The organism is Amycolatopsis sp. NPDC039088, from assembly GCF_055598845.1.
Genome location: NZ_JBVKAE010000021.1, coordinates 17,696 through 74,027, shown reverse-complemented (window position 1 = coordinate 74,027; position 56,332 = coordinate 17,696). Strand labels below are relative to the sequence as shown.

At 68.7% G+C, this 56,332-nt stretch carries 56 protein-coding genes and 1 pseudogene; 14 read left to right on the top strand and 43 right to left on the bottom strand.

What is annotated here, in order from left to right:
• Positions 1-96: 96 nt before the first annotated feature.
• The 12 genes from rpoZ to pyrR all read right to left on the bottom strand — a co-directional run bounded on the left by rpoZ (position 97) and on the right by pyrR (position 11,812).
• Positions 97-363 (bottom strand): DNA-directed RNA polymerase subunit omega, encoded by a 267-nt coding sequence (gene rpoZ / locus ACZ7KI_RS25630; RefSeq protein ID WP_037320858.1) that lies wholly within the window; start codon positions 361-363, stop codon positions 97-99.
• Positions 360-1,016: a guanylate kinase gene (gene gmk / locus ACZ7KI_RS25625; RefSeq protein WP_470275619.1), complete on the bottom strand. Its 657-nt coding sequence runs from the start codon at positions 1,014-1,016 to the stop codon at positions 360-362. Before gmk ends, rpoZ begins: the two co-directional genes overlap by 4 nt.
• Complete coding sequence (mihF, locus tag ACZ7KI_RS25620; RefSeq protein WP_003096398.1) at positions 1,013-1,330, bottom strand: integration host factor, actinobacterial type; 318 nt, start codon at positions 1,328-1,330, stop codon at positions 1,013-1,015. Before mihF ends, gmk begins: the two co-directional genes overlap by 4 nt.
• A gap of 107 nt (positions 1,331-1,437) precedes the next feature.
• A complete protein-coding gene (gene pyrF / locus ACZ7KI_RS25615; RefSeq protein WP_470275618.1) occupies positions 1,438-2,277 on the bottom strand; it encodes an orotidine-5'-phosphate decarboxylase in 840 nt (279 codons plus the stop codon).
• Entirely contained in the window at positions 2,274-5,588 is a 3,315-nt protein-coding gene (gene carB / locus ACZ7KI_RS25610) for a carbamoyl-phosphate synthase large subunit (protein ID WP_470275617.1), read from the bottom strand. Before carB ends, pyrF begins: the two co-directional genes overlap by 4 nt.
• Positions 5,588-6,184, bottom strand: coding sequence for a DUF4276 family protein (locus ACZ7KI_RS25605; protein WP_470275616.1), 597 nt, complete (start codon positions 6,182-6,184; stop codon positions 5,588-5,590). The genes carB and ACZ7KI_RS25605 overlap by 1 nt, the downstream gene beginning before the upstream one ends.
• A complete protein-coding gene (locus ACZ7KI_RS25600) occupies positions 6,181-7,350 on the bottom strand; it encodes an AAA family ATPase (protein WP_470275615.1) in 1,170 nt (389 codons plus the stop codon). The genes ACZ7KI_RS25605 and ACZ7KI_RS25600 overlap by 4 nt, the downstream gene beginning before the upstream one ends.
• A complete protein-coding gene (carA, locus tag ACZ7KI_RS25595) occupies positions 7,350-8,483 on the bottom strand; it encodes a glutamine-hydrolyzing carbamoyl-phosphate synthase small subunit (protein ID WP_470275614.1) in 1,134 nt (377 codons plus the stop codon). Before carA ends, ACZ7KI_RS25600 begins: the two co-directional genes overlap by 1 nt.
• The gene (locus ACZ7KI_RS25590; protein ID WP_470275613.1) at positions 8,483-8,992 is read right to left on the bottom strand and encodes a PH-like domain-containing protein; all 510 of its coding nucleotides are present in this window, start codon (positions 8,990-8,992) and stop codon (positions 8,483-8,485) included. Before ACZ7KI_RS25590 ends, carA begins: the two co-directional genes overlap by 1 nt.
• Entirely contained in the window at positions 8,989-10,290 is a 1,302-nt protein-coding gene (locus ACZ7KI_RS25585) for a dihydroorotase (protein ID WP_470275612.1), read from the bottom strand. Before ACZ7KI_RS25585 ends, ACZ7KI_RS25590 begins: the two co-directional genes overlap by 4 nt.
• On the bottom strand, positions 10,287-11,219 hold the full coding sequence (locus ACZ7KI_RS25580) for an aspartate carbamoyltransferase catalytic subunit (RefSeq protein WP_470275611.1): 933 nt from the start codon (positions 11,217-11,219) through the stop codon (positions 10,287-10,289). The genes ACZ7KI_RS25585 and ACZ7KI_RS25580 overlap by 4 nt, the downstream gene beginning before the upstream one ends.
• Entirely contained in the window at positions 11,216-11,812 is a 597-nt protein-coding gene (gene pyrR, locus ACZ7KI_RS25575) for a bifunctional pyr operon transcriptional regulator/uracil phosphoribosyltransferase PyrR (protein ID WP_034311664.1), read from the bottom strand. The genes ACZ7KI_RS25580 and pyrR overlap by 4 nt, the downstream gene beginning before the upstream one ends.
• A gap of 261 nt (positions 11,813-12,073) precedes the next feature.
• On the opposite strand from pyrR, the gene bldD reads away from it, so the two are divergent.
• Positions 12,074-12,562: a transcriptional regulator BldD gene (bldD, locus tag ACZ7KI_RS25570; protein WP_003096372.1), complete on the top strand. Its 489-nt coding sequence runs from the start codon at positions 12,074-12,076 to the stop codon at positions 12,560-12,562.
• Positions 12,563-12,771: 209 nt separating this feature from the next.
• Here the strand turns inward: bldD and nusB are convergent, their stop codons facing one another.
• From nusB to ACZ7KI_RS25555, 3 genes are read right to left on the bottom strand one after another with little or no spacing between them, the layout of a single operon-like run.
• Positions 12,772-13,236: a transcription antitermination factor NusB gene (gene nusB, locus ACZ7KI_RS25565; protein WP_470275610.1), complete on the bottom strand. Its 465-nt coding sequence runs from the start codon at positions 13,234-13,236 to the stop codon at positions 12,772-12,774.
• Positions 13,236-13,799: an elongation factor P gene (gene efp / locus ACZ7KI_RS25560; protein ID WP_470275609.1), complete on the bottom strand. Its 564-nt coding sequence runs from the start codon at positions 13,797-13,799 to the stop codon at positions 13,236-13,238. The genes nusB and efp overlap by 1 nt, the downstream gene beginning before the upstream one ends.
• A gap of 38 nt (positions 13,800-13,837) precedes the next feature.
• Entirely contained in the window at positions 13,838-14,929 is a 1,092-nt protein-coding gene (locus ACZ7KI_RS25555; protein ID WP_470275608.1) for a M24 family metallopeptidase, read from the bottom strand.
• Positions 14,930-15,611: 682 nt separating this feature from the next.
• On the opposite strand from ACZ7KI_RS25555, the gene ACZ7KI_RS25550 reads away from it, so the two are divergent.
• The gene (locus tag ACZ7KI_RS25550; protein WP_470275685.1) at positions 15,612-16,037 is read left to right on the top strand and encodes a B-4DMT family transporter; all 426 of its coding nucleotides are present in this window, start codon (positions 15,612-15,614) and stop codon (positions 16,035-16,037) included.
• On the opposite strand, the gene ACZ7KI_RS25545 is transcribed toward ACZ7KI_RS25550, so the two are convergent.
• From ACZ7KI_RS25545 to ACZ7KI_RS25495, 11 genes are all read right to left on the bottom strand, one after another.
• Positions 15,992-17,476: a glycoside hydrolase family protein gene (locus ACZ7KI_RS25545; RefSeq protein WP_470275684.1), complete on the bottom strand. Its 1,485-nt coding sequence runs from the start codon at positions 17,474-17,476 to the stop codon at positions 15,992-15,994. The genes ACZ7KI_RS25550 and ACZ7KI_RS25545 overlap by 46 nt on opposite strands.
• 60 nt (positions 17,477-17,536) lie before the next feature.
• Positions 17,537-18,463, bottom strand: coding sequence for a GNAT family N-acetyltransferase (locus ACZ7KI_RS25540; RefSeq protein WP_470275607.1), 927 nt, complete (start codon positions 18,461-18,463; stop codon positions 17,537-17,539).
• The gene (gene aroQ, locus ACZ7KI_RS25535) at positions 18,460-18,891 is read right to left on the bottom strand and encodes a type II 3-dehydroquinate dehydratase (RefSeq protein WP_470275606.1); all 432 of its coding nucleotides are present in this window, start codon (positions 18,889-18,891) and stop codon (positions 18,460-18,462) included. Before aroQ ends, ACZ7KI_RS25540 begins: the two co-directional genes overlap by 4 nt.
• Positions 18,888-19,997 (bottom strand): 3-dehydroquinate synthase, encoded by a 1,110-nt coding sequence (gene aroB, locus ACZ7KI_RS25530; protein WP_470275605.1) that lies wholly within the window; start codon positions 19,995-19,997, stop codon positions 18,888-18,890. The genes aroQ and aroB overlap by 4 nt, the downstream gene beginning before the upstream one ends.
• 8 nt (positions 19,998-20,005) lie before the next feature.
• Positions 20,006-20,434: a hypothetical protein gene (locus ACZ7KI_RS25525; protein ID WP_470275604.1), complete on the bottom strand. Its 429-nt coding sequence runs from the start codon at positions 20,432-20,434 to the stop codon at positions 20,006-20,008.
• A complete protein-coding gene (locus ACZ7KI_RS25520; RefSeq protein ID WP_470275603.1) occupies positions 20,431-20,955 on the bottom strand; it encodes a shikimate kinase in 525 nt (174 codons plus the stop codon). The genes ACZ7KI_RS25525 and ACZ7KI_RS25520 overlap by 4 nt, the downstream gene beginning before the upstream one ends.
• The gene (aroC, locus tag ACZ7KI_RS25515; protein WP_470275602.1) at positions 20,952-22,139 is read right to left on the bottom strand and encodes a chorismate synthase; all 1,188 of its coding nucleotides are present in this window, start codon (positions 22,137-22,139) and stop codon (positions 20,952-20,954) included. The genes ACZ7KI_RS25520 and aroC overlap by 4 nt, the downstream gene beginning before the upstream one ends.
• 47 nt (positions 22,140-22,186) lie before the next feature.
• Positions 22,187-22,798, bottom strand: coding sequence for a prepilin peptidase (locus ACZ7KI_RS25510; protein ID WP_470275601.1), 612 nt, complete (start codon positions 22,796-22,798; stop codon positions 22,187-22,189).
• 702 nt (positions 22,799-23,500) lie between these two features.
• The gene (locus ACZ7KI_RS25505) at positions 23,501-24,130 is read right to left on the bottom strand and encodes an anti-sigma factor family protein (protein ID WP_470275600.1); all 630 of its coding nucleotides are present in this window, start codon (positions 24,128-24,130) and stop codon (positions 23,501-23,503) included.
• A complete protein-coding gene (locus ACZ7KI_RS25500) occupies positions 24,127-24,639 on the bottom strand; it encodes a sigma-70 family RNA polymerase sigma factor (protein ID WP_465466001.1) in 513 nt (170 codons plus the stop codon). Before ACZ7KI_RS25500 ends, ACZ7KI_RS25505 begins: the two co-directional genes overlap by 4 nt.
• Positions 24,636-25,004 carry a hypothetical protein gene (locus ACZ7KI_RS25495; protein ID WP_470275599.1) on the bottom strand — a complete coding sequence of 123 codons (369 nt, stop codon included), beginning with the start codon at positions 25,002-25,004 and terminating at the stop codon, positions 24,636-24,638. The genes ACZ7KI_RS25500 and ACZ7KI_RS25495 overlap by 4 nt, the downstream gene beginning before the upstream one ends.
• A gap of 131 nt (positions 25,005-25,135) precedes the next feature.
• Between ACZ7KI_RS25495 and ACZ7KI_RS25490 the strand changes: the two genes are divergently transcribed.
• On the top strand, positions 25,136-25,576 hold the full coding sequence (locus ACZ7KI_RS25490) for a QcrA and Rieske domain-containing protein (protein WP_470275598.1): 441 nt from the start codon (positions 25,136-25,138) through the stop codon (positions 25,574-25,576).
• 75 nt (positions 25,577-25,651) lie between these two features.
• Here the strand turns inward: ACZ7KI_RS25490 and ACZ7KI_RS25485 are convergent, their stop codons facing one another.
• Complete coding sequence (locus ACZ7KI_RS25485; RefSeq protein ID WP_470275597.1) at positions 25,652-26,107, bottom strand: PTS sugar transporter subunit IIA; 456 nt, start codon at positions 26,105-26,107, stop codon at positions 25,652-25,654.
• Positions 26,104-26,349 (bottom strand): annotated as a pseudogene (locus tag ACZ7KI_RS25480) (PTS sugar transporter subunit IIB); the annotation flags it as partial. The gene ACZ7KI_RS25485 and the pseudogene ACZ7KI_RS25480, both read right to left, overlap by 4 nt.
• Before the next feature lie 225 nt (positions 26,350-26,574).
• On the opposite strand from ACZ7KI_RS25480, the gene ACZ7KI_RS25475 reads away from it, so the two are divergent.
• Genes ACZ7KI_RS25475 through ACZ7KI_RS25460 form a run of 4 tightly spaced genes read left to right on the top strand, consistent with a single transcriptional unit; the run spans position 26,575 to position 29,807 of the window.
• Positions 26,575-27,363: a GntR family transcriptional regulator gene (locus tag ACZ7KI_RS25475; RefSeq protein WP_470275596.1), complete on the top strand. Its 789-nt coding sequence runs from the start codon at positions 26,575-26,577 to the stop codon at positions 27,361-27,363.
• Entirely contained in the window at positions 27,360-28,616 is a 1,257-nt protein-coding gene (locus ACZ7KI_RS25470; RefSeq protein ID WP_470275595.1) for a PTS transporter subunit EIIC, read from the top strand. The genes ACZ7KI_RS25475 and ACZ7KI_RS25470 overlap by 4 nt, the downstream gene beginning before the upstream one ends.
• A gap of 40 nt (positions 28,617-28,656) precedes the next feature.
• Positions 28,657-28,923, top strand: coding sequence for an HPr family phosphocarrier protein (locus ACZ7KI_RS25465; protein ID WP_470275594.1), 267 nt, complete (start codon positions 28,657-28,659; stop codon positions 28,921-28,923).
• Positions 28,924-28,982: 59 nt separating this feature from the next.
• Complete coding sequence (locus ACZ7KI_RS25460; protein WP_470275593.1) at positions 28,983-29,807, top strand: serine hydrolase domain-containing protein; 825 nt, start codon at positions 28,983-28,985, stop codon at positions 29,805-29,807.
• Here the strand turns inward: ACZ7KI_RS25460 and ACZ7KI_RS25455 are convergent.
• A complete protein-coding gene (locus ACZ7KI_RS25455; protein ID WP_470275592.1) occupies positions 29,797-30,738 on the bottom strand; it encodes a D-2-hydroxyacid dehydrogenase family protein in 942 nt (313 codons plus the stop codon). The genes ACZ7KI_RS25460 and ACZ7KI_RS25455 overlap by 11 nt on opposite strands.
• 300 nt (positions 30,739-31,038) lie before the next feature.
• On the opposite strand from ACZ7KI_RS25455, the gene ACZ7KI_RS25450 reads away from it, so the two are divergent.
• On the top strand, positions 31,039-31,668 hold the full coding sequence (locus ACZ7KI_RS25450) for a maleylpyruvate isomerase family mycothiol-dependent enzyme (protein WP_470275591.1): 630 nt from the start codon (positions 31,039-31,041) through the stop codon (positions 31,666-31,668).
• A gap of 3 nt (positions 31,669-31,671) precedes the next feature.
• Here the strand turns inward: ACZ7KI_RS25450 and ACZ7KI_RS25445 are convergent, their stop codons facing one another.
• Positions 31,672-32,871 carry an endonuclease/exonuclease/phosphatase family protein gene (locus tag ACZ7KI_RS25445; RefSeq protein ID WP_470275590.1) on the bottom strand — a complete coding sequence of 400 codons (1,200 nt, stop codon included), beginning with the start codon at positions 32,869-32,871 and terminating at the stop codon, positions 31,672-31,674.
• A 141-nt stretch (positions 32,872-33,012) separates the two neighbouring features.
• On the opposite strand from ACZ7KI_RS25445, the gene ACZ7KI_RS25440 reads away from it, so the two are divergent.
• Positions 33,013-33,435 carry a hypothetical protein gene (locus ACZ7KI_RS25440; RefSeq protein ID WP_470275589.1) on the top strand — a complete coding sequence of 141 codons (423 nt, stop codon included), beginning with the start codon at positions 33,013-33,015 and terminating at the stop codon, positions 33,433-33,435.
• A gap of 17 nt (positions 33,436-33,452) precedes the next feature.
• A complete protein-coding gene (locus tag ACZ7KI_RS25435) occupies positions 33,453-34,121 on the top strand; it encodes a TetR/AcrR family transcriptional regulator (protein WP_470275588.1) in 669 nt (222 codons plus the stop codon).
• A gap of 337 nt (positions 34,122-34,458) precedes the next feature.
• Here ACZ7KI_RS25435 and ACZ7KI_RS25430 read toward each other — a convergent pair whose 3' ends face one another.
• The 8 genes from ACZ7KI_RS25430 to ACZ7KI_RS25395 form a co-directional block, all read right to left on the bottom strand.
• Positions 34,459-35,709 (bottom strand): GrpB family protein, encoded by a 1,251-nt coding sequence (locus ACZ7KI_RS25430; RefSeq protein WP_470275587.1) that lies wholly within the window; start codon positions 35,707-35,709, stop codon positions 34,459-34,461.
• A 518-nt stretch (positions 35,710-36,227) separates the two neighbouring features.
• Positions 36,228-37,085, bottom strand: a complete 858-nt coding sequence (locus ACZ7KI_RS25425; protein ID WP_470275586.1) for a shikimate dehydrogenase — start codon at positions 37,083-37,085, stop codon at positions 36,228-36,230.
• Positions 37,072-38,511 carry an endolytic transglycosylase MltG gene (mltG, locus tag ACZ7KI_RS25420; protein WP_470275683.1) on the bottom strand — a complete coding sequence of 480 codons (1,440 nt, stop codon included), beginning with the start codon at positions 38,509-38,511 and terminating at the stop codon, positions 37,072-37,074. Before mltG ends, ACZ7KI_RS25425 begins: the two co-directional genes overlap by 14 nt.
• 353 nt (positions 38,512-38,864) lie before the next feature.
• A complete protein-coding gene (ruvX, locus tag ACZ7KI_RS25415) occupies positions 38,865-39,293 on the bottom strand; it encodes a Holliday junction resolvase RuvX (RefSeq protein ID WP_470275585.1) in 429 nt (142 codons plus the stop codon).
• A 67-nt stretch (positions 39,294-39,360) separates the two neighbouring features.
• Positions 39,361-42,024 (bottom strand): alanine--tRNA ligase, encoded by a 2,664-nt coding sequence (gene alaS / locus ACZ7KI_RS25410; protein ID WP_470275584.1) that lies wholly within the window; start codon positions 42,022-42,024, stop codon positions 39,361-39,363.
• A gap of 91 nt (positions 42,025-42,115) precedes the next feature.
• Complete coding sequence (locus tag ACZ7KI_RS25405; protein WP_465465985.1) at positions 42,116-42,427, bottom strand: hypothetical protein; 312 nt, start codon at positions 42,425-42,427, stop codon at positions 42,116-42,118.
• Positions 42,424-42,822 carry a DUF948 domain-containing protein gene (locus tag ACZ7KI_RS25400; RefSeq protein WP_007031187.1) on the bottom strand — a complete coding sequence of 133 codons (399 nt, stop codon included), beginning with the start codon at positions 42,820-42,822 and terminating at the stop codon, positions 42,424-42,426. The genes ACZ7KI_RS25405 and ACZ7KI_RS25400 overlap by 4 nt, the downstream gene beginning before the upstream one ends.
• Positions 42,823-42,963: 141 nt before the next feature.
• The gene (locus ACZ7KI_RS25395; RefSeq protein ID WP_470275583.1) at positions 42,964-43,413 is read right to left on the bottom strand and encodes a hypothetical protein; all 450 of its coding nucleotides are present in this window, start codon (positions 43,411-43,413) and stop codon (positions 42,964-42,966) included.
• 116 nt (positions 43,414-43,529) lie between these two features.
• Here ACZ7KI_RS25395 and ACZ7KI_RS25390 point away from each other — a divergent pair, with 116 nt between their 5' ends.
• From ACZ7KI_RS25390 to ACZ7KI_RS25375, 4 genes are all read left to right on the top strand, one after another.
• On the top strand, positions 43,530-45,593 hold the full coding sequence (locus ACZ7KI_RS25390; protein ID WP_470275582.1) for a phosphocholine-specific phospholipase C: 2,064 nt from the start codon (positions 43,530-43,532) through the stop codon (positions 45,591-45,593).
• A 51-nt stretch (positions 45,594-45,644) separates the two neighbouring features.
• Positions 45,645-46,343 (top strand): VOC family protein, encoded by a 699-nt coding sequence (locus tag ACZ7KI_RS25385; RefSeq protein WP_470275581.1) that lies wholly within the window; start codon positions 45,645-45,647, stop codon positions 46,341-46,343.
• Positions 46,344-46,352: 9 nt separating this feature from the next.
• On the top strand, positions 46,353-47,432 hold the full coding sequence (locus tag ACZ7KI_RS25380) for a hypothetical protein (protein WP_470275580.1): 1,080 nt from the start codon (positions 46,353-46,355) through the stop codon (positions 47,430-47,432).
• A gap of 125 nt (positions 47,433-47,557) precedes the next feature.
• Positions 47,558-49,948: a chitinase C-terminal domain-containing protein gene (locus ACZ7KI_RS25375; protein WP_470275579.1), complete on the top strand. Its 2,391-nt coding sequence runs from the start codon at positions 47,558-47,560 to the stop codon at positions 49,946-49,948.
• Between the two features lie 62 nt (positions 49,949-50,010).
• On the opposite strand, the gene ACZ7KI_RS25370 is transcribed toward ACZ7KI_RS25375, so the two are convergent.
• From ACZ7KI_RS25370 to ACZ7KI_RS25350, 5 genes are all read right to left on the bottom strand, one after another.
• Entirely contained in the window at positions 50,011-51,603 is a 1,593-nt protein-coding gene (locus ACZ7KI_RS25370) for a purple acid phosphatase family protein (RefSeq protein WP_470275578.1), read from the bottom strand.
• 147 nt (positions 51,604-51,750) lie between these two features.
• Positions 51,751-53,118 (bottom strand): replication-associated recombination protein A, encoded by a 1,368-nt coding sequence (locus tag ACZ7KI_RS25365; protein WP_470275577.1) that lies wholly within the window; start codon positions 53,116-53,118, stop codon positions 51,751-51,753.
• 43 nt (positions 53,119-53,161) lie between these two features.
• Positions 53,162-54,010, bottom strand: a complete 849-nt coding sequence (locus ACZ7KI_RS25360; RefSeq protein ID WP_470275576.1) for an SGNH/GDSL hydrolase family protein — start codon at positions 54,008-54,010, stop codon at positions 53,162-53,164.
• A 75-nt stretch (positions 54,011-54,085) separates the two neighbouring features.
• Positions 54,086-55,267 (bottom strand): phosphotransferase, encoded by a 1,182-nt coding sequence (locus tag ACZ7KI_RS25355; protein WP_470275575.1) that lies wholly within the window; start codon positions 55,265-55,267, stop codon positions 54,086-54,088.
• Positions 55,268-55,346: 79 nt separating this feature from the next.
• Positions 55,347-56,288, bottom strand: a complete 942-nt coding sequence (locus tag ACZ7KI_RS25350) for a DUF389 domain-containing protein (RefSeq protein ID WP_470275682.1) — start codon at positions 56,286-56,288, stop codon at positions 55,347-55,349.
• Positions 56,289-56,332: the final 44 nt, after the last annotated feature.

The following is a 56,332-nucleotide window of genomic DNA, read 5'->3' as shown; positions in this document are numbered from 1 at the left end:
GCTCACGCTGATCAATGCCCTGCCATCCCGATAGCGGGGCCTTCGGCCATGCCGCGCCGAGTGGTCACCTTGGCGGCCGCCGTGGCCATTGAGTGCCTACTCACCCTCGGTGTGCTCGAGCAGGCCACCGTGGATCTCGCGCAGGGCGATGGACAGCGGCTTCTCGCGCGGGCCCGGCTCGACCAGCGGGCCGACGTACTCCAGCAGACCCTCGCCCAGCTGGGCGTAGTAGTCGTTGATCTGACGAGCGCGCTTGGCCGCGTAGATCGCCAACGCGTACTTCGAGCTGACCTTTTCGAGCAGGTCGTCGATGGGCGGGTTGGTGATGCCTTCGAGTTCTTCGTTCAGGATGGCCTGGGTCACTCGTGGTGCTCCGAATCTTCAAAGTTCTGGTCGCCGGTTATCAAGTTTAGCAACTGCTCGGCGGCGTCCCGCACGTCGGCGTTGACGACGCGCTCGTCGAACTCGCCGGCGGCGGCCAGTTCGCGTTCGGCCTCGGCCAGCCTGGCCTGCACGGCCGCCTGGTTCTCGGTGCCGCGGCCGGTCAGCCTGCCGACCAGTTCGTCCCACGACGGCGGCATCAGCATCACCAGCCGGGCCTCCGGCATCGCCTTGCGGACCTGCCGCGCGCCCTGGAGTTCGATCTCCAGTACCGCGTTGCGCCCGGCCGCCAGAGCCCGCTCGACGGGCTCGCGCGGGGTGCCGTAGCAGTTGCCGGTGAACTCGGCGTGCTCCAGCAGCCTGCCCTCGGCCACCATGCGGTCGAACTCGGCTCGGTCGATGAAGTGGTAGTGCTCGCCGTCGACCTCACCCGGCCTCGGCTTCCTGGTGGTCACCGAAACACTGAAATAGATCTCCGGATCCAGCTTGCGCAGCTCCCCGACCACGCTCGACTTCCCGACTCCCGAAGGCCCCGATACGACCGTGAGCCGGTGCCGGGAAAAAACTCCCGCCACCGGCTCACCGCCGCGGTCAGCGCCCGGGTTCACCGGGTGGTCCTGACCGTCGCCGCTCACTCGCCGCTGAATTCGGCCAGCAGCGCCTTGCGCTGCCGGTCGCCGAGGCCGCGAAGACGACGGCTGGGTGCGATCTCCAGTCGTTCCATGGTCTGCTGGGCACGGACCTTGCCGACGCCCGGAAGAGCCTCGAGCAGAGCCGAGACCTTCATCTTGCCGAGGACTTCGTTCTCCTCGGCCTGCTTCAACACGTCGACCAGAGTGGTACCGCCCCGCTTCAGCCGCTCCTTCAGCTCAGCACGGATGCGGCGGGCGGCGGCGGCCTTCTCCAGCGCCGCAGCGCGCTGTTCCTCTGTCAGCTGGGGAAGTGCCACGTTTTCCTCCGGTAGTTCTCAAATCTGGGTGGGTGTGGCGACGGTACCCACCCGTTACCTCGGCCCACAATGCGGGGGTGGCTGGTCATGACCGATTCCCGGGCCTGCTATTGGCCGTTTTCCAGGGAGGTGAGGGAATCCCGTGTCCGCCGAACGGCCGCACGCAACGCCTCGGGGTCCGGTCCGTGCTTGAGGACGTCGCGGGAGGACGCCGGGAGCACACCCGGCAGTCCTGACCCGAAAAGGCCCCGCAAATCGGCCACAGTGGCTCCCTGGGCCCCGAAACCGGGTGCCAGGACAGGACCGTTCAACGCGCTCAGGTCGAGCTCTCCCGGCGCGATGGTGGCGCCGACGACGACGCCGATGTCACCCAGAGGGCTTTGGTCAGCATTAAAGCCGCCGGCGGTGTCGACGATGTCCTGCGCGACGGTCTTTCCGTTGGGCAGCAAGGCGTTCTGCAGTCCCTGCGCCTCGGGGTTCGACGTACGCGCGAGGACGAACAGGCCTTTGCCCTGCGCTTGGGCGACGTCGATCGCGGGCGCCAGTGAACCGAACCCGAGATACGGCGACACGGTGATGGCGTCGGCCTCGAGTTCCGCGCCCGTGGGCAGGAACGCCGCCGTGTACGCCGCCATCGTCGAACCGATGTCGCCGCGTTTGACGTCCAGCAGGACGAGCGCGCCCGCTTCCCGGCACACCTTCATCGTCTTGGCCAGAACGGCGACGCCAGGAGGCCCGTAGGCCTCGAAAAAGGCCGACTGGGGCTTGATCACCGCGACCTCGGGCGCGATCGCCTCAGCGGCGGTCAGGGCGAACTTCTCCAAGCCGCCCGCGTCCGCCGGAAGACCCCACGCCTGGAGCAGTCCCGGATGGGGGTCGATCCCGGCGCAGAGCGGTCCCTTTTCCGCGACCGCCCGCGCCAGCCTCGCCCCGAACCGTTCGCTCATGCTTTGGCCTTCAGCGCCGCCTGGAGGCTCTGCAGCGACCGCACGCCGATGTCACCCTTGATGACGGCCTCTATCCCGTGCACGGCCGCCGCGGCGCCCTGCACCGTGGTGATGCACGGGATGTCCCGCGACACCGCGGCGGTGCGGATCTCGTAACCGTCGATACGCGGGCCGCTGTTGCCGTACGGGGTGTTGATCACCATCTGCACCTCGCCGCTGAGGATGACGTCCACGACGTTCTGCTCCCCTTCGGCCGAACCTTCGTAGTGCTTGCGCACGACGGTGCAGGCGATTCCGTTGCGCCGCAACACTTCCGCGGTACCGGAGGTGGCGAGGATCTCGAAACCGAGGTCCGCCAGCCGCTTCACCGGGAACACCAGCGAACGCTTGTCGCGGTTGGCGACGGAGACGAACACCTTGCCCGACGTCGGCAGCGAACCGTAGGCACCGGCCTGCGATTTGGCGAACGCCTTGCCGAAGGAGACGTCGACGCCCATGACCTCGCCGGTGGACTTCATCTCCGGGCCGAGCAGCGAATCGACACCGTGGCCCTCGGGGGTGCGGAAGCGGTGGAACGGCAGGACCGCCTCCTTGACCGCGACCGGCGAATCGGCGGGCATGTGTCCGCCGTCACCCTCGGCCGGGAGCACCCCGGAGGCGCGCAGGTCCTTGATCGACGAGCCGGTCATGATCAGCGCCGCGGCCTTCGCCAGCGGCACCGCGGTCGCCTTCGACACGAACGGCACCGTCCGCGAGGCGCGCGGGTTGGCCTCCAGGACGTAGAGGACGTCGTCCTTGAGCGCGTACTGGACGTTCAGCAGGCCGCGGACGCCGACGCCGCGCGCGATGGCCTCGGTCGAGCGGCGCACCGTCTCGATGTCGGTCCGGCCCAGCGTGATCGGCGGCAGCGCGCAAGACGAGTCGCCGGAGTGGATCCCGGCCTCCTCGATGTGCTCCATGACGCCGCCGAGGAACAGCTCCTCGCCGTCGAAGAGCGCGTCGACGTCGATCTCGATGGCGTCGTCGAGGAACCGGTCGACCAGCACCGGGTGCTCGGGGGTGACCTCGGTGGCGCGGTGGATGTAGCCGGCGAGGGACTCCTCGTCGTAGACGATCTCCATCCCGCGCCCGCCGAGCACGTAGGACGGCCGCACCAGCACCGGGTAGCCGATCTTGTCGGCGATCCGCTTCGCGCCCTCGAACGAGGTCGCCGTGCCGTACTTCGGCGCGGGCAGCCCGGCGTCGGTGAGGACCTCGCCGAACGCGCCGCGGTCCTCGGCGAGGTGGATCGCGTCCGGGGAGGTGCCGATCACCGGGACACCGGCGTCGGCGAGGCGCTTCGCGAGCGAGAGCGGGGTCTGGCCGCCCAGCTGCACGATGACCCCGGCGACGGTGCCCGACTCCTGCTCGGCGTTGACCACTTCCAGCACGTCCTCGAACGACAGCGGCTCGAAGTAGAGCCTGTCCGAGGTGTCGTAGTCGGTGGAGACGGTCTCGGGGTTGCAGTTGACCATGACCGCTTCGAAACCGGCCTCGCGCAAGGCGATCGCGGCGTGCACGCACGAGTAGTCGAACTCGATGCCCTGCCCGATGCGGTTCGGGCCGGAGCCGAGGATGAGCACCTTCGGCTTGTCGGTCTGCGCGGTGATCTCCGACTGCGCCGCGGGGTCGGTCTCGTAGGCCGAGTAGTGGTACGGCGTCTTGGCCGCGAACTCGGCCGCGCAGGTGTCGACGGTCTTGTACACCGGCCGCACGCCGAGCCGTCGCCGCAGCGCGCGGACGCCGTCCTCACCGGCCAGTTCCGGCCGCAGGGCGGCGATCTGGCGGTCCGAGAGCCCGGTGCGCTTGGCGCGGCGCAGCAGCGGCTCGTCGAGCACCTGCGCGTCACGGACCTCGGCGCCGACCTCGCCGATGAGGGCGATCTGGTCGATGAACCACGGGTCGATACCCGAGGCTTCGTGGATCTCCTCGACGGTGGCGCCGAACCGCAGCGCCCGCTCGACCTCGTAGATCCGCCCGTCGTGCGGCGTGCGCAAAGCGTCCAAAATGGACTCCTTGGTCGCGCCTTCGGGATCGGGACGGGTCCAGAAGCCGGTGGCCTTGGTGTCGATGGACCGCAGTGCCTTGCCGAGCGCCTCGGGGAAGCTGCGGCCGAACGACATCGCCTCGCCGACGCTCTTCATCGTCGTGGTCAGCGTCGGGTCCGCGCCGGGGAACTTCTCGAAGGCGAACCGCGGCACCTTCACCACGACGTAGTCCAGCGTCGGCTCGAAGGCCGCCGGGGTCTCGCCGGTGATGTCGTTGCGGATCTCGTCGAGGGTGTAGCCGATGGCGAGTTTCGCGGCGATCTTGGCGATCGGGAACCCGGTCGCCTTCGACGCCAGCGCGCTGGAGCGCGAGACCCGCGGGTTCATCTCGATGACGACCATGCGGCCGTCGGCCGGGTTGATCGCGAACTGGATGTTGCAGCCGCCGGTGTCTACGCCCACCTCGCGCAGCACCGCGATACCGACGTCGCGCATGTGCTGGTACTCACGGTCGGTCAGGGTCATCGCGGGCGCGACGGTGACCGAGTCGCCGGTGTGCACGCCCATCGCGTCGATGTTCTCGATCGAGCAGACGACCACCACGTTGTCGTGCCGGTCGCGCATGAGCTCGAGTTCGAACTCCTTCCAGCCGAGGACGCTCTCCTCGATGAGCACCTCGGTGACCGGCGACTCGGTGAGCCCGGTGGAGGCGAGGCGTTCCAGTTCGGCGTCGGTGTGCGCCATGCCCGAGCCGAGCCCGCCCATGGTGAACGACGGCCGGATGACCACCGGGAGGCCGACCTCGGCGACGGTCGCGCGGACCTCGTCCATGTCGTGGCAGACCCGCGAGCGGGGCACCTCGGCACCGATCGTGCGGACGATGTCCTTGAACTTCTGCCGGTCCTCGCCGCGCTGGATGGCCTCGACGTCGGCGCCGATCAGTTCGACGCCGTACTTCTCGAGCACACCGCGCTCGTGCAGGGCGACCGCGCAGTTCAGCGCCGTCTGCCCGCCGAGGGTCGCGAGGATCGCGTCGGGGCGCTCCACGGCGATGACCTTCTCGACGAATTCCGGCGTGACCGGCTCGATGTAGGTGGCGTCGGCGAACTCGGGGTCGGTCATGATCGTCGCCGGGTTCGAGTTCACCAGCGAGACCCGCAGGCCCTCTTCACGGAGCACGCGGCAGGCCTGGGTGCCCGAGTAGTCGAACTCGGCGGCCTGCCCGATCACGATCGGCCCGGAGCCGATGACCAGCACGTGCTGGATGTCTGTCCTCTTCGGCATTAGTTTTCCTCACTCACCAGGCGCCGCAGACCGTCGCGGAAGACCTGAAAACTCTGGGAACGATTGTTCTCTACATCCATGTGCGGCGCGATCTCACGGGCCGCAGCGACCTTCGCCAGCCGACCACGGTGGTAACCCTTTGACTGCAGGAGATGCTCGAGGGTTCGTGATGCCTTTCCGGTGCCTTCCGGATCCCGGAACCGTGCTTGCCTGTCCAGATCCTTCGGGACGCGTGCGTAGGCCATGCACAAGGCGGCGATGTCACCGAGGAACCACGATTCGAGCTCGTCGATCACGATGCGGTGCAGGATCGCGCCGGGCGCTATCCCCGCGTCCTCCCCGATACGGACCAACGTGTTCTTCAGCTTCAGGCAATCGTCGGCATCCCGGTCGAGCACCACCACGATCCGGAACTCTTCCCAGGAAAGCCGGGAGGCGTAGCCACGCAGTACTCCGGGCAGGCGCTTGAGCAGGTCCGGCTTCCCTTGGAACCGACGAACGGCGAACGAGGCATCGAGGCCGACGATCTTCGGCACCAATATCTCCAACGCAGCCTCGGCTGACGGTTCCTCGACCAGGATCTCCAAGTGGCTCACCGGGGCCGCCCCGACCTCGCCAAGGGATCGCCGAGACCGAAATATCCTTCCGTCCAGAGGTTCCCGAGGAGGCCACCGGCCTCCACCATGGCCACCAGCTGAGGAATATCGGCCGCACGCCGGGCATTCGCCGCACCCGATTCGTCGCGGAACATCATCCAGACCTCGTCTGGCCGCAAGGCGTCGACGAACTGAGGAGCGTGTGTCGCGACGATGACCTGACCGGCTCCCGCCGTTCCGCGAGACTCCTCGGCGAGGAGGTAGTGCAGCTGCGGATGGACCTGATTCTCCGGCTCCTCGACCAGGAGTACCGACGTATCGGTGCGAAGTGCGACCAAATGGCCGAGCAGTTGCAGCGTCCCGTCGGAAATGTTCTCCGGCGGGACGAGACCCGGGGCGCCCTGTTCGCGCAGCCGCACGATCCAGCTGCCGTCACCGGTCCGGAATGGCTCGATGTCTTCCAGCCTCGGCACGTATCTGCGCAGTGAGTGCAGGATCGCCGCCCACTGATCCGGCTGTTCGGCGCGGAGCCGTTCAACGACTCCGCCAATGTTCTGACCGGACGAGGAAAGGCGCGCCGTCTGGCTGGTCTTCATACCTTTTCTCATCGAGCCGACATCCAGATCGGAAACCAGGATCCCGGACACGAACCGGTGAAACCGGCCGATTTCGGCGTGAGCTTTGAGCTGGCTCGCCAAGCTGACTCCGAGTACATCGGGCGAGGCGAGTTCTACCTGCTGCCGGCTGCCAGGCCGGGAGACGGTCCCCTGTCCATGCCTGAACTCGAGAACCTCGACGGGGTCCTCGGCTTCGGACGCGCCCCAGGTCAGGTGCTCCTCGACGACCACCGGCACGTCGTCCCGGTGATCGACCACGAGCCGGTATCGCCCGAAAGCGCCCTCGATGTAGCAGGTCAGCTCGATCTCGAGAGGTCCCGTTTCCCCACCTGCGCCGAGATCGACACTCCCGCCCCGGCGCTCCCACGCTTGACTCACCCCTCCCCGGAATGAATCCGACAGGAAGCTCAAGGCGTCGAAGATCGTGGACTTCCCACTGCCGTTGGGGCCCAGCAGCGCCGTCACGGGAGTCAGGTCGTTCAGCTCGATGTCCCGCAGTACCCGGTAGTTGCGGATCCGGATATGTTCGATCCCGGTGGACAAGACCATTACTTGGCCTTCTCCATCAAAGCGGCGAACTCATCGAACAGGGGGGCCGCGTCGTGCGGACCGGCGGCGGCCTCGGGGTGGTACTGCACCGAGAACGCGGGGACGTCGAACGCGCGGACACCTTCGACGGTGTCGTCGTTCGGGCAGTAGTGCGAGATCTGCGCGGCGCCGAACGGCGTCTCGAACCGCTGGCCCGGTTCGCCTTCGAGGGCGAACCCGTGGTTCTGCGCGGTGATCGCGACCCGTTTGGTCGCCACGTCGATCACCGGGATGTTGATCCCGCGGTGGCCGTAACGCATCTTGTAGGTGCCCAGTCCCAGCGCGCGGCCGAGGATCTGGTTGCCGAAGCAGATGCCGAACAGCGGGATTTCCCGCTGCAGCACCGCTTTCGTCAGCTCCGTCGCATGCGCGGTGGTCGCCGGGTCGCCGGGACCGTTGGAGAGGAAGACACCGTCCGCCTCGACCGCGAGCAGTTCGTCCACAGTGGACGACGAGGGCAGTACGTGCACCTCGATGCCGCGCGCGGCCATCATGCGCGGGGTGTTGGACTTGATGCCCAGGTCCAGCGCGGCGACGCGGAAGCGGGTCTCCCCCTGCGCCTTGACCACATACGGCTGCTTCGTGGTGACCTCGCCGGCGAGGTCGGCGCCCTTCATCTGCGGGCTGGCCTTCACCTCGGCGAGCATCTCCTCGTCGGTGCCGAGCGCGTCACCCGAGAAGACGCCGGACCGCATGGCGCCCTGCTCGCGCAGGTGCCGGGTCAGCGTGCGGGTGTCCACTTCGGAGATCCCGACGACGCCCTGGCGCTCCAGTTCCTCGTCCAGCGTGCGCTTGGAGCGCCAGTTGGACGGCGTGCGCGCCGGGTCACGGACGACGTAACCCGAGACCCAGATGCGGGCGGACTCGTCGTCCTCGTCGTTCCAGCCGGTGTTGCCGATCTGCGGCGCGGTCTGGACCACGATCTGCCGGTGGTAGGAGGGGTCGGTCAGCGTCTCCTGGTAGCCGGTCATGCCGGTGCAGAACACCGCCTCGCCCAAGCTGCGGCCACGGGCGCCGTATGCGGAGCCGCGGAAGATCCGGCCGTCTTCGAGTACCAGCGCGGCAGGCACACGGGTGCCGTTCAGGGTGCTCATCAGGCACCTCCCTTGATGTCGTTGCGAGTGTCTTGCAAAGCTTCGATCCACTGTGGATAGTCGTCGACGTCGTCGCCGCGGAATCCGGTGTCCAGTTCGACGTCCCCGGCGAGCCAGGTGATGACGAGCAGCGCGTCGATGCCCATCACCTTCCCGGCCATCCCCTTGTCCTTGCGGACGCCGGTGATCGCCGACCGGGGGATCCAGAAGTCCGGGGCGCCGCCGCGTTCGATGGCGACGCCGTCTTCGTGCAGCCGCCAGACCGCGCCGGTGCGCAGACCGGCGCCGCGGGTGACCACGCGGTCCTGCCAGTGCCCCGCCGTCGTCGTGCTGACGTAGAGACCGGTTGATTCGAGCAACGCCTCACCGGGTTCGGCGGGGATGTCAGCGAACGGCGGCACCTGGACGCTCTGGGTCCGCGACTTCCGCCGCCAGCCACGCCACATCAGGAAGACGCAGAGCAGGAAGAAGACGAAGACCGCCAGGGTCAGCAGGATCCGGTCGCTCATGGTGCGATCTTCCCTTCCCGCGCGGTGATCCGCCCGCGCAGCAACGTCGCCGTCACCACGCCGGGGAGCCGCATTCCTTCGTACGGGGTGTTCGCCGCGATACTCGCGAACTCCGCGCCCCGAACGGTCCATTCGGTGTCCGGATCGACCAGCGTCAGGTTGGCCGGTTCGCCGACCTCGATCGGACGGCCGTGGTCGGACAGGTTCCCGATCTCGGCGGGCCGCTCGCTCATCACGCGCGCGACACCCCGCCAGTCGAGCAGGCCGGTGCGGACCATGGTCTCGACCACGATCGACAACGCGGTCTGCAGGCCGAGCATGCCGGGGCGGGCCGAGTTCCACTCGCAGTCCTTGTCCTGGACGGCGTGCGGCGCGTGGTCGGTGGCGACGCAGTCGATGACACCCTCGGCCAGCGCGGCGCGCAGCTTCTCGGCGTCGGACTCCGTGCGCAACGGCGGGTTGACCTTGTTGACCGGGTCGTAGGTGGCCAGCCGCTCGTCGGTCAGCAACAGATGGTGCGGGGTGACCTCGGCCGAGACCTTGGTGCCCCGCTCCTTGGCCCACTTCAGGATGTCCGCGGTGCCCGACGTCGAAACGTGGCAGACGTGCAGCCGCGCGTTCGCGTGCTCGGCGAGCAGGCAGTCACGGGCGACGATCGACTCCTCCGCCGAAGCGGGCCAGCCGGTGTAGCCCAGGCGCGCGGCCTGCTCACCCTCGTGCGCCTGCGCGCCGACGGTCAGCCGCGGCTCCTCGGCGTGCTGGGCGATGACCACGCCGAGCGCGGTCGAGTACTCCAGCGCGCGGCGCATCAGCAGCGGGTCCGCGACGCAGAGGCCGTCGTCGGAGAAGACCTTCACCTGAGCCTCGGACTTCGCCATGGTGCCCAGTTCGGCGAGCTTCTCGCCCTTGAGCCCCACGGTGACCGCGCCGACCGGGTGCACGTCGACCAGGCCGGCCTCCTGGCCGCGCCGCCACACGTGGTCGACGATCACCGCGTTGTCGGCCACCGGATCGGTGTTGGCCATGGCGAACACCGCGGTGTAGCCGCCGAGCGCGGCCGCGGCCGAACCGGTCGCGATGGTCTCGGTGTCCTCGCGACCGGGTTCACGCAGGTGGGTGTGCAGATCGACGAAACCGGGGAGCAGCACCTGGCCGCCCGCCTCGATGACTTCGGCGTCTGTGTCGTCGTCGGGGACGTCGAGGGATCCGATGTCCGTGATGACGCCGTCCTCGACGAGCACGTCGACCGGATCGCCCTCGCCGTAGGGTCGGGCGCCCTTGATCAGGACGGTGGTCACGCGGCGGCTCCTTCGCTGGCGAGCAGGTGGTAGAGGACCGCCATGCGCACGTGGACGCCGTTGCGGACCTGTTCGGTGATGGCCGACGCCGGGGAGTCGGCGACCGCCGAGGCGATCTCCATCCCGCGCAGCATCGGGCCGGGGTGCAGGACGACGGCGTGCTCGGGCAGCAGCTTCATCCGTCGTTCGTTGAGGCCGTAGGCGATCGAGTACTCGCGCGCGCTCGGGAAAAAGCCCCCGTGCATGCGTTCGGCCTGGACCCGCAGCATCATGACCGCGTCGAGCGCGGGCAGTTCGGCGTCGAGTTCGTGCGACACCGTGACCGGCAGGCTTTCGACGCCCGCGGGCAGCAGCGTCGGCGGCGCGACGAGCACCACCTCGGCGCCCAGCGCCGACAACAGGTGGATGTTCGACCGCGCGACCCGGCTGTGCAGGACGTCGCCGACGATCGCGATGCGGCGGCCCTCCAGCGAGCCCAGCCGCTCCCGCAACGTCGCCGCGTCGAGCAGCGCCTGGGTCGGGTGCTCGTGGGTGCCGTCGCCGGCGTTGACCACCGCCGTCCCGGCCTCGGCGAGCCAGCCCGAAAGCCGCTGCGCCGCACCGGAAGCGGGGTGCCTGATGATCACGCAGTCGGCGCCGGCCGCGGCAAGCGTCAGCGCGGTGTCCCGCAGTGATTCGCCTTTGTTGACCGAAGAACTGGACGCGGAGACGTTGATCACGTCGGCGCTCATCCACTTCCCGGCGATCTCGAACGAGACGCGGGTGCGGGTCGAGTTCTCGTAGAACAGCGTGATGACGGTGCGGCCCCGCAAGGTCGGGAGCTTGCGGACTTCGCGGCCGAGCAGCGTGTGCTTGAGCTCTTCCGCGGTGTCCAGCACGGCTGTCGCGAGCGCCGGGTCGAGCCCGTCGGTGGCGAGCAGGTGCTTCACGATCGGTCTCCTTCTGGTTGCGCCCGCAGCAGAACCGAGTCCCGTCCGTCCACTTCGGACAGCAGGACCTCGATTCCCTCGGCACGCGAGGTGGGCACGTTCTTGCCCACGTAGTCGGCGCGGATCGGCAGTTCGCGGTGGCCGCGGTCGACCAGCACGGCCAGCTGGACCGCGCGCGGGCGGCCGTGGTCGCGCAGGGCGTCGAGGGCGGCGCGGATGGTGCGGCCGGAGAACAGCACGTCGTCGACGAGGATCACCACCGCGTCGTCGATACCGGTCGGCGGCAGCTGCGAATGTTCGAGCGCGCGGGGCGGGCGGCGGCGGAGATCATCACGGTAGAGCGTGATGTCCAGCGCGCCGGTCGGCGGACGGATGCCGGAGAACTCGGCGATCTTGTCCGCGAGCCGCAGGGCGAGCGGGGTACCCCGGGTAGGGATGCCCAGCAACACGGGTGGAGTCGACCCACCGGCACCGAGAGCGGTCTTCTCGATGACCTGATGGGCCATTCGGGCTATCGTGCGCGCGACATCGCCGGACGAGAGCAGCTCACGCTCTCCCGCCGGTTCCGCCGCGCCACGTGGACGTGACGACAAGGCGGACCTCCTTCCCCGCCTCTCTGGACGGGTCCTTAAAGGACGTCGACTTCCTGCTTGGCGAGGAAATCGGATCGACACTAGCAGGAGCGGGCCCTCCTTCTTACGGGTGGCGCGCCCCAGGTGACGAAGGCCTCGCGAAAGCACCCGCTTGACCTGGTGACAACTATGCGTAACCATTACTCTGAGTATTCGACTCTAGGAGTCCCCTGGACCGGTCACCCCCGACCGGTCGGGGGTGAGGAAACGGAGAACCACCAGATGGGCGATTACGCCAAGGCGCTCGGGGCCAAGCTCCGCGGGATCCGCCAGCAGCAGGGCCTGTCCCTGCACGGGGTCGAGCAGAAGTCCGGAGGCCGGTGGAAGGCCGTCGTCGTCGGTTCGTACGAGCGTGGCGACCGCGCCGTGACCGTGCAGAAGCTCGCCGAGCTGGCCGATTTCTACGGCGTGCCGGTGGTCGAACTGCTGCCGGAGGGACGGGTGCCCTCTGGCGCCGAACCCGCCACGAAGATCGTCATCAACCTGGAGCGTCTCCAGCAGCTCCCGGCGGAGAAGGTCGGGCCGCTCGCCCGCTACGCCGCCACCATCCAGAGCCAGCGCGGCGACTACAACGGCAAGGTGCTCTCCATCCGCACCGAAGACCTGCGTTCGCTGGCGATCATCTACGACATGACCCCCGGCGAGCTCACCGAGCAGCTGATCGACTGGGGTGTGCTGCCGCCAGAGGCTCGACCGTCCAAAGAGGACTAGTTTGTTTATCGCGCGGCCGGAAACACGTCTACGGGCCGTGCCTTGACAAGGCACGGCCCGTTAACATGAAGGCGGCCCGCAGCCGCGTTTCCGGGGCCTGACGGCCAAAACGCGCGACTCCAAGGGATCAAAAGACCTTGGTCACCTTGACCTTGGTCACCTCAGCCTTGGTCACCTCAGCCTTGGTCACCTGATCGTGGTCACCATTGTCATAGGACCGCGCGCAGGCGGTCGGCGATGGTGCCGATCCGGCCGAGCACGCCGTTCACGAACCGCGGCGAGTCGTCGGTCGACAACTCCTTCGCCAGTCCGACGGCCTCGTCGATGGCGACCGGGTCCGGCACGTCCGGGGCCCACAGCAGCTCGTAGACACCGACCCGGAGCACCGCGAGATCCACCGGCGGCATCCGGTCCAGCGTCCAGCCCTGAGCGTGCTCCGAGAGCAGCTCGTCGATCTGGGCCCGGCGCCCGGTGACGCCCTCGACCAGCGAGATCGTGTAGTCCCCGATCGGGTCGACCTCGACCGAACCGACGCGGTCGGCCAGCAGCGTCACCGCGTCGGCACCGCGCTGGGCGGCCTCGTACATCATCTCGACGGCACGCTTGCGGGCCTGGCGACGGCTGATCGGCCCACCGCGGTTCGGTGACTTACCGGTTTTGTCTGAGCCTGCCATCAGCTGGAGACGCGACCCAGGTAGCGGCCGTCACGGGTGTCGACCTTGATCTTCTCGCCGGTGGTGAGGAACAGCGGCACCTGGATCTCGGCGCCGGTCTCCAGGGTGGCGGGCTTGGTGCCACCGGTGGAGCGGTCGCCCTGCAGGCCGGGGTCGGTGTGCTGGACGATCAGCTCGACCGAGGTCGGCAGCTCGATGTACAGCGGGACGCCGTCGTGCACCGCGACCTGGGCCTCGGTGTTCTCCAGCAGGTAGTTCGCATTGTCACCGACGGTCTCGGCCAGCACGGTGATCTGGTCGTAGGTCTCCGAGTCCATGAACACGAAGTCCTGACCTTCCTTGTACAGGTAGGTCATGTTCCGGCGGTCGACGGTGGCCGTATCGACCTTCGTGCCCGCGTTGAAGGTCTTGTCGACGACCTTCCCGGTCAGGACGTGCTTGAGCGTGGTGCGCACGAACGCACCGCCCTTGCCCGGCTTGACGTGCTGGAACGCGGTGACGGTCCACAGCTGGCCGTCGAGGTTGAGGACGAGCCCGTTCTTCAGGTCGTTGGTGGTGGCCACGAGTGTGCAGTCTCCTGTGTCGATCTTCCGGGCCGCCGTCAGACGACCACGAGTTCCTTGGTGCTCAGTGTGAGGAGTTCGGGCGTACCTTCCCGCACGACCAGCGTGTCCTCGATGCGCACGCCACCGCGGCCGGGCAGATACACACCAGGCTCGACGGTGACCGCCATACCGGCGGTCAGTGTACCGACGCCCGTGGTAGCGAGGCTGGGCGCCTCGTGCACCTGCAGTCCGACGCCGTGGCCGAGGCCGTGACCGAACTCCTCGCCGCGCCCCGCGTCGGCGATCACGCCGCGGGCCGCTTTGTCCACTTCGGACACTTTGGCGCCGGGGAAGACCGCGTCACAGCCCGCCGCCTGCGCGCGCTGGACCAGCTCGTAGACCTCCTCCTGCCACGCCGCGGGCTTGCCGAGCACGAACGTGCGGGTCATGTCGGAGTGGTAGCCGTCGACCGTGGCGCCGAAGTCGATCTTGACGAAGTCGCCGGTCGCGAGCACGGCCGAGGTCGGCCGGTGGTGCGGGATCGCGGAGTTGACGCCCGCCGCGACGATCGTGTCGAACGACGGCCCGGTCGACCCGTGGCCGAGCATCCGGTTCTCCAGGTCGCGGGCGACGTCCAGCTCGGTGCGGCCCGGCCGGAGCCCGCCGGAGGACACCAGATCCTCCAGTGCCCGGTCGGCCGCCGCGCACGCCTGGCGCAGCGCCTCGATCTCCTGCTCGTCCTTGACCAGCCGCAACTGCTCCACGAGACCCGGAGTGCGGACCAGTTCGACGCGGTCGAAGCGCACCTTGAGGTCCTCGTGCTGCTCGACGCTGACGTGCTGGCTCTCGAAGCCGGTCTTGCCGAGCTTCTTCTCGGCCGCGAGGTCGGCCAGCTTCGCCGCGCTCGCGCGGTCCAGCACCCGTTCGAGGTCGGGCACCTCCGTCGCCGACTGGACCGTGTAGCGGCCGTCGGTGCAGAAGATCGTCTTGTCGTCGCCGCTCGCGTGGACGAGGAGAGCGGCGTTGGACCCGGTGAAGCCGGTCAGGTACCTGATGTTGAGCAGGTCCGTGACCAGCAGCGCGTCCACCCCGGAGTCGGCAAGCAGGGAACGCAGCGCCGCACGGCGGCGAGAGAAGTATTCACGCACGTGATGGAGTTTAGGGGGTGGAGCCCCCGCGCGAGACCGGCCGCTTTGGCGAGACCCCGCATCCAGAGGACTGAACGCGGCCGGGCCGGGCGCATTTATTTGAGGGGTAAGTCAAATGTGTCGTGTCGCGGGCTGTGGTCGCTGCTGCCTACGCGTTTCCCTGGTGGTGAAGGCTTCCTTGCCTACGCTGACGGTAGTGAAGGAGCCCTTCACTACCGTCAGGCGTGATCCCTGGTGACAGTGGGACGGCTGTGACATCAACGTCCCGTCTTGAAGTCCGTGAAGGCCTCCTTGAGGGACCCAGAGTCCCTCAAGGAGGCCTTCACGGACTTACCACCCACCACGCCACCCTTGCCTTACCCCTCAATAACCCTCATTAACACTCACGACCCCCTTCGAAACCGTAAATATAGGCATCAATCGGACATGAAGTCGTCTAATGGTGTCCCCTGTGGACAGTCAAGGAGGCCCCACTGTCTCAGTGGGGAGTCCTTGATTGCGACCAGTCCGCGAAGGTCTCCTTCGCTACCTTCAGGGTAGGGAAGGGGACCTTCACATCAGCGAGGCGATCACGCCACGTTTGACTTACCCCTCAATAGTCCTCTGGATGCGTGGGGCGGGCGGGTCGCTACTGGCGAGTTAAACTCCCCCAATGGCACCGTGGCTGACTCGTGGACTCGTGATGGCGCTGCTGCACGGCGCGGCCGTCACCGTGCTGGCCAAGTACGAGGTCTACAACCCCACCGACAAGACCCTCGTCACCTCGCTCGCCCTCGCCGTCCTCGTCGGCGCGGCGGCGGGCTGGAGCGCCGTGGACGCCTGGCAGGGCAAACCCGAACGCGGCAAGAACTGGTTCATCGCGGCGCTGATCGCCGGCCCGGTTTCCGGTGTGCTGTACGTGATCGGCCGGGCGGTGTTCGTCGACCAGACCGGCGCCTCCGAACTCGGCGGCGCGCTCACCGGCGGTGCCGCCTTCTCCGCCCTGCTGGTGCTCATCCCGGCCGGGCTCGGCCTGTTCGTCGGCGGCCGGATCGCCAAGACGGCCCCGGAGGACGACGAGGCTCAGCCCGAGAGCGAGAAACCGGCCGGGAAACCGTCCCAGGCCTGATCGCTGATCTCTTCGACGGTCGAGTCGTTCAGCGCCGCCGCCCCGGCGTCGGGCACGCCGAACAGCTTGCCGTCGAGCACCACCGCGACCCCGCGGCCCGGCGCGCGCACCATCCTCGCCCCGGCGCTCAGGCGCGCGGCCTGCGGGAACTTCTCGAGCACCTTGAGCCGCTGGTCGACCACCTCGCCCGCGAGCGCAGCCGCCACCGAGCGCCGGTCGACCCGGACCAGTTTTCCGTCGGCCACCAGGTCGATCGTCCGCTGCGGCGAAGGCATCGCGACCCCTTCGAACGCGGTCCGGATCCGGGCGTCGCCGTCGCAGGCCCGCGAACCGCGGACGTCGAGGCCGAAATGCTTGAGGTCGGTCGGCGCCCCCGCGCCGCCGACGATCGTGGCGCGGACGACGTCGAACGGGACCCGGTCGCAGACGTCGCCCGAGGAGAGCGGCGCGTGCCCGTCGGGCCGCCGGACCAGGCCGGGGCCTTCCTTCCAGGCGCCCGGGATGAGCTGTGGCCGGTACGGCTGGGCGGCGAAGTCCCTGGTCCAGAAGGTGAGCGTGGTACCGGTGTCGGTTTCGTGCGCGATCACGAAGGCGTCGAGCGCGCCGACCCACATCAGGTCGGTGCTGAAGCCGTCGACCAGCGAGCGGGTGCGCGGCGAGATCGTGGTGGGTTTGGCGACGAAGCCCTGGTCCCCCAGCGTCTCCACGCCCTGGGTGAAGGCCGCGTCCTTGGCGCGGAGCAGGAACTGCCCGGCGCCGTTCCACCCGGCCGCCTTGGCCGTGGTGTCGGTGAAGAGCACGTAGAACCAGCCGTCGAGGTACACCGCCGAAGGCTGGCCCGCGCCGTAGACGTTGGCGCGGTGCACGTCGTGCGACGGCCCGATGATCGGCTGTCCGCCGGCGGCACGCGTCCAGGTGAGCCCGTCGGTGCTGGTGGCGAGCCCGATCGAGTTGCCGAGCGCGTGGTCGCCCGCCGCGCCGGTGTAATACATGTAGTAGGTCGAGCCGACCTTGATCACCGAGGGGTCGCAGGTGTGCATCCCGTCGAAACCGCCGGGCGCGCCGGAGAACACCGCCGCCGGGCCGCCGCCGGACGGGCCGGTGAAGGGACCGTCGAGCGACGGCGACTGCGCGTAGAGGATGTCGTCCCCGGCGGGCTGGGCACTGCCGTACTGGCTGCACCACCACATCCGGAGCTTGTCGCCGTCGCGCATCACAGTCGGTCCGTAGTTGTAGACCGCGTCCTGATCGCCCGCGGCGACCACGCCACCGCTCTGCCGCGGATCACCGGTGGCGAGTTCGACGTCCATCGGGCGCGGCTTCTCGCCGGGCGTCTGCTGGACTCCGCCGATCCCGCCGCCCTTGCCGTCGGCCTGGGACTGGACGTTGCCGTCACTGCACGCCACCAGAAGCGCGCCGGCCGCGAGGACGGCCACCACGGCACGGGCGGATCGCCGACCCCCACGAAAAAGGCGCATGATGGCCGAGTGTAGCGAGACTTAGCCCGCCTGGGTGACGTCGCTCCCCGGTAGAGCGACGAGCTCCACTTCGAAGCCATCGGCGTTTTCGAGGTAGGCGGCGTAGTGGTGATCACCGCCCGCATACGGAAACTTGTCCGGGAACATCGCCGACCAGCCGTGTTCGAGGGCTTTCGCGGCCAGTTCGTTCACCCGATCGCGGGACTCCACGTGCAGGGCGAGGTGGTTCAGCCCCGGCCGGGTGCGCTCGTGCGTTTCGCCGCTGAGCGCGGGCGAATGTTCGACGACGAGGTAGGTCGCGCCGTGCTTCCAGCTGACCCCGGCGGGCCAGCGCTGGAATTCGCCCCAGCCGAGTTCGCCGAGCAACCAGCCCCAGCTCGCCTCGGCGCGCGCAAGATCCGGGACCCACAGTTCGATGTGGTGCGGTTTACCGTGGTCCGACGGCAGCGCGACGAAAACACGGTGCGGCCCGCTGCCGTAGTGATCACCGCCGCCGACATCGAGGAAACCCAAGCGCCGCATCAGGTTCAGACTGGCCACATTGGACTCGCCGACCAGTGCCCATACCGACGACAAGCCCAGCCCGACGAGTCCGTGAGCCAAAAGCGCCTGCGCGGCCTCGGTGGCCAGCCCCTGTCCGCCGTGCTCACGTGCGAGGTAGTAGCCGATCTCCGGAACCCGGCCTGGCAGTTCCTCCGACGGCCGCAGATGGGCGAGACCGATCACCTCGCCGTCCCGCTCGATCGCCCAATGCCCCATCCCGGACGGGCCGCGATAGGAGAGGCGCCGGTTCATCATGGCCCGGATGCGGTCCGGGTCGGTGAGCGGAACCGCGAAATGCGCGCTCATCGCCGGGTCGGCGAAGAGCGCGACGATCGCTTCGGTGTCGGCCTCGGTCAGCGCGCGCAGCCGAAGCCGTGCGGTGACCAGCTCCGGCGGGTTGTTCATACCGCGTTCGCGGCCATCCAGCGCAGGGCGAGCGGGTAGCCGTCGACGCCGAGCCCGGCGACGACGGCGGTGGCGATATCCGACAGCACGCTGTGGTGCCGGAACTGCTCGCGTTTGTGCACGTTGGAGATGTGCAGCTCGATCAGCGGCGCCTTGAGCTGGGCGGCGGCGTCGCGGACCGCGATGGAGTAGTGCGTCCACGCGGCGGCGTTGAGCACCACCGGCCAGCCGGCGTCGGCGGCCTCGTGCAGCCAACCGACCATCTCGCCCTCGTGGTCGGTCTGGCGGACCTCGACGTCGATCCCGAGTTCCTTGCCGGTGTCGGCGCAGGCCGAGACCAGATCGGCGTGCGTGGCCGAACCGTAGATCCCCGGTTCGCGCAACCCGAGCCTGCCGAGGTTGGGACCGTTGAGGACGAGCACCTTCACAGCAGCACGCTCCCGCCGGGCTTGGGAGCCTCACCCGCCACCACCGAGTACGCCGCCGCGAGCAGCGACGGGTCGGGGCCTTCCAGCCTGCCGGGCTTCGCGAGCCCGTCGAGCACGACGAAGCGCAGCACGCCCGAGCGGGTCTTCTTGTCGCCCTTCATCGTTTCCAGCAGGTGCGGGAGCGCGTCCGGGTCGTACGTGGTCGGCAGGCCGAGCAGCTTGAGGACGACGCCGTGGCGATCGGCGGTGGCGTCGTCGAGGCGGCCGGCCAGGCGCGCGAGCTCGGCGGCGAACACCAGTCCGACACTCACCGCGGCACCGTGACGCCACCGGTACTTTTCGCGGCGTTCGATGGCGTGGCCGAGTGTGTGGCCGTAGTTGAGGATCTCGCGCAGGTTCGACTCACGCAGGTCCGCGGCGACGACGTCGGCCTTGACCTGGATCGAGCGGCGGACCAGCTCGCCGAGGACCTCACCGGTGGAATCCAGCGCGGCGGCGGGGTCCTGCTCGACAAGTTCGAGGATGCGGGGATCCGCGATGAACCCGGTTTTGACGACTTCGGCCATCCCGGCGACGAGTTCGTTGGGCGGCAACGTCTCCAGCGTCGCGAGGTCCACCAGGACCGCGCTCGGCTCGTGGAAGACGCCGACCAGGTTCTTGCCGGCCTCGGTGTTGATACCGGTCTTCCCGCCCAGGGAGGCGTCGACCATGCCCAGCAGCGTGGTGGGCACGTTGACCAGGCGCACGCCGCGCATCCAGGTCGCGGCGACGAACCCGGCCAGGTCGGTCACGGCGCCGCCGCCGAGGCCGACGACCACACCTTGGCGGTCGAGACCGATGCGGCCGAGCACCTCCCAGCAGAAGCTGGCGACCGTGAGGGCCTTGCCGTCCTCGGCGTCGGGGATCTCGACCCGGTGCGCGTCGATCCCGGCCTCGGCCAGCTCGTCGCGGATGGCCTCCGCGGTGGTGGTGAGCGTCGGCGGGTGGATCAGCGCGACCTTGGACGCGTCGGCGAGCTGCTCGGTGAGCTCGCCCAGCAGCCCCCGGCCGACGACGACGTCGTACGGCTTGGCGGTGTTGACGGTGATGCGGACCGGCTCGGTCATCGTGTCCCTCACTTCGGCGGAAGCCGCTTGGCCCTGGCGACCTCGCAGGTGATCTTGCCCTTGACCGGGGTGTCGCCCGGGATCTCTTCGGTCACCGTCTGGCCAGGCGTCATGCGGTTCTTGGCGAACAGCGCTTCCCCGGAGTCCTTGCCTTCGGCGTCCTTGATCGCGATGGTGACGGCGTAGCGCGCGTCCTCGCTCGTGCTGTTGGTGACCTCGATGGTGATCTTCGGGGTGTAGCTGTTGCTGTCGCATTTGGTGACCTTGACGTCCGCGGCGACGTCCGCCTCGGCGGCGGCACTGGTCGCGCCGGGAGCGGCGCTGGTCGCCCCACCGGTCTGGACGACATCGGAACCGGCGGGCTGTTTCTCCTCGCCGCACGCGGTCAGGGTCAAGGCGAGGACGGCGAAAAGAACGCCGGCGGTGGTGCGCTTCATGCTTTTTCCTTGCTGATCTCGTCCAGTCCGATGACGGCGGCCTCGACGACCTCGTCGGGGGTCAGGTGATCGGTGTCGATCTCGATCGTGGCCACCTCGCGGTACACGGGCAGGCGCGCGTCGAGGAGCGCCTTGTAGGTGGCGCGGGGGTTCACTCCGGCAAGCAGCGGACGCGCCGTCGACAGCCCGGCGCGTTGCACACCGGCGGCCATCCCGACGTTGAGGAAGACCACGGTGTGCGCGGCGAGCCGCTCCCGGGTGCCGGGCGTGATCGGCGCTCCCCCGCCTAGGGAGAGGACGCCGTCGTGCTCGGCCAGCGCCTTGGCGACGATCTCCTCCTCCAGCGCGCGGAAGGCGGGCTCGCCTTCGTCGGTGAAGATGTCGGTGATGGGCTTGCCCGCGCTCGCGACGATGTCGTCGTCGCTGTCGCGGAAGGCCAGGCCGAGCGCGGCGGCGAGCGCCGGGCCGACCGTGCTCTTACCCGAGCCCGGCGGCCCGATGATCACCGCGCGAGGAGTCACCAGCGCTCCTCGAGCGCCTTCAGGTAGGCCTCGGCGTTGCGCTTGCTTTCGGCCAGCGAGTCGCCGCCGAACTTCTCCAGCGCGGCGTCGGCGAGGATCAGCGCGACCACCGACTCCAGCACGACACCGGCACGGGGTACCGCGCAGACGTCGGACCGCTGGTGGATGGCCACCGCGGGTTCACCGGTGGTGACATCCACAGTGGACAGTGCTTTCGGGACGGTCGAAATCGGCTTCATGGCGACGCGCACACGCAACGGCTCGCCGTTGGTGATGCCGCCTTCGAGCCCGCCCGCGCGGTTGGACCGGCGGGTCACCCCGACGGGGCCGGTGCCGCGGTCGATCTCGTCGTGGGCCTGGCTGCCCCAGCGCGTGGCCGTGGTGAAGCCGTCGCCGACCTCCACCCCCTTCATCGCCTGCACGCCCATGAGCGCGCCGGCGAGGCGGGAGTCGAGCCTGCGGTCCCAGTGCACGTGCGAGCCGAGGCCCGGCGGCAGCCCGTAGGCCATCACCTCGATGACGCCGCCGACGGTGTCACCGGCCTTCCGCACGGCGTCGACCTCGGCGACCATCGCGTCGGTCCCCTCCTGGCCGAAGGCGCGGACGGGGCTCTCGTCGATGGCGGGCAGGTCCGACGCGACGGGCAGCGGGCCCTCCGGCGCCGAGGCGCCGCCGATCGACACGACGTGGCTGAGGATCTCGACCCCGAGCAGCTGCTTGAGGTACGCGCGGGCGACCGTGCCGAGCGCGGTCCGCGACGCGGTCTCGCGGGCGCTCGCGCGTTCCAGCACCGGACGGGCCTCGGGGAAGCCGTACTTCTGCATACCGGGCAGATCCGCGTGGCCTGGCCGGGGACGGGTCAGCGGCTCGTTGCGCGCCAGACCTTCCAGCTCCTCGGCGGGCACGGGATCGGCCGACATGACCTTCTCCCACTTGGGCCACTCGGCGTTCTCGATCTGGATCGCGACAGGGCCACCCTGGGTGAGCCCGTGCCGGACGCCGCCGGTGAACTCGATGTGGTCGGTCTCGAAGCCCATCCGGGGACTGCGGCCGAAGCCGAGCCTCCGTCGCGCGAGCTGCTCGCCCACTTCGGCGGTCGTGACCTCGACCCCGGCGGGCATCCCTTCCAGGATGGCGGCGAGGGCGGGTCCGTGCGATTCCCCTGCGGTTATCCAGCGCAACACCTGACAGATCCTGTCACAACGTCTCAACCTGCCGGGGAAGGGCCGGGCTATCCCGGACCAGGTCCGGCGAAGACGGCCAGCGCCCAGGCCGCGACCAGGAGACCGGGGCCGTGCGGCACCGTCGGATGCCTGGGTCCGCCAACCGCGAGTGCCACGCTCAGCAGCGCCGCGGCGACCGCGCCGAGCACGACCGACGGCCAGCCCGTCGCGGCGAGGACCGCGCCGAGGCTTCCGGCGAGCTTCACGTCACCGGCGCCGAGCGAGCGCGGCGACAGCGCGTGAACGAGCGCGTGCGCGCCGCCGAAGACCACCGCGCCCAGCAGGGCCCGCGCCGCGATGGCCGCCCCTCCCCCGGCCGCCGCGACCGTGATGGCGGCGGCGAGGGCCGGGTACGCGGGCAGGGTCAGGATGTCGGGCAAGCGGCGGTACTTGAGGTCGGCGAGCGCCAGCGGGACGGCGAAGACGGTCAGCACGGCGGGGACCGCGAGCCACCACGACGGCCAGGCCCCGTCCTGGTGACGGAGGCAGACCGCCAGGAGGAGGGCCGCCGTGAGAGCGACCGCCCAGGCCGTCACCGGCGCTCCCGCACGGCGCAGGCAGGCGCCGGTGGCGAGCGCCGATCCGGCGCCCGCCACCGCGAAGGCGATCGACATGAACACAAGATCAAGAGTCCGCCTGCATGGTGTGCTGAGGCAAGAACTTCTTTTCGTGACAGGTACTTTCACGCACTTACGGCAGGTGGGGCGCGGGTTCCGGGCGGCCGGCGGAACGCGTTTTAGTCGACTACTTGCGCCGGGCCGCGCACGGTCACCCGCCGCGTCAGAGCGTCCACAAGGGACGATTCCCCGCAGCGGCCTAGGTGGGAGGTCCGTGAAGGCCTCCTTCCCTACGCTCAAGGCAGGGAAGGAGGCCATCATGTACTGGGGGAACGTGTGATGGCGCAGGCTGTGAGGGGAACTTTGAGGGACTCTGAGTCCCTCAAGGAGGCCTTCACGGACTTACTTCTGACCTGGACGAGGGTGGTGGTCGTCGCCTCGGTCTCGCACCTTGATCAACGGAAGATCCGGGACACTCAACGTCCCCGATCTTCCGTTGATCAAGCTCGTGTCCCTCACGATCTGCGGACCGGCGACCGAGCGGGGAAGATTCCGGCCGTCCAACGGCCGGAATCCTCCCCACCCGACCACACCGGCCACCCGCACAAGCTCCACACCAGTGGGTAAACAAAGACAAGTCCTCCAAGGGCCCTTCACGGACCGGCCGACCCGCCCGCCGGTACCTGAAGCACCCTTCTGAAACTTTTCGCGGTCGGTACCAATCCACCTCACATCCGGTACCGAAGCCCTGTCATGACACCGGGATCAGGGGTTCATCCGCAGCAGCGGGAGACCCGAGGGCGTGCGGATCTCCAGTGCCCTGATGTCCCCGGTGCGCATCGCGGTGCCGACCACGATGTGCGCGGTGTCCTTGGGCATCGCGCGCCAGGACGCCAGTTCGCTGGTGCCGCCGTCGGCGTCGACGGCGACCAGGATGTAGTCCCCGGTGCGGTTCCCGCCGTAGCTGCACGTCATGTCGACCTTGGTGCCGGTGTCCGTGGCGGACATGGCGACCTCGGCGGTCACCGGATAGTCGCCGAGCGGCGTCATCGGATCACCGCCCGACGCGACCGGGCCGGTCAGGACGACCGCGAGCGTGACACTGGCCGCGACGGCGACCCCGGCCGCGGTGGCGGTGATCGTCCGTTGGATCCGCCGTCCCCGGCGGACCCGTTTGAGCACGGTCGGCAGCAGTTCGGGCGACGGCAACGGTTCCTCCTCCAGCAGTGCGGGGGCACCGGCCTGGGCCAGCAGGCCCGGGATCCCCGCCAGATCGCGCACGGACGCGGCGCACTGGTCACACACGTGAAGGTGTTTCTCGTACGCGGACCGGTCTTCCGGGGACAATGCCCCGAGCACGTAAGCCGCGTCGTAGGTGGCGAAGGGGTCGGTCATTGAGTCACCCCTCTCTCCTCCAATACCAGCCGCAACGCCCGCAAGGCGTAATGCGTCCGCGACTTGACGGTCCCTTCGGCCACACCCAGCCGCTTCGCCGCGTCCGCGACGGAGTAGCCCTGGAAATAGCACAAAACGACCACTTCACGATGTCTCGGCGAGAGCTCGCCGAGGGCTTCGGCGACCAGCCAGCCCTGGACCGCCCGTTCGGTGCCGTCCGTGACCGCCGTTTCGGGCGGTTCGCCGGTCACCACCTCCGGATGCGCCGCGGAAGCACGCCAGTCGTCGATCGCTATCCGTCTCGCCACGGTGAACAGCCAGCCCCGCGCCGATCCCTCGGACTGGTCGAGCACCTTGGCGTTGCGCCAGGCCCGCAGCAACGTCTCCTGGACGACGTCCTCGGCGCGGACCCGGTCACCGCTGGTGAGGTGCAGTGCGTAGGACCACAGCGCCGCGGCGTGCTCGTCGTGCAGAGCCCGCATCAGCCGGTCCTCCGCGAATTCCTTCACCGATCCGTGCCTTCGCGGACGAAGAGCAAAGGGAGGGCGAAGACGACACACGCCACTTCGGTGATCAGGCCCCACAGCTCGGCCTGGGAGGTGAAGCGCTCCGAGACGCCGAAGAACCCTGTCGTCAGCGAAAGCACGTACGCACCCAGCGTGGCCAAACCGAAGCCGATCGCCGCCAGCACGGGCAGCCAGTGGTGCCAGACCAGGACGGCGACCGCGATCACCACGCCCGCCACCACGTTCACCAGGAAGAGTGGCCCGACCACATCCGTCTCGGCCGCCCAGTCCTGCCATACGACGTAATGCACCCACGCCGAACCGAGCAGGCTCGCCGCCACCACCGCCCGCAACAACCACCGGATCATGTCCGTATCTCTTTTCGCGTGTTCGGTTCCCCTATGCCTGTGAACACGGAAAAGAGGGGCTCTCGGTTCAATCCCGCACCCGATGGTCGGCGAAATTGAACCGGATGGGCGCTTGAACCGTGTGTATGGGCATGACTGCCGAACTGCATTCCCGCCGCACCGTCCTGACCACCGGGGCCGCCGTCGCCGGCGCGGCCGTGGGTGCCGTGGCCCTGACGGCCTGCGGAAGCGAAGCCCCGTCGTCCGGCCCGGCCGCCGCACCGCCCGCCGCGGCACCGGGCGAGACCCTGACCGCGCTCTCCGACCTCGAGGTCGGCCAGGCGAAGGCCGCCAAGACCGCCGACGGCAAGGACGTCATCGTCACCAGGACCGCCGAGGGCACCGCGGCCGCGTTCAGCGCGATCTGCACGCACCAGGGCTGCGCGGTCGTCCCGGCGGGCGCGGAACTGAAATGCCCTTGCCACAACTCGATCTTCGACGCCGCGACCGGCGCCGTCAAAAAGGGACCGGCGGACCAGCCGTTGCCGTCGATCGCGGTCAAGGTCACCAACGGCCAGGTCGTCACGGCCTGAGAAACGTCATGAGGGGTCCCCATAGGACGAAAACCGTCCTATGGGGACCCCTCATGACACTCGCGAGTGTGAAGTTCAGCTGTCCCAGGTGAAGATCGGGTCGCCCGGCTCGACGTCGCCGCCGGTGAGCAGTCCCGAAAGGACTTCGGCCTTCGCGTCCAAGGCCACGACAGGCACGATCGGCGAGTAGCCCGCCGCCGCGACGGCCTCCGGGTCCCATCCGACGACCGGCTGCCCGGCGCGGACGGACTCACCCTTGACGACGTGGAGGGTGAACCCCTCGCCCTTCTGCTTCACCGTGTCGATCCCGAGGTGGACCAGCACGCCGCGGCCGTCTTCGGTGGCCACCACGAAAGCGTGCGGGTGCAGGGTCACGACCGTCCCGTCGACCGGCGCGACCGCGTCCTGACGTCCGCCGGAGGGCATGACCGCGAGACCGGGGCCGACCATCGCCTGCGCGAAGACCGGATCGGGCACTTCGGTCATGGCGGTTGTCTTGCCGCCGACCGGGCTCAGGATCTCCAGGCTCACAGCAGATCCTCGATGTCACTGGCGATCGTGTCGGCCTCCGGCCCCACGATGACCTGGACACCGGCTCCCATGCGCACGACGCCCATCGCGCCTGCCGCCTTCAGCGCCGCCTCGTCGAGCAGGCTCATGTCTTCGAGCTCACAGCGCAGCCGGGTGATGCACCCCTCCACCTCGATGACGTTCTCGGCGCCGCCGAGCGCCGCGAGGATCTTTTCCGGCCTGTCATCCGCCATCGCGGTCTCCCTGTTCCCTGTCGGTTTCCCACATGCGAACCAGCTGTACTACGCCGTTCGCCGACTCGCACCCGATCCCTGGCCACGAACGCGTAACGGTGGTTGACACCCGCTCGTGCGACGGAGCATCCTGCCCCATCGGATCATTGGTCTAGACCGGAACGTACCAATCTTCCGGACCTGACGCGAGTACGGGTTACCCGAATCGACCGGCCCGAAAGGACGGTGACCGTCATGAGCGCTTCGGCGCAGCTGCCGCCGTCCGACCGTGTGATCAACGGACCGACGCCCAAGCACGCCCAGCTGCGGGAGATTCTGCGCCGCACGGTGGAGCGTGAGCTACCCCCCGGCTCACCGATTCCTTCGGAACGTGACCTCGCCGAGACCTACCAGGTGTCCAGGCTCACGGTCCGGTCGGCGATCGGCAAGCTGGTCGAAGAAGGGCTCCTCTCCCGCGTGCGCGGGAAAGGGACGTTCACCGCCGCGAGGCGGATGGAATTGCAGCTCTACCTGATGTCCTTCACCGAGGACATGCGCCGTCGCGGGATGACGCCGACCACGGAGGTCGTCAAGACCGCCACCGAGGTCCCGCCCACCCCTTCGGCGCACGCCCTCGGCCTGGCACCCGGCACGCCGGCGCACCGGCTGGTCCGGCTCCGCCGTGCCGACGGGGTGCCACTGGCGGTCGAACGCGGCTGGTATCACGCCGGCCGGATGCCCGGCCTGCTCGACCTCGATCTCACTCGATCGTTGTACGTCCAACTCGCCCAGTCGTACGACCTGCGCCCGGACCACGCGTGGCAGACGGTCTGGGCCGAATCCGCGGACCGCGAAACGGCACGCATGCTCGGCATGCGGGCGGGCAGTCCGCTCCTTGTCTTCCGCCGGGTCTCCAGCGTCAACGGGGAACCGATCGAAGACATGACTTCCTGGTACCGGGGCGATCACTACCAGGTCACCATGCAGCTTGACCGGAACACCCCGGATTCCGGTCACCATCCTCACTACGGAGGTACCCGATGAGCTCCACCACCGCGGAGGGGGCGAAGAGCAAGGGCAAGGGACTGGCCGGGCTTCAGCGCTTCGGCCGCAGCCTCATGCTCCCCATCGCCGCTCTGCCCGCCGCCGCACTCCTCAACAGGTTCGGTCAGCCCGACCTGCTCGGCAAGGACGGCCTCGGCTGGGACAAGGTCGCCGAAGTGCTCGGCGCGGCGGGCAACTCGCTGTTCAACTGGCTGCCGCTCCTGTTCGCGGTGGGTATCGCCGTCGGCTTCGCCCGGAAGAGCGACGGGGCGACCGGGCTGGCCGCCGTGGTCGGCTTCTTCGTGTTCACCAGCGTCCTCCAGGTCTTCGCGCCGTTCTCCGAACTGCCGGGCTGGAATCCCGAGAAGCCCGCGGGCCTGATGCTCAACCCGCTCAAGTGGCCATACAGCGTACTGGCCGGTGTGATCGTCGGTCTCGTCACCGCGCTGCTGTGGCAGAAGTTCTACCGCATCAAGCTGCCGCCGTACCTGGCCTTCTTCGGCGGCCGCCGGTTCGTGCCGATCGTCACCGCCCTGACGCTGATGATCCTCGCGGTGCCGCTGGGCCTGGTCTTCCACTGGGTCAACGACGGCATCCAGGCGGTCGGCGAGGCGGTCACCGGCGCTCCGGTGGTCGGTGGCGGTATCTACGGTGTGCTCAACCGGTTGCTGATCCCGGTCGGTCTGCACCAGCTGCTGAACGTGCCGGTGTGGTTCATCTTCGACGGTGGTGACCTCACGAAGTTCTTCGAGGGCGACCCGACCCGCGGCACCTTCATGACCGGCTTCTTCCCGATCTTCATGTTCGCCATCCCCGCCGCGGCGCTGGCGATCTGGCAGACCGCGAAGCCCAGCCAGAAGAAGATCGTCGGCGGTGTGATGATCGCCGGTGCGCTGACCTCGTTCCTGACCGGTATCACCGAGCCGATCGAGTTCTCGTTCATGTACGTCGCGTGGCCGCTGTACCTGATCCACGCGCTCCTGACCGGTACGTCGCTGGCACTGGTGAACGCGCTCGACATCCACCTCGGCTTCGGCTTCTCCGCCGGTGCGATCGACTTCGGGCTCAACTTCAACCACCCGGCGGCGAGCGGCAACGTCTGGCTGCTCATCCCGATCGGCCTGGCCTACGCGGTCGTCTACTACGTGATCTTCCGTTTCGTGATCAAGAAGTGGAACCTGCGGACCCCTGGCCGCGAGGACGACGCGATCGAGGCCGATCTCGAAGCCACCGCGGCCAAGCCCATCAAGTAGTTTCAGCTCAACAGAACCGAAGGCACGAAAGGGAAAGAACATGCCGGAGAAACGCGTCGCCGTGGCCAGCAAGGTGGGTCTGCACGCCAGGCCCGCGGCGACGGTCGCCAAGGCGGCCGCGGCGCAGCCCGTCGCGGTGAAGATCGCCAAGGCGGGCGGTGACCCGGTCGCGGCCGGCAGCGTGCTGAACCTGATGACGCTCGCCGCCGGTTACGGCGACGAGGTCATCATCAGTGCCGAGGGTGAGGGTGCCGAGGCGGCCGTCGACGCCATCGCCGAGCTGGTGGCGACCGACCTCGACGCCTGATCCCTCATTCCGCGAAGCCCGGGCCGCCCCGACCGGCCCGGGCTTCGTAGGGTGTTGGCATGGACAGCGTGCGCGAGATCGAACAGTGGCCGGTGGACAACGCCGCCACGGCCGTGGTGACCGCCGCCGGTGACGTGCTGGGCACGCACGGCGACACGTCGAAGGTGTACAAGCTGGCGTCGGTGACGAAGCCGCTGACGGCCTACGCCGCGCTGATCGCCATCGAAGAGGGCGTCGTCGAACTCGACACTCCCGCCGGGCCGGAGGGCTCGACGATCCGGCATCTGCTGGCGCACACCTCGGGCCTGGCCTTCAACGAGCACAAGCCGATGGCCGCGCCCGGCAACCGGCGCCTGTACTCCAACGCCGGTTTCGAACAGCTCGCCGACGCGCTCACCGAGCATTCCGGCATCCCCTTCGCCGAATACCAGGCGGAGGCACTTTTCCAGCCGCTGGGTATGAAGGCGACCAAGCTGACCGGGTCACCCGCCTCGGGTGCGGAGTCCACCGTGGACGACCTGGTCGCGTTCGCCGCCGAACTGCAGGCACCGAAGCTGATCGCCGCCGAGACGGTGCGCGAGGCGACTTCCGTGGTCTTCCCCGGCCTTTCCGGTGTCCTGCCCGGCTTCGGCCACCAGAAGCCCAACGACTGGGGCCTCGGCTTCGAGATCCGCGACCACAAGAGTCCACATTGGACCGGGTCATCCAGCTCGCCGCGGACCTTCGGTCACTTTGGGCAGTCCGGCACCTTCCTGTGGGTCGATCCCGACGCCGGCGCCGCCTGCGTCGCGCTCACCGACCGCGCGTTCGGCCCGTGGGCGGCCGAGGTGTGGCCGCCCTACACCGACGCCGTCCTCGCCGAACTGGGCAAGCTCACTCCATGACACGCAGCGGCGAACCCGCCTGGAAGGCCGCGATGTCCTCGACGGCGTCGCGGTAGAAGATCTCGTAGGCCTCGCGGGTGACGTAGCCGATATGCGGGGTGAGCACGACGTTGTCCAGTGTCCTCAGTGGATGGTCCGACGGCAGCGGCTCGACGTCGTAGACATCGAGTGCGGCGACCGCGATCTCCTTGCGGCGCAAGGAATCCACCAGAGCGGCTTCGTCGACGATCGGACCACGCGAGGTGTTGACGAGCATCGCCGTCGGCTTCATCGCGGCGAGTTCGGGCGCCCCGACCAGCCCGCGGGTGCGGTCGCTGAGCACGAGGTGGACCGACAGGACGTCCGCTCGCGCGAACAGTTCTTCCTTCGACACCGCCGTCACGCCGTGGGGATCGGCCTTCTCCTGGGTCAGGTTCTGGCTCCAGGCGATGGTCTCCATGCCGAACGCCTTGCCGATCCTGGCCGCGCCCGCGCCGAGCCTGCCGAGCCCGAGCAGCCCGAGGGTCTTGCCGTGCAGGATCGTGCCGACCGTGGTCTGCCAGCCGCCCTCGCGCATGTTCCGCGACTCCACCGGCACGTTCCGCGCGGCGGCGAGGATCAGCACCCAGGTGTGCTCGGCCGCCGGGGCCGCGATGTACCCGGTGGAGGAGACGACCACGCCGTTGCGCCGGGCGGCGGCGACGTCGATCGCGGCGTTGCGGTGCCCGGTGCTCACCAGGAGCTTGAGCGCGGGAAGCCGGTCGAGCACTTCGGCCGGGAAGCGGGTGCGCTCGCGCATCGCGACCACGACGTCGAAGTCCCGCAGGCGGGCCACCACGTCGGCGGGGTCCGCGAACGGCTCCGCGAACACCTCGATCTCGGCGCCGAGGGAGTCCCAGTCCCCGAAGCCGAGTGCCACTTCCTGGTAGTCGTCGAGAATCGCGATCTTCATGGGGACCAGGCTAGGGTCGGCTCAGTGACCGTGCCCAGGGAGGCTGCCGTGATCCTCGAATTCCGCACCTACCGGCTGAAGCCGAGGACGGCCACGAAGAGGCCTACCTGATCCGCGTCTTCGGCTCTCTCGAAGAACACGAACGGCGAGAACGCGAGTTCTATGGCAGTGAGGCCTGGCTGTCGGGCCCGCGCGAGGCGATCGTCTCGCGGATCGAGAGCTACCACACGATCGCCATCGAGACCTCCGAAGAGGCGGTCAAGGCGCTCGAACGACGGTGACCGAGGACGAGGAGCGGGGATGCACGAGGGCAGGATCCTGGCCTGGACCGAGGCGGAGCGGCTGAGCTTCGCCGAGCTGCTTGAGGGGCTCGCGGAAGAGGACTGGTCCAAGCGGACACTGTGTTCGGAGTGGACGGTCCACGCGATGGCGGGGCATCTCGCTCAGGCCACCAGGAACCGGCTCAAGGACACCCTCGTCGGCATCGTCAAGGCCAAAGGGAACTGGGATCGGATGAACGTCGACCACGCCGTCGCCTACGCCGCGCGGTTCTCCCCCGCCGAACTCGTGGCCCAGATCCGCGAGGACGCCGGCTCACCGCGCCGCTCTCCGGGCGCCAAACCGATCGACCCGCTCGCCGACGTGCTCATCCACGGCCAGGACGTCGCCCGCCCGCTCGGTATCGCCCGGCCGATGCCGGAACAGCCCGCCATCGCGGCGCTGGAGCACCTTCTCGTCAGCCCGTTCTGGGGCGCCAGGAAACGCTGTAAGGACCTCAGGCTGATCGCCACCGACGCCGAGTGGTCCGGCGGAGCGGGCACCCGGGAAGTACGGGGCCCGCTCGTCGACCTGCTCCTGTCCGTGAGCGGCCGGAGCGCCGGGCTGGCCACGCTCACCGGCCCGGGCGAAACGCTGCTCCGTGCCCGCTGAGACCTACCAGCGCGGGACGAACACGTCGACGCGCACCAGGTGGTGGTCCGACGCGTCGTTGAGCCGCGCCAGCGGTGAATCGGGCAGCGGCCAGAAGACTTCGGCGTGCCACGGGAACAGGCCCTCCGACGGCAGGACGTAGTCGATCCGCAGGTTCCCCGGCGCGTTGTCGTTGAAGTCGCCGGTGTCGAAGACGGGGTCGCCCTTCTGCCCGATGTTGGCGCCTGCCTGGTCCTGAGCGGCGCGCACCGCGCCTTCGCTGCCTGGGCGGGTCTCGATGACGCGAGGGGCGTTCAGCAGGCGGGAGATCGCGCCGGGGACGCTGTCGCCGTCGAGCGGGTCGGAGTTGTGGTCGCCGGCGATGACGAACTTCTCGTGCGCGCCCAGCCCGCCGCGACGGCCGCGGTCGTCGTAGACGTAGCGGCCCTTGCCCGGCGTCACGTAGTCCGCCCAGAAGCGGATCTCGTCGTTGTTGCGTGTGCCGTTGCGGTCCTCGGGGCCGTCGAAGGTGGGCGGTGTCGGGTGCGCGGTGAGGAAGTGCACGGTGGACCGGCCGACGCGGATCGGAAGGTCCCAATGGGACTTCGACGAGAGGCGCAGGACGTCGAGTGCCTGCGGCGAGTACCAGTCGTTCGGCGCCGGGGTGGCCGGGTCGTCCGGGAGCAGCGCGCCCGGCATGTCCTTCCAGAGGAACTTCTGGAAGGTCCGCGCGTGCTTGGTGTCGATCGGGTACTTGGACAGCACGAGCATGCCGTACTGGCCCTCGAAGAGGCCGAAGCCGTGCGCGTCGTTGCCGCCGCCGACCTGGCCGTTGCGGTCGAGGTCGAAACCGGTCGCGACACCGGTGTTCGACGGCGCGGTGAACGCGAACGGATAGTCGATCGGGGCGGCGCCGTTCTGGCCGCACTTCAGGTAGTTCTCGCGGAACAGGTCCGCGGCGCGGTTTTCCGGCACGTAATCGAACTCGTTGATCAGCAGCACGTCCGGGCGGTTGCGCTGGATCACCTCGGCGACCTCGTTCGCCTGCGCGTTGCCCGGCTGCGACAGGTCCGTCACGAGCTGTCCCGCGGCTCCCCGGTTCAGCGAAGCGTTGAACGTCGCGAAGCGGACGTTCCGGCCGACGGTGGCTTCCGCCGGCGTGGCGGCCAGCAGCGTTCCGGCCAACAGGGCGCCCGAGGTGAGCACGGCGGCGATGCGTTTCACGGTCTTACCTCCCAGAGTTCTGGCCAGACCTTACGCAGCCGCCGCGGTCCCGTGGGTGAGCTCCAGGTGAACAGCACCTCTTGAACGCGTTCAAAATATCGGCTACCGTTCGTCTTGAACACGTTCAAAACGGAGGTCCCCATGCAACCTGTCGTAGTGGCCTATGCGCTCTACCTGGTCATCACCGTCCCACTGACCGTGCTGGTCGCCCGCACGCTGGGCAAGCACGGCAAGACGTTCCTGGAAGACGTCTTCCAGGACAAACAAGCGCTGGCCCATTCGGTCAACCAGCTGCTGGTCGTCGGCTTCTATCTGGTCAGCCTCGGCTTCGTGGCCCTGTTCCTGACCAGCAACGACACCGTCCTCGACGCACGCGACGTTTTCGAGATGCTTTCGGTGAAGGTCGGTACCGTCGCGCTCGTCCTCGGTGTGATGCACGTCGGGAACGTGCTGGTGTTCAACGGGATCCGGCGTCGCCACCTCGGCCACGGCACCACCCGGCCCGCGCCGATGCCGCAGCCCTACCCCGGTTACCCGGCGCCCGCTCCGCATCCGGCGCCCTGACCGGATAACGTGCACTGGTGGCGAAGAGTGAGGAAACCAGGTCACTGATCGTGGCGACCGCTTTGCGGCTGTTCGCCGAGAACGGCTACGACCGCACGACCATGCGCGCCATCGCCGCCGAGGCCGGTGTCTCGGTCGGGAACGCGTACTACTACTTCGCCTCGAAAGACCAGCTGATCCAGGGTTTTTACGACGAGATCGCCAAGGTGCACCTCACGACGGCGCGCCAGGCGATCGAAGGTGAGCGGGACTTCAGCGCCCGGCTCAAAACGGTCCTGCTCACCTGGCTCGACGTCGCGGAGCCGTACCACCGCTTCGGCACCCAGTTCTTCGTCAACGCCGCCGACCCGGACTCGCCGCTGAGCCCGTTCAGCGAGGAGTCGACGCCGGCGCGGGACGCCTCCATCGGGCTGATGCGCGACGTCATCGCCGATTCCGACGCCAAACTCGACCCGGACCTGCGCGACGACCTGCCCGATCTGCTGTGGCTGTACCAGATGGGTGTCGTGCTGTTCTGGGTCCACGACCGGTCCTCGGGCCAGAGGCGCAGCCGGGTGCTGGTGGAGCGGACGGTGCCGCTGATCGCCCGGCTGGTGGGGCTGTCGCGGCTGCGGGTGCTGCGGCCGGTCAGCCGGGAGATCGTGTCGCTGATCCGGGACCTTTCCAAGCGCGACGACGCCGCCTGAGAACGCGTTTAGTCCTCTATTGAGGGGTAAGTCAAACGTGTCGTGTCGCGGGCTGTGGTCGCTGCTGCCTACGCGTTTCCCTGGTGGTGAAGGCTTCCTTGCCTACGCTGACGGTAGTGAAGGAGCCCTTCACTACCGTCAGGCGTGATCCCTGGTGACAGTGGGACGGCTGTGACATCAACGTCCCGTCTTGAAGTCCGTGAAGGCCTCCTTGAGGGACCCAGAGTCCCTCAAGGAGGCCTTCACGGACTTACCACCCACCACGCCACCTTTGCCTTACCCCTCAATAAATGCTTCGGGCTGTCTCGCATTCAGAGGACTAAACGCGTTCAGGAGATCACTCGCGAACCGTCCGGAAGTACAGGAACCGCGGCTTGGTCCGCAGGTTCGCGTACCAGCGCGGATCGGACTCGGCGATCGACTCCTCCGGCATCGGTTCCACCAGCCTGTCGACGGCGAACCCGGCGTCCCGCACGGCGCCGAAGGTCCAGCTCAGCGGCCGCCGGTAGAACTGGACCTTCTGCCCCGGCGGGAACTCGTCGTCGAGCAGTTCGAGCTGGAAGTAGTTCTGCTTGCCGAACCAGCGCCAGTCCTCGCCGGGATGATGCACCGAGAACACCAGGAGCCCGCCCGGCTTGAGCACGCGACGGAACTCGGCCAGCGCCGGCGCCCACTCCTTCAGGTAGTGCAGCACCAAGGACGCCGTGATGACGTCGATGGAGCCGTCCTCGACGAACGTCATCGGCCGGGACACGTCCGCCGTCTCGAACCTCGCGACGTCCCCGAACTTCTCCCGGGCGACGGCGACCATGCCCTCGCTGGCGTCGACACCGAGGACGTCGGCACCCTTGGCGGCGAGCAGCGCGCTGAGGTGACCCGCCGCGCAGCCGGCATCGAGTACCCGCTTGCCAGCCACGTCACCGGCCAGTTCGACGATGGCGGGCCGGTCGTAGTGGGCGTTGGTGCTGCTGGTTTCGGCGTGCGCGGCGTAGATCCGGGCGAAACCGTCGTATTGGGCGGCACGCGCTCGTTCGATGATCTCGTCGATCACCTCGGTTTTGGCGTCGGCGTAGTGCTGGATGTACTTCCAGGTGCGCGCGGCCAGCTCGCGTTTCTTGGCCTCATAGAGCTTCCGCTCGTCTTCGTGCGCGATCAGCCGGTCGCGGAAGAGCCGATAACGCTCGGCCTGGCCGTTGTCCGGCGAGTAGACGTGCAGGTTGATGTTCGTGTCCGGACCCTTGAAGCTGCGGTGCTTCTCCCAGTCCGGCTCGCGAATGACGAGTTTGTAGCCCTCCGCCTCCAGCTGCGGCAGGTAGGCGTCCTCATCGTCCGAATCGGGAACGATGAGCATGATGTCGATGATCGGTTTCGCGCAGAGTCCCGGTACCGATGTGGAGCCGACGTGCTCCAGCACCAGCGCGCGCTCCCCCAGGATCCCCCTGATGCGCTTCGCTTCCCGGTCGAACAGGTTGGGCCACTCCGGGTCGTATTCGGCCAGGGTGACGGTGGAGTTCAGTACCGGAGCCTGACCGACCCACGAGTTGTCGATGTCTTCTTCGGTGTAGTCGTCACGATCGGGTTTGGGCATTGACCCCTTGTCCTTCCTCAAGGCAGTCGGCCAGATTATCGAACCCGGACGACCTTGTCAGGGGTTTCGAGGAAGGAGCCTTCAGTGTGGGGCTTCCGGTGGCCGTTCGGTACGCACGCCTCACCGCAGCCTGCGATTCTGCTCGCGTGAAGTACGTGATGGCCCCCTTCCTTGCGCTAGGCGCCAATGCCAGGAAGTTGAGCGACGGTGCCTGAGGTTTCCCTGATCGTCCATAAAGGACGCTTACCGTGGTAAATTGTCCGTTTGAGTAGCATTTGCCCGTATTTCCAAGTCTGTGAAGGCCTCCTTGAGGGACTCTGGGTCCCTCAAGGAGGCCTTCACGGACCCACCAACCCTCGTCGGCGAACCAGCGCCGCCCGAACGTCCGGTACCCGCTGGAGCCGGACCACCTGACCAGGGAAAACACGCTAAACAGCACCACGCCACCGACCTTAAGTTCCTGGCATTGGCGCTAGGCGCAGTGTGAAGGGGGCCTTCATGTACTGGCCACAACCCTGTCAGCGGATCTGCAGGGAAAGGATCCCGCCGGTCGCCTCGCGCAGCGCGTCCCGCATCGCCTCGCGGGGAGCGGGTCGCCCGGTGAAGTACTCGGCTTGCCCGAAAGCCTGATGCAGCAACATGTCCAGTCCGGTAGCCAGCCGGCCACCCCGGTCGGCGACCGCCTCGGCGAGCGCTGTCGGCCAGGGGTGGTAGATGACGTCGAGGACGCAGCCGATCCCGGCCAGCTCCGCCAAATGCGGCCGGACGGCGTCCGGGGGCACGGTGTTCACCAGTACCGCCGAGCCTGCCGCGAGTTTCCCGAAGTCGGCGTCGACCCAGCGAAGGACCTCGACGTCGAGTCCGGCCCGAGAAGCCGCCTCGACCGTTTCCGTCGCCCGCGCGGGCTCCCGGACGACGAGCCGCACCGTCCGCACGCCGAGGGTCGCCAGGCCGACGACGGCCGCCGCGGCGGTGCCGCCCGCGCCGAGGACGACGGCCTCGTCGTCCGGGCCCGGCGTGTAGCCACCGGCGATCCGCAGCGCCTCGGTGACCCCGTCGACGTCGGTGCAGTCGGCGAGCCAGCCGGTTTCCCGGCGCACCAGGGTGTTCGCCGCACCGACCGCCGCCGCGCGCGGCGTGACCTCGTCGGCGAACTCCAGCGCGGCTCGTTTACCCGGCATGGTCACCGACAATCCGGTCCACTCCGGACCGAGACCGTCGACGAAGGCGCGCAGTCCGGGACCGTCCATTTCGACGCGTTCGTAAGTCCAGCCCTCGAGCCCCAGCGCGCGGAAGGCGGCGCCGTGCAGCACGGGCGAGAGCGAATGCTCGACCGGCTTTCCCAGGACTGCGGCTTTGCGGTTAGTAGACACCACGCCTCTGTGCGTCCAGCTTGTTCTTGTTGTGCTCGTCGTTCGTCACCGCGAAGCAGGAAAGCCCGTTCTTCTCGCACTTGACGAAGAACAGCCACTCCCCCGCGGCCGGCTTGAGCGCGGCCTGGATCGCTTCCGCGCTGGGCACCGCGATCGGTGTCGGGGGCAGGCCGACGGACTTGTAGGTGTTGTACGCACCCGCTTTTTCCCGCTCCTCGGGTTTCGTGAGCAGGGTCGGCCGGTCGAGGACGTAGTTGACCGTCGAGTCCATCTCGAGCCGCATCTTCTCGTCGAGCCGGTTGTAGACGACCCGCGAGATCTTCCCGAAGTCGGCCTTCACCGCCTCGCGTTCGATGATCGACGCGATGATGAGCGTCTCGTACGGCGTCTTGCCTTCGCCCTTGGACTGCTCGCTCAGCCCGGCGTTGAGGATGCGCTCCGCCGAGGTCTTCACGACGTCGGTGAGCAGTTCCTCGGCCGTCCAGCCGGGTTTGACGTTGAAGATGCCCGGGGCGATCAACCCTTCGAGCCGCCGGTCCTTGTGCTCCGCCTTCGTGGCGGCCTCGACGGCCCAGGGCGGGACGCCCAGCTTCGCCAGGTCCGCGGTCTCGATCGTCTTGCGCAGTTCTTCGACCGGGATACAGGTGCTCGTGCCGTTCAAATCGGCGCAGGAAGCCTTGGACAGCAACGAGTAGACACCCGGCGTCACCTTGCCGTCCGGCTGGGTGATGTCGTGGAACTGGGTGTAGGGCCGGATTTCGACCTGGCCGACCTTCGTACCGGGGGCGACCATCTTCTCGACCGCGCTGGCGCCGGACATCTTCGTCTTCATGACGTAGTAGCCCTGCTGCAGCCGCGAGACGGCGGTGTTGTCCTCCCCCGCCTTCACGAACGCCTTGCCGCTGGCGACCACTCCGGCCGCTTGGAGCCGGTTGCCGATCGCCGACGTCGAGTCGCCCTTCTCCACCTGGACGAGGACATCGCTCTCGCCGGTGCCTTCGTAGTCGTCGTAGCCGAAGATCTCGGTGAAGCCGTAGTACGCACCGCCGGCGAGCAGGACCAGCACGGTCAGTGCGGCGATCCAGCCGAGTGCGCGCTTCTTCTTGCGCTTCTTGGGCGGCGGTCCCTGCCGTTCCGGGCGCTCGTCCTCGATACGTTCGGGCTCGGCGCGATCCTCGTCCTCGAAGTCCTGGTCGTCTTCGTATTCGTCGTAGTCCTCGTACTCGTCGTACGCGTCGTCGCCGAAGATCTCGTCGTACTCCTCCTCGCTGCCCTGAGGCGGAGGAGGGGCCGCTCCGGGACGCCGGGCCAGCGGCGTCTCCTGCACGGCGGGAAGGATGTCGGTCGGCCGCTCGTCCGGGTGCGGGCCGTCGTCCTCGCGGCGCCTGCGGCGGCCGGGACGCGGCTCCTCCTGTGCATAGGCGGGCATGCCGAGACCGCGGTCACCCGGCTGGGGGGACCGCCGGGGCGGTGCGGGAGGGGGCGGCGGGGGTACCGCCTGTTCCGGGGCCCGCCGCGGTGGGACCGGACGCGGTACGCGAGGCGCCGGCGGCTCTTCGGCGGCGGCGCGACGGACCCGGGGTGGCGGCTCCTCGGCGGCCCGGCGGCCACGGGGCGCCGCGGGCGGGACCTCAGGGGCATCGCGGCGCATGTGCCTGGTCCTGGTCGGCGGCTGGGGTTCGGGCCGTCGGCGGGGCGGGGCCGGTGGCTGGACGGGCTCCTCGGGCTCCCGCAACCTTCGTCTACCGCCCTGCCGGGGTTCGGGCCGGCCGTGAGGCTCGGTCATGTATCGCCCTTCCGTGCGCGATGTGCCGCTACCGCGTCGATCCACGCCTGCAGGATCTCGACCGCGGCCGCCTGATCGACGACGGCACGCTGCTTACGTCCCTTCACCCCACGCTGCGACAGCATCCTGGATGCCGTCACCGTGGTCAACCGCTCGTCGGCCAGCCGCACCGGCACCGGAGCGATCCTCGCGGCGACCTTTTCGGCGTACTCGAGCGCCGCTTCGGCAGCCGGGCCGTGGCGGTCCTTGAGCGTCCTCGGCAGGCCGACGACGACTTCGACCACGTCGTGTTCCGTGACGAGTTCGACGAGCTGGTCGACGTCCTTGTCGCCAGTCGCGTCGCGAGTGAGGGTAACGAGCGGGCTCGCGAGGATGGGGTCGGGATCGCTGAGCGCGATCCCGACCCGGACGGATCCGACATCCACGCCAAGTCGCCTGCCGCGCCCCGGATCGGACTCCCCAGGCCGATCCAGGCGCCGCCCGACGGCGTCGTCAGCCAACTTGGGCGACCGCCGCGCGCAGGGAGGCGATGGCCTGGTCCGCCCCGGCGGGGTTGGTGCCACCGCCCTGGGCCATGTCCGGTTTGCCACCGCCACGGCCGCCGATCGCCTCGGCGAACGACGGGACGAGCTTGCCTGCCGCGACGCCCTTCTCCTGGGCCGCCTTGGTGGTCGCGACGACGAACGCGATCTTCTCGCCCTGCGGCGCGAAGAGCGCGACGATGCCGGGACGGGCGCCGAGCCTGCCGCGGATGTCGGAGGCCAGCGCGCGCAGGCCGTTCGAGTCGACGCCCTCGCCGAGCTTCTCCGCGACGACCGCGATCCCGCCGATGTCCTCGGCCTTGTCCGCGAGCGAACCGGCCGAGCCGAGCACCTGCCGCGTACGCAGCTGCTCGATCTCCTTCTCCGCGTTCTTGAGCCGGGTGAGCACGTCGTCGATCCGTGAAGGCAGCTGGTCCGACGGCACCTTGAAGGTGCTCGCGAGCTGCGAGACCAGCAGCTGCTCCTTGCGGACGTACTTGAGCGCGTCCGAGCCGACCAGCGCCTCGACGCGGTGCACACCGGAGCCGATGGACGAGTCGCCGACCAGCTTCACCAGACCGAGCTGGCCGATGCGGTCGACGTGGGTGCCACCGCACAGCTCGCGGGAGTACTCGCCCATGTCGACAACACGGACGTCGTTGCCGTACTTCTCGCCGAACAGCGCGACCGCGCCCAGTTCGAGGGCCTTGTCCTTCGTGGTGACGAAGGTGTTGACCTCGACGTTGGTCTGGAGGTAGTCGTTGACCTCCTCCTCGACCTCGGTCAGCACGTCGGCCGAGACCCCGCCGGAGGTGGTGAAGTCGAACCGCATCCGGCCCGGCGAGTTGAGCGAACCGGCCTGCGCCGCACGCTTGCCGTACGCGCCGCGCACGGCCGCGTGGACCAGGTGCGTCGCCGAGTGGGACCGCTCGATCGACAGGCGTCGGTGCTGGTCGACCGAACCGGTCAGGGCGCTGCCGATGCCGACCTCGCCGTCGAGCACCTCGACGCGGTGCACGAACAGGCCGGGCACGATCTTCTGCACGTCGTGGACCTTGAGCTCGACGCCGTCGCCGAGCAGCACACCGGTGTCGGCGACCTGTCCACCGCTCTCGGCGTAGAACGGCGTGCGGTCCAGTACCAGCTCCGCCTTCTTGCCCGCGCCGACACTGCGGACGGGGACGCCGTCTTCGAGCAGCGCGACGACCTTCGCTTCGGCCTGCAGATCGCTGTAGCCGAGGAACTCGGTCTCGCCGTGCTGTTCGAGCACCTTGCGGTACTCGGACAGGTCACCGTGGCCGGTCTTGCGCGACGCCGCGTCGGCCTTCGCCCGCTGCCGCTGCTCGTTCATGAGCGTGCGGAAGCCCTCTTCGTCGACGGACAGACCCTGCTCGGACGCCATCTCCAGCGTCAGGTCGATCGGGAAGCCGTAGGTGTCGTGCAGCTGGAACGCCTTGTCGCCCGCCAGCAGCGAACCACCGGAACGCTTGGTCTCCTCGGCCGCCATGTCGAAGATGCGCGAACCACTGGTGAGCGTGGAGAGGAAGGCCTCCTCTTCGACGCGCACGACGTCCTCGATCCGGTCGAAGCCGGAGAGCAGCTCGGGGTAGGTCGGGCCCATGGTGTCGCGGACGACCGCGGCGAAGGCAGGCAGCACCGGCTCGTGCACGCCGAGCAGGCGCGCGGAGCGGATGATGCGGCGCAGCAGGCGGCGCAGCACGTAACCGCGGCCGTCGTTGCCGGGGGTGACGCCGTCGCCGATGAGCAGGACACCGGTGCGGGCGTGGTCGGCGATGACGCGGAAGCGGACGTCGTCGGTGTGGTCGGCGCCGTAGCGGCGGCCGGAGAACTCCTCGGCGCGGCCGATCACCGGGCGGACGAGGTCGGTCTCGTAGACGTTCTCGACACCCTGCAGGATCGTCGCGACCCGCTCGACGCCCATGCCGGTGTCGATGTTCTTCTTCGGCAGCTCACCGATCGGCTTGTGGCCGTGCTTCGGGCTCTTGTCACCCCGCACGTCCTGCATGAAGACGAGGTTCCAGATCTCGATGTAGCGGTCCTCGTCGGCGACCGGGCCGCCCTCGCGGCCGTAGTCGGGGCCGCGGTCGTAGTAGATCTCCGAGCACGGGCCGCCGGGACCGGGCACGCCCATGTCCCAGTAGTTGTCCTTGCCGTCACGGGCCTGGATGCGCTCGCCGGGCAGACCGGTGAGCTTCTTCCACAGCCCGGCCGCCTCGGGGTCGTCCTCGTAGACGGTCGCCCAGATCCGCGCCGGGTCGAGGCCGTAGCCACCGTCGCTCTGGGGCTTGGTGATCAGCTCCCAGGCCGCCTCGATGGCGCCTTCCTTGAAGTAGTCGCCGAAGGAGAAGTTCCCGGCCATCTGGAAGAACGTGTTGTGCCGGGTGGTCTTGCCGACCTCGTCGATGTCCGGGGTGCGGACGCATTTCTGGACACTGGTCGCGCGCGGGTACGGCGGCGGGACCTCGCCGAGGAAGTACGGCTTGAACTGGACCATGCCCGCGTTGACGAACAGCAGGTTCGGGTCGTCGAGGATCAGCGGGGCGCTCGGGACACGGGTATGTCCCTTGTGCTCGAAATGGCTCAGAAAACGCTGGGTGATTTCGTGTGTTTCCACGGGTTCGTCCTTGGATGCGGGCGCGCGCGAAGGCGCGGTGAGCGAGGGCGGTCGGGAACGGCGGAGGGGGCTGGGCGCGGACGCGACCCGATCAGCCCTCCGCCCGGCGAGCTCGACGGGCCGGGCGCCGCGGCGACGCCGCGTGCCTGCCCGCAGGGCCGTCGGCGGCCGTGCTCAAACCGGTGCGTTCGGACACCATCTCGTGCAGCTCCTGTTCCCGTTCGCTCATCCCGGCGCGCACCTCCGCGCCGAACGAACCGACGGCGCCCGCGAGTTCCCGCACGGCGTCGCCCAGGTTCGAGGCTAGCCCCGCGGGCGTGGCCTGGCGAGCGGTTTCGGTCGCTTTGCGTGACAGGGCAACGCCGGCGACCACGCCGACGCCGAGCCAGAACAGGCGCTTCATTTGCGGCCTCGCTTCTTCGCCGGGCGGGAAGCCTTCGCCTCCGCTTTCTTGCGGCGGGCCTTGATGGCCTTGCTGAGGCCGTAGGACAGCGCGGCCGTCTTCACGAGCGGCCCGCCGAGCGTCGCGGTGAACACCGACGACAGCGCGGACACGTTGCCCGACACGGCCTGCGCGTTCGCGGTGATGCCGTCGACCCGCTCCAGCTGCGTGTTGACGTGCGTGATCGTCTCGTTCGCGCCGATCAGCAGCGGGTCGGTGTTCTCATGCGCCTTGCGGATGGCGATCGTGGCCTCGTCCAGGGTCCGGCCGAGCTTGAACAGCACGATCGCGAGCAGCACGACGAGTACGACGAATGCTCCTGCGGCGATCAATGCGGCGATCTGCCCTGCCGACACGGGCCCTCCTCAAGGGTCTGCGGTCTTTGGTGCCCGTGAGGTTACCGCCCCGCCAGCCGTTCGGCGGTGTCACCCCGCCGGACCGTCACTCAGCGCAGCGACCTCACGACGAACCGGCGGGAACCGGACGTCAGCGCCTGCTCATGGGCGGCGTGATCCTCGTCTGTCGGTCTGTCGCGGCGGGTCGTCGTCCGCGCGGCTGTTGCGGCGGTCGCCGACCGGCGGCGAGGAGGGCCGGGTGTCCGGCGGGCCGGGCGAGGCCGTGGTGCGGACCGGCGCGGGCGCGACGCTCGGGCGCGAAGTTTCGCGGCCCGGCTCGAAGGCTCCCCGCGATTCCGGCGGCGAAGCCGCTCGAGACCCGCCCGGCGTTGTCGCGGGCGGCGGTGTCGTGGGCGGCGGTGTCGTGGGCGGCTGGGACGCCCCCTGTGGCGCGGGCAGCGGCTTGGGAACCAGCGCGGTGGGCAGGTCCGGCACGCTGGAGAGCGCGCCGAGGAGAAGCACCCCGTAACAGGCGGCGCCGCCGACACCGACCGCGATCCGGCGGACGAAGACGCGGCGACGGCCACCGGGGTCGGTGAACACCGGTCTCACAAGGTCTCCCCACCATCGTTTTCGTCGTGACGCTCGGAAATCACCATCCGGCCACCGACTCCGAGTCGACCGGTTCGGTTCTTGTGACGTTCATGTTACTGGGTCAAGGTTCCGGCATGCCTGAACTGTCACGCCGTACATTGCTGGGCGCCACCGGCGCCGCGGCCGCCACCACTCTTCTGCCCCCGTCCGTGCACGCCGCGATGGCCGAGCCCATGCGCCGCGGCGGTCTCGACGCCGTCGAGCACGTCATCGTGCTCATGCAGGAGAACCGGTCGTTCGACCATTACTACGGCAGCCTGCGCGGTGTCCGCGGCTTCTCCGACACGCATCCGCTGGAGCTGCCGTCGGGAAGATCGGTGTTCGAGCAGCCGAACCCCGCCGGCGGCACGGTGCTGCCCTTCTCGGTGCGGGAGGCGGCCGAACTCGCCGGCCGGAACCCGGACGACATCCAGTATCTCGGCGACCTCGACCACAGCTGGAACGGCAGCGGCAAGGCGTGGGCGCGCGGCTGGAACAACGGCTGGATCGCGGCGAAGACCCCGGCCACCATGACGTACTACGAGCGCCGCGACATCGCGCTGCAGTACGAGCTCGCGGACACCTTCACCATCTGCGACGCCTACCACTGCTCGATCTTCGGCTCGACCAACCCGAACCGGAACTTCCTCTGGACCGGGACCACGGGCTTCGAACCGGGCAGCACCACCGCTCGGGCGGTCACGAACGCGGCGTACTCCTACGACCACAAGGGCTACGACTGGACGACCTACCCCGAGCGCCTCGAAGCGGCCGGGGTGTCGTGGCGGATCTATCAGGAGTGGGACAACTTCACCGACAACGCGGTGGAGTACTTCGTCCCGTTCAAGAAGGTCGGCACGAAGATCCTCGCCAACGTCGACGGGAAGTTCCGTACCACCGAGGAGTTCTACGACAACCTGCCCAAGAAGACCCCCGAGGAGCGCGCGAAGCTGCTGAAGCAGTTCGACGCCGGGGTCGCCGCGCTGACGCCCGCCGAGCGGAGCCTGTTCCAGAAGGCGATGTACCGCAGCGAGCCGGAGACGCTGGTGACCCGGCTGAAGGCCGACATCCAGGCGCGCAAGCCGCCCGCGGTGTCCTGGCTGGTGCCGTCGGCCGTCGACTCCGAGCATCCCGGCGCGTCCACGCCGGTCGGGAGCGCGAACCTGATCTACCGCGTGCTCGACGCCATCGCGTCCGACCGTGAAACGTGGTCGAAAACGGTGCTGCTGATCAACTTCGACGAGAACGACGGCTACTTCGACCACGTCCCGCCGCCGGTTCCGCCCGGGAACGCGGCCAACGACGCGGACCACTTCAACGGTCAGCCGCTCGGCTTCGGCCCGCGTGTGCCGATGACGGTCGTCTCACCGTGGTCCATCGGCGGCCACGTCGACTCGACCGTCTACGACCACACGTCCGTGCTGCGGTTGCTGGAACGCTGGACCGGGATCGCCGAGCCGAACATCAGCAACTGGCGCCGGACCGTGGCAGGCGACCTGACCGGTGCCTTCGACTTCTCTCGCGCGGGACGTCCGCCGCGCGTGACCCGCCCGGGCCCGGTACCCGCTCCGATCAGCCGCTGGCGCCCGTCCGCGCCGTCGAAGCAGGCGTTGCCCGTCGCCGAACCCGGCGACCGCCCGGCACGTCCGCTGCCGTACCAGGTTTCGGTGTCCGGTGTCGTGAAGTCCGGCGCCCTCGCGCTGTCACTGGCGAACAGCGGCTCGTCATCGGCGCATTTCACGCTGTACCCGTACAAAGGCGAATTCGCCGAGCCCGCGCACCGCGATGTTCTTGGCGAAGCCGGTGAAACCGTGCCGCTGCCGGGCGACGAATACCGCGTCGTCGTCCAAGGGCCGAACCGGTCTTGGTGGGAACTGCGCGGAAATCGTCAGGGTGCGGCCGCCGGTGTCGACGTGCGGACGCGATTCCTGACCTGGCGTTCGGGTGTGGAGTTCAAACTGTCCAACTCCGGCTCGTCGGCGTTGACGCTGCGGCTGACGTCGTCGCGCTTGACGCGCGTAGTGCGGGTCGGGGCCGGACGTTCGGTCACGGTGGACTGGCCGGTCACGAACGGCTGGTACGACGTGAAGGTCACGGCCGACGGGGACCCGGCGTTCCTGCGCACGTTGGCGGGGAAGGTGGAAAACCGGCGGCGCTGAAGACTCGTGAGTGGTAGTGATGGGTCCTGACCGTTCACTACCACTCACGAGTTGGCCACCCTTATGACCGTCACCCTGCACGCCGTCTGTTTCGACGCGAACGACCCGCACCGCCTCACGCGTTTCTGGGCCGGAATCCTCGGCTGGGACACGGACGGCACCGTGCTGGCGCCGACGGACGACACCGGTTTCCGGATCCGTTTCGTCCCCACGACGGAAAAGAAGTCCGGTAAGAACCACGCGCACTTCGATCTGACGAGCACCTCCGCCGAGGATCAACGGCGGATCGTGGCGAAGGCCCTCGAACTCGGCGGTCGGCATGTCGACATCGGCCAGCGTCCCGAGGAAACGCACGTGGTGCTCGCCGATCCCGGAGGCAACGAGTTCTGCGTCATCGAACCGGGCAACGATTTCCTGGCCGGCTGCGGCTTCGTCGGAGCGCTCGCGTGCGACGGTTCGCAGGAGGTCGGCTATTTCTGGAGCAAGGCGCTGAACTGGCCGCTGGTCTGGGATCAGGACCAGGAGACCGCGATCCGTTCCCCGCACGGCGGCCCGAAGATCACCTGGGGTGGTCCGCCTTTCGATCCCAAGACCGCGAAGAGGCGCGTGCGTTTCGAACTCGCCGGCACGCTGACGGAGGTCGAAAGGCTCGTCTCGCTCGGCGCGACCCGCTTCGGTACCGACGACGAGGGCCGGGTGGAGCTGGCCGATCCCGACGGGAACGAGTTTTCTGTCGTGGTGCCCGGATAACCTCCACGCATGGACATGAGAGCCGCGGCCGAAGCCCTCGTCACCGGGGAACGCTTCAGCGTCTGGGATCTGGACAAGGCAGGGCCGGACGATCTTCCCGAACTCCGCGAGATCCGGCGCACCGGCACGCCCGCGCTCCGCAACGCGGCACGCGCTCTTCTTTTCGCTCTGGGTGGCCCGGAAGCACTCGGCGAGTACGACCTCGCGCTCTTCCGCCGTCTGATCCGGAGCAAGATCGACGGCGAAGTCCCGGTCTCGATGCGGGGTTGCGAGTTCTGGTACGCCATCCCGACCACGGACCAAGCGGCCGTACTCGACGCGTTCGGACTGTCCGATCCGGAACCGGTGACCATGTCACTGGGCACCGAGATCTGGAACCAGCACTACCTCGGCGCCGGGCACCAACGATGCGCCCGGGTCTACGTCAGCCCGGCCCTCGACGGCTGGACGCTCGTTTTCGGCAGGCCGTCAGACGACCTGCACCCCGCGGATGTCACCGACGAAAGCTCATGGAGCATCGAGCCGCGCGAGCAATACCAAGCCATGCTCGCGAATGAAAAGGCGTGGCGTGGAGTAGATCGTGAGCGCTGCGTCGAGTTGAGCCGCCGGTTCGGCGCGGCGCAGCTGTACTTCCGCAGCCATGGTGACTCGATGACGTCGTGGTGCGTCGCCGAAAAAGGCGAACTGGTCCGGTTCTACGACGTCTCCGCGCCCGAGGAGTCCGTCGGCGAGCTCGCGGCGGAGAACGGCTACCTGCTCCCCCACGAAGACACCCCGTTGCCCGAAGGCTGGGCCGACGACATCCCGCACACCGAAAATCCCTTGGACTGGCAACGCGAATGGGTCCGTCGCTACCGGCGGCTCAAGGTGGAACTCGACATCCCGGACCACTGCAACGCGGACACGATCGCCGAAGCGCTTTCGGTGCACCCCGGCAAGATCGGCCCGCACACCCGCGTCGAAGGGCACGGGGTCATAGCACTCACGGGATGTGGCCGAGAGTATGGCCACCCGCGAACGTTGTTGAAGGGCTTGACTTACACGCCGGCGCCCGAACCACCCTCACTCCTCGACGAAGACCAGACCTGACGAAGCGCAGGTACGCCCGGCAGTGCGGCACAGGATGGAAATTGGTCTACACCTATTGACGCGCGGCAGGTCAGCGGCTCAAGCTGCTGAGACCGAGGGCCATCTTCCACTGTCGGAGGTTCGGCGTGCCAAGGAGAACCAGGAAACTACTCCCCCTGCTGGCGTCGCTCATCGCGCTGGCCGGACTCATGATCGTCGTCATCACCCCGTCCACGTCGAGCGCGGCAGGCCATGAGGACTGCCGTCCCGACGGCCTCTACCGGACGCCCGGTGTCGACACCCCCTACTGCACCGTCTACGACACGACCGGCCGGGAAACGCTGGGAGACGGGCATTCCCGTCGCGTGATCGGCTACTTCACCAGCTGGCGCACCGGAAAGAACGGCACGCCGTCCTATCTGGTCAACAACATCCCGTGGTCGAAGGTCACCCACCTCAACTACGCGTTCGCCCACATCGACGCGCAGAACAAGGTTTCGGTCGGTGCCCCGAGCCCGGCCAACGAGTCCATCGGCATGGAATGGCCGGGCGTCCCCGGCGCGGAGATGGATCCGTCGTTGCCCTACAAGGGGCATTTCAATCTGCTGACCAAGTACAAGAAGCAGAACCCGAACGTGAAGACACTGATCTCGATCGGCGGCTGGGCCGAGACCGGTGGTTTCCTGAACCCGGACGGCACGCGCAACGCCTCAGGCGGGTTCTACAAGATGACGCAGACCCAAGCGGGCATCGACGTCTTCGCGGATTCCGTCGTGCAGTTCCTGCGCACGTACGGATTCAACGGCGCCGACATCGACTACGAATACGCGACATCGGCCAGTTACGCCGGAAACCCCGACGACTACTGGATCGCGCAGTCCAACCGCGGGACCCTGTGGGCCGGATACGAAAACCTGATGCGCACGCTGCGCGAGAAGCTCGACAGGGCCGGTTCCGCCGACGGCAAGCACTACCTGCTGACCGCGGCCGTGCCCGCGTCCGGCTGGCTGCTGCGTGGCCAGGAGGTCTACGGCGTCACGCGTTATCTCGACTACGCCAACATGATGAGCTACGACCTGCACGGCGCGTGGAACCAGTTCGCCGGGCCGAACGCCGCGCTCTACGACGCGGGGAACGACGCGGAGCTCGCGCACTGGCAGGTGTACACGACACCGCAGTACGACGGGCAGGGGTATCTCAACACCGACTGGGCCTATCACTATTTCCGCGGCGCCATGCAGGCCGGCCGGATCAACATCGGGGTCGGGTTCTATACCCGTGGCTGGCAAGGCGTGTCCGGCGGGACGAACGGATTGTGGGGCAAGGCGCCGCTGCCGGATCAGAAACAATGTCCACCGGGCACCGGATCCCAGGTCGGCTCGACCGTGCCGTGCGGTAACGGCGCGATCGGCATCGACAACCTCTGGCACGACCTCGGCCTGGCGGGCGACGAGGTACCGGCGGGCGCGAACCCCATGTGGCACGCCAAGAACCTCGAGAACGAGATCACCCCGGACTACCTGGAGGCGTACGGGCTCAACCCCAAGACCGACCCGGCGGACCGGATCTCGGGCAGCTACAACAGGTTCTACGACAACACGATGGTGACGCCGTGGCTGTGGAACAACGACAAGAAGGTGTTCCTGTCCACTGAGGACGAGACCTCGATCGCCACGAAGGCCAAGTACGTGGCCGACAAGGGCATCGGCGGCATCATGATTTGGGAACTGGCTGGCGATTACGCCTTCGACAACGCCAAGGGCCAGTACTTCATGGGCGACACGCTGATCACGAAGATCAACGACGGCCTGCGCGGTGCGGCCCCCTACGGCAACACCAAGTCGTCGCGCGCGGCTCCCTCGTCGGTGCTCGACGTGAACGTCAACCTGACCGGGTTCGCGCTGGGCGACGCGAACTACCCGATCACCCCGCGGATGCGCGTGACGAACAATTCGGCCACCACCATCCCCGGTGGCACGAAGATCGAGTTCGATTACGGCACGAGCGCGCCCGGCAGCATGTCCGACCAATCCGGCTTCGGCCTCGCCGTCACGAGCAAGGGCCACAGCGGGCCCAACGTCGGCGGCCTGAAAGGGGACTTCCAGCATGTCGCGGTGACCGTACCGAGCTGGCAGACCATCGCGCCGGGCGCCACGATCGAGATCCGGCTGAACTACTACATGCCGATCGCGTCGCCGTCGAACTACACCTTCACCTTCGGCGGGACGACGTACGCGATCACGTCGGACCACCCGCGTGGCGGTGGCGCTCCACCGACGACGACCACGACACCCACCACCGGTACCACGACCACGACACCCACTACGACGACCAGTCCGACCACGACGACACGAACGACCACCACCACTCCGACGACGACCACCTCGGTCCCGTCGGGCGCCTGGGCACCGAACGTCGACTACGCCACCGGCGCCAAGGTGACCTACAACGGCGCGTCCTACGTCTGCCGTCAGGGCCACCGGTCCCTGCCAGGCTGGGAACCGCCGAACGTGCCCGCCCTCTGGGCACCCGCCTGACAGACCCCGACAGCGCGGTCGTGAGTGGCGATTCGGGTTCTATTAATAACCCGAATCGCCACTCACGAGTCACCTGGATCGGCGCCGAGAACGGCGGCGGCCCCGTACCGCGAACGGTGGAGACCGGCGGTGCGACGGAGGGTGAACCGGTCGATCTCCGCGCCGTCGTTGCGCAGGGTCCGCACGGTCAAGGTCGTCCGCCTGCCGAACCAGGCGGGCTCGGCGTCGATCGCGAGGAACGAGTAGCCGGTGTAGCGCACGCGGGACCAGGGCACCGTTTCGGTCACCTTCTCGCCGCCCTTGACCCAGTGGTACGACTGGAACTCCCCCGCGAACGTGTCGGGCACCGGGAAGCTGTAGAGGCTCTTCCCGCCACCGCCGCAGGTCGCGTATACCGTGCCGTCGCGGTCCGGCTCGACGGTGTCGCCGATCTTGACCTCGCGGGTCACCTTGCCACCGCGAAGCGCGTCGGTGCGTTCGTAGATGTGGTTGTGCCCGTTGATGACGAGGTCGACCTGGTACTCGTCGAACAGCGGGACCCACTGCTCGCGGACGCCGCCCTCCGACGCGTGCTGATTCGTCGTCGAGTACGCGCAGTGGTGGAAGAACACCACGACGAAGTCGACGTCCGGCTGCGAGCGCAGGTAGCGCAGGCGCCGCTTGAGCCACGCGGTCTGGGACCCGTGCGAGTAGCCGAGGTTGGCGGGGATCTCGTAGGAGACGTCGTTGGCGTCGAGCGAGATCACGCCGACGTTGCCGTAGATGAACGAGTACACGCTCGGGCAGTCATGCGGGCCGCCGCCGGGGAAATCCCAGCGCTTGAGCTGGCCGCCGTAGCCGTCCGGCGAGTAGAGGGCCTCCATGTCGTGATTGCCGGTGGTGACCATCCAGGGCACCGACGCCGCGACGCCCTCGATCTGGCGGTAGTAGGCGTCCCAGACCTTCGGATCGAACAGGTCGTGGTCGGCATCCGGTTTGGACCCCGGCGGTTTGCCCGCGCCGCTCGGGTCGGCGTAGGCGATGTCGCCCGCCAGCAGGTGGAACCGCGGGTTCTGGCGCGCGACGGCCCCGTCCTGCGCGAGCGCCGTCGTCGACACGCCCTGGTCACCGAACGCGGTGAAGGTGAACTTGTCCGCCGGGACACCCCTGGCCGGCGCGGTGGTGAAGGTCGAGATCGCGGCGGGCCCGCCGTCCCCCGAAGCCGGGTCGAAGCCCTCGTGCCCGACGGCGTACCGGTAGGTGCGGCCGGGCCACAGGTGATCGGCCTCGGCGTGCAGGTAGTACTGGTCGTAGGGCGCGATGACCCCGGCGACCTCGGAATGCAGCACCCGGACCTCGGCCGGGATCCGGTGACTCCAGCCGCCGTGCCGGTCGGCGATGCGCAGGAACGGCTTCCGCACCGGCGCCGGCACCTGCCACGCGATCCGCATCGACGTCCGCGGGTTCCGGCCGAACGCGAGATGCCGCCCCACCGGGACGACCTTGTCGCCGTCGGCGTACGCGGTGCCCTGCAGGAGAAGCGGGCCGGCCGCGAGCAGCGCGCCACCGGCGGCGGCGCCCTTGAGCATCGAGCGGCGGCTCAGGTATTCGTGTTGTTCGGCCATCGACATGCGCGAGGCCAGCGCGTCGGGGACACCGACCCTGGGGGTTTCCATGCGCGCGATACTCGCTCACGGATGTGCCCGGCTCGCGACGGTGAAGCGAACGGCGGCCGTCGAGTTGCCCAGGGCGGGCTCAAGGGCCGCTCAAGGCGCCTTTACCGACGGCTCCGAGGGACGGCGGCCCGGCGTGAACGCCGAACCTCAGCGCTCCCCCCGGATGGTGCGCCGCAGCTTCGGCACCCGCTCGTACAGGGTCCGCTCCGCACCTCGCTGTGTCGGTTCGTAGTAGTCCCGCCCGACCAGTTCGTCCGGCGGATACTGTTGCGGCAGAACACCTTCCGGCACATTGTGCGGGTACCGGTAGCCCTTCGCGTTCCCGAGTTTCTCCGCGCCCGCGTAATGCCCGTCGCGCAGATGCGGCGGGACCGTCCCGATCCGCCCGGACCGGACGTCGCTGAGCGCGGCGTCGATCCCGGTGATGACCGCGTTCGACTTCGGCGCCGTCGCCAGGTGCACGGTCGCCTGCGCCAGCGCGAGACGGCCTTCCGGCATCCCGATGAACTGCACCGCGTGCGCCGCGGCGACGGCCGACTGCAACGCCGTCGGGTCCGCCATGCCGATGTCCTCGCTCGCGTGCACCACCAGCCGCCTGGCCAGGAACCGCGGGTCCTCCCCCGCTTCGATCATCCGCGCCAGGTAGTGCAAAGCGGCGTCCACATCGGACCCGCGGATCGACTTGATGAACGCGCTGATGACGTCGTAGTGCTGATCGCCGTCGCGGTCGTAGCGCACCGCCGCCTTGTCCACTGTGGACTCGACGATGGCGAGATCGATCGTCTTGGCCTCGGTCGCGCCGGCCGCGTCCGCGGCGGCCTCGAGCGCGGTCAACGCGCGCCGCGCGTCACCGGAGGCCAACCGCACCAGATGCGCCCGCGCGTCTTCGGTCAGCGTGAGTTCACCGCCGAGGCCGCGTTCGTCGACCAGCGCGCGCTCGATCAGCGCGACGATGTCGTCGTCGGTCAGCGGCCGCAACTGCAGTACCAGCGATCGCGAGAGCAGCGGGGAGACCACCGAGAACGACGGGTTCTCCGTGGTGGCCGCCACCAGCAGCACCGTCCGGTCTTCGACGGCGCCGAGCAGGGCGTCCTGCTGCGTCTTGGAGAACCGGTGGACCTCGTCGATGAACAGGACGGTGTTCTCGGCGTTGTAGTTCCGGCGGCGCCGGGCCTCTTCGATGACCCCGCGCACCTCCTTCACCCCCGCCGACAGCGCCGACATCGCCACGAACCGGCGCCCGGTCGCGGCCGACACGAGGTTCGCCAGCGTGGTCTTGCCGGTTCCCGGCGGGCCGTAGAGCAGCACGGAAGCCGGAGCCGCGCCCTCGACGAGCCGCCGCAGCGGCGCGCCTTCACGAAGCAGGTGCTGCTGGCCGACGACCTCACCGAGCGACCGCGGCCGCATCCGCACGGCCAGCGGCGCACCGGCCGGTACGGCGACTTCCCTCGGCTCGGCCTGCTCCGGCGGCGGCCCGAGATCGGGGTTCACGGTGAAGAGTTCGTCCTGTGCCACGGTGTCGACGGTAGCCGTTGCCACCGACATTGTTCGGCACAGGTCAGCGCAGCCGTTCCCGGAACGAATGCCACATGATGACGGCCGCGTACGGCACGAACTCGCGGCCCCGGCGCCACACCCACGGCACCCCCTTCAGCACCAGCCAGCCGACATGGCCGGCGGTGCTCGGTTCCACGCCTCCCGAGCAGGTCAGGCTGACCGGCCGCGGCACCGCGAACCCGGCCTCGGCAAGCCGTTCGGTGAATCCGGTCGCCAGCATCCGGTGCCCGAGTTCCGACGGGTGCAGCCGGTCCACGCTCCAAGCGGCGAGGTCGTAGGCACCGGGCAGGAGTTCGAGGTCGAGACATGGCACCCCCTCGCGCTCGACGACATCGGCGATGGCGGCGTTCAGTTCGGCCACCCGCTCGCTCAGCGCCCGCCGCAGCGACCGCGGGAGCCGGAACACCTTGCCGTGGTCGTGGTAGCGCACCGGCACCACGGTGGTGCCGACGGCGGCCAGCGAGCGGATCACCTCGGTGAGGTCCGCGGCGATCTTCCCGGCGCTGAAATCGGGCCGCAGCGTGTCGTTCATCCCCGCCACCACCAGCGCGACGTCCGGGCGATGCGCCACGGCCGCGGGCAGCTGCTTGGTCAGCACGCACCCCATGCGCGCCCCGGTGAAGGAGGGGTTGAGGTAGCCGTCCGGTTCGACGCCCAGCGCCTCGGCGACGAGCGGGCCGACCCCGCGCCAGCCACCTCGGTTCGGCAGCGGGTCACCCAGGCCCACCGCGGTGGAATCGCCGAGCACGACCAGCCTGCGAGCGGACTGCGGGACGGCCGGTGCGAGAGGAAGGAGAGGTTCGGGACTCGGAGTGACTTCGACACTGATCACGGTCACGGTAGCCACCATCGGCCACGCAGACTCACCAGCGGTGATGCCTGGGTAACGCGACGAGGACGGTCGAGCGAAAAGTCCGTGCGGCGGTTACCGGAACGCCGGGTAGAAGGCGAGGTCCGCGTGCGGCCCCAGCCGGGCCCCGAGTGCCGCGGCGACCCGGGTGGCGTGCTCGGAGATGTCGGTCAGGCGGGCCCGCAGCGAATGCTTGGCCAGCTCCCGCCACCAGGTCACCAGCGCGGCCTCCCGGCTGATCGGCGTGGCGTGCCTGCTCAGGTCCAGTTCCGGGAGGATCTCCCAGGTGACGAACCACAACAGCAGCAGCTGACCGTCCATCAGGTACTCGGCCAGCGCGTCCTCATCCGAGAGGGCGGGCCAGACCGAGACGACCTCGGACCGCCAGGCGGCGATCATCGCCTCGCTCATCCCCGGCGGCAGCGCCAGCGCGTCCGGGCAGGACGCGAACGGCAGCCGCAGGTACGCCGCGTCGATCAGCGTGCTGCGCACACGGCCGCGTTCGAAATCGAGGAAACGCACTCCGTCGCTGGTCACGAGGTTGTTGTCCGGGCTGAGGTCGACCGGGCTGAACGCGCGGTAGGACGGCGAACCGGCCCGCTCGGCGACCTCCATGACCCGCCGCTGCACCGGCTCCGGCGTCTCGACGTCGAGGAGTTCCTCGAGCAGATCCGGCAGTTGCGCGCAGACCGCGGGCAGCGGCACGTCCTCGTTCTTCGCCGGACCGCCGAGACGGCGCAGCAGCGCGTTGAAATCGGCCTCACGGCTCGCGGTGCTCGCGTGCAGCCTGCCCAGCGACCGGGCCCAGGACAGCAGCGCGCGTTCGGCGGCGCGAGCGTCACGGGCGTGGAGCTTGTCGTGCAGCGTCGGGAGGCCGCCGAGATCCTCGAGCACCAGCACGCGGTCGCGCCCGTCGTGCGCCAGCAGTTCCGGGCACATCCGGTCCTCCGGTGCGAGCGCGGTGAACAGCTGGTAGCTGACCGCTTCCTGCGCGAACGGATCGGGACGGCCGGATTCGGGTGGATCTGGGTAGTGCTTGATGACCAGGGTTCGCGGCAGCGCGAACGGTGACGTCGCCACCCGCGCCCGCACCACCGTCGCCGGACCGCTGCCGGCGAGGTCCTCCGGGGCGACGAGGGTGATCGCGCTGCCGAATCGGCGTGAAAGAACCGACTCGCCGGCGGCGACCGCCGCTGCGACGGCAAGGGTTTCGGCTCCGACTGTCGAATCATCGGCAGAGGAGGTATCGACTGTCATTGCCACCGACCCTACTCGTGACTGAGCAACCATGACCACTGAGATCCGGGCAATCGCGCGCATTGGCGCGATCTGGGACTCATCCGCGTGAAAGCGGACGTTCCGTTACCCTCGATCGTTGCCCACGACGGCGCAATGTCAGCACAATGGCCGCAGCTGCAACGATTCCGATGAGATTGACCAGCAGTTGACCGGCCGAATAAACACACCGTTCCCACTGACCGGCAACCGCGGCGACGACCGCGTACCCGGCGGCAGGGACGGTGGTCACCGAGATGAACACGCCGACCAACGCGGCGGATTTGGCCGACGTCATGGAAAGCATCCCCGCCGCGCCCGCCAGCAGCGCGACGACCAGTGACGCGATCCCCACCTTGTAAACGAAATCGACTTCGTGGTTGTCCGCGAGCGTGCTCACCTCGAGCACTCCGGTCGCGTTGCCCACCAGTACCACGCCGAGCGTGATCACCATCGCGATCGGGAACCCGCCGAGCAGCGCGAGCCCGCCCTGCTTCACCAGATCTCCCCGGCGCAACACCAGTCCCACCGCGATCGCGGCCAGCGGGCCGAATTCCGGGCCCACCACCATCGCGCCGACGATGGTGACCGCCGAGTTCGTGATCACCCCTACCGACGCCAGCAGGCAGGCGATGGTCAGGAAGGCCTGGAAGGTCCAGGTGAGCCGGGACTCCTCGCCGCTACGGCCGACGAGTTCCTGCCACACCACCGCGTCCGCGCCCTCACCCGGCGCGGCCTCCTCGGCCTTGTCCGCGGCGTCGGACACCGCGGTGTCCAGCGCTTCCAGCGTGATCCCGCCGGTGTGGTCGAGGTCGAGCCCGCACAGCGATTCGATGATCTCATCGGTCGCCTCACGGGCGATGTCCGCCTCGATCAGGTCACCTTCGGGAGCGACCGCCACGCCGGGATGCACGACGAGGTGCGCAGTGCCGCTGTGTGCCCGCAGGATCCGGACCGCTTCTTCGGTCCGGTCCGGCGGGCAAGCGGGCCTGGGGGGGAGGATCCAGTCTTTGGCGGGGGCGCGGGTATGGCTTCGATGGCCGCCTT

Excerpts from the sequence above, each read along its gene's own strand:
- bldD (WP_003096372.1), top strand. The coding sequence starts at position 12,074 with ATGGGCGATTACGCCAAGGCGCTCGGGGCCAAGCTCCGCGGGATCCGC.
- ACZ7KI_RS25355 (WP_470275575.1), bottom strand. The coding sequence starts at position 55,267 with ATGACAGTCGATACCTCCTCTGCCGATGATTCGACAGTCGGAGCCGAA.
- ACZ7KI_RS25450 (WP_470275591.1), top strand. The coding sequence starts at position 31,039 with ATGCACGAGGGCAGGATCCTGGCCTGGACCGAGGCGGAGCGGCTGAGC.
- ACZ7KI_RS25505 (WP_470275600.1), bottom strand. The coding sequence starts at position 24,130 with ATGACCGACCCCTTCGCCACCTACGACGCGGCTTACGTGCTCGGGGCA.
- ACZ7KI_RS25465 (WP_470275594.1), top strand. The coding sequence starts at position 28,657 with ATGCCGGAGAAACGCGTCGCCGTGGCCAGCAAGGTGGGTCTGCACGCC.
- ACZ7KI_RS25430 (WP_470275587.1), bottom strand. The coding sequence starts at position 35,709 with ATGCCCAAACCCGATCGTGACGACTACACCGAAGAAGACATCGACAAC.
- ACZ7KI_RS25380 (WP_470275580.1), top strand. The coding sequence starts at position 46,353 with ATGGACATGAGAGCCGCGGCCGAAGCCCTCGTCACCGGGGAACGCTTC.
- nusB (WP_470275610.1), bottom strand. The coding sequence starts at position 13,236 with ATGGCAGGCTCAGACAAAACCGGTAAGTCACCGAACCGCGGTGGGCCG.
- pyrF (WP_470275618.1), bottom strand. The coding sequence starts at position 2,277 with ATGAGCGAACGGTTCGGGGCGAGGCTGGCGCGGGCGGTCGCGGAAAAG.
- ACZ7KI_RS25540 (WP_470275607.1), bottom strand. The coding sequence starts at position 18,463 with ATGAACAACCCGCCGGAGCTGGTCACCGCACGGCTTCGGCTGCGCGCG.
- ACZ7KI_RS25550 (WP_470275685.1), top strand. The coding sequence starts at position 15,612 with ATGGCGCTGCTGCACGGCGCGGCCGTCACCGTGCTGGCCAAGTACGAG.
- ACZ7KI_RS25490 (WP_470275598.1), top strand. The coding sequence starts at position 25,136 with ATGACTGCCGAACTGCATTCCCGCCGCACCGTCCTGACCACCGGGGCC.
- ACZ7KI_RS25405 (WP_465465985.1), bottom strand. The coding sequence starts at position 42,427 with ATGAAGCGCCTGTTCTGGCTCGGCGTCGGCGTGGTCGCCGGCGTTGCC.
- ACZ7KI_RS25455 (WP_470275592.1), bottom strand. The coding sequence starts at position 30,738 with ATGAAGATCGCGATTCTCGACGACTACCAGGAAGTGGCACTCGGCTTC.
- mltG (WP_470275683.1), bottom strand. The coding sequence starts at position 38,511 with ATGCCCGCCTATGCACAGGAGGAGCCGCGTCCCGGCCGCCGCAGGCGC.
- ACZ7KI_RS25475 (WP_470275596.1), top strand. The coding sequence starts at position 26,575 with ATGAGCGCTTCGGCGCAGCTGCCGCCGTCCGACCGTGTGATCAACGGA.
- ACZ7KI_RS25370 (WP_470275578.1), bottom strand. The coding sequence starts at position 51,603 with ATGGAAACCCCCAGGGTCGGTGTCCCCGACGCGCTGGCCTCGCGCATG.
- carB (WP_470275617.1), bottom strand. The coding sequence starts at position 5,588 with ATGCCGAAGAGGACAGACATCCAGCACGTGCTGGTCATCGGCTCCGGG.
- carA (WP_470275614.1), bottom strand. The coding sequence starts at position 8,483 with ATGAGCACCCTGAACGGCACCCGTGTGCCTGCCGCGCTGGTACTCGAA.
- ACZ7KI_RS25590 (WP_470275613.1), bottom strand. The coding sequence starts at position 8,992 with ATGAGCGACCGGATCCTGCTGACCCTGGCGGTCTTCGTCTTCTTCCTG.
- ACZ7KI_RS25390 (WP_470275582.1), top strand. The coding sequence starts at position 43,530 with ATGCCTGAACTGTCACGCCGTACATTGCTGGGCGCCACCGGCGCCGCG.
- ACZ7KI_RS25525 (WP_470275604.1), bottom strand. The coding sequence starts at position 20,434 with ATGAAGCGCACCACCGCCGGCGTTCTTTTCGCCGTCCTCGCCTTGACC.
- ACZ7KI_RS25495 (WP_470275599.1), bottom strand. The coding sequence starts at position 25,004 with ATGATCCGGTGGTTGTTGCGGGCGGTGGTGGCGGCGAGCCTGCTCGGT.
- ACZ7KI_RS25440 (WP_470275589.1), top strand. The coding sequence starts at position 33,013 with ATGCAACCTGTCGTAGTGGCCTATGCGCTCTACCTGGTCATCACCGTC.
- ACZ7KI_RS25470 (WP_470275595.1), top strand. The coding sequence starts at position 27,360 with ATGAGCTCCACCACCGCGGAGGGGGCGAAGAGCAAGGGCAAGGGACTG.
- aroB (WP_470275605.1), bottom strand. The coding sequence starts at position 19,997 with ATGACCGAGCCGGTCCGCATCACCGTCAACACCGCCAAGCCGTACGAC.
- ACZ7KI_RS25360 (WP_470275576.1), bottom strand. The coding sequence starts at position 54,010 with ATGGTGGCTACCGTGACCGTGATCAGTGTCGAAGTCACTCCGAGTCCC.
- ACZ7KI_RS25600 (WP_470275615.1), bottom strand. The coding sequence starts at position 7,350 with ATGGTCTTGTCCACCGGGATCGAACATATCCGGATCCGCAACTACCGG.
- ACZ7KI_RS25460 (WP_470275593.1), top strand. The coding sequence starts at position 28,983 with ATGGACAGCGTGCGCGAGATCGAACAGTGGCCGGTGGACAACGCCGCC.